The 57,671-nt window shown below is 57.7% G+C and carries 48 protein-coding genes, 3 tRNA genes and 1 other RNA gene (1 of these 52 only partly in view); 36 read left to right on the top strand and 16 right to left on the bottom strand.

Features of this window, described 5'->3' with window-relative positions:
* The 3 genes in view from CRO59_RS27220 to CRO59_RS28645 are tightly spaced (each overlapping or abutting the next) and all read left to right on the top strand, a layout consistent with a single transcriptional unit that may run on beyond the window.
* On the top strand, positions 1-3,032 hold the 3' portion of the coding sequence (locus CRO59_RS27220; RefSeq protein ID WP_097090460.1) for an FtsK/SpoIIIE domain-containing protein. It extends 2,398 nt beyond the left edge of the window; the window shows 3,032 of its 5,430 coding nt (coding positions 2,399-5,430); its start codon lies beyond the left edge, outside the window; the stop codon is at positions 3,030-3,032.
* Positions 3,022-3,714 carry a hypothetical protein gene (locus tag CRO59_RS27225; protein ID WP_097090461.1) on the top strand — a complete coding sequence of 231 codons (693 nt, stop codon included), beginning with the start codon at positions 3,022-3,024 and terminating at the stop codon, positions 3,712-3,714. The genes CRO59_RS27220 and CRO59_RS27225 overlap by 11 nt, the downstream gene beginning before the upstream one ends.
* Positions 3,698-4,078, top strand: a complete 381-nt coding sequence (locus CRO59_RS28645) for a nucleoside 2-deoxyribosyltransferase domain-containing protein (RefSeq protein ID WP_098950248.1) — start codon at positions 3,698-3,700, stop codon at positions 4,076-4,078. The genes CRO59_RS27225 and CRO59_RS28645 overlap by 17 nt, the downstream gene beginning before the upstream one ends.
* Positions 4,079-4,448: 370 nt before the next feature.
* Here CRO59_RS28645 and CRO59_RS27230 read toward each other — a convergent pair whose 3' ends face one another.
* The 11 genes from CRO59_RS27230 to CRO59_RS27280 form a co-directional block, all read right to left on the bottom strand.
* A complete protein-coding gene (locus CRO59_RS27230; protein WP_097090462.1) occupies positions 4,449-5,291 on the bottom strand; it encodes a phosphoadenosine phosphosulfate reductase family protein in 843 nt (280 codons plus the stop codon).
* Positions 5,284-8,700 carry an ATP-binding protein gene (locus CRO59_RS27235; protein ID WP_256578501.1) on the bottom strand — a complete coding sequence of 1,139 codons (3,417 nt, stop codon included), beginning with the start codon at positions 8,698-8,700 and terminating at the stop codon, positions 5,284-5,286. The genes CRO59_RS27230 and CRO59_RS27235 overlap by 8 nt, the downstream gene beginning before the upstream one ends.
* Positions 8,606-9,529, bottom strand: coding sequence for a DUF4007 family protein (locus CRO59_RS27240; RefSeq protein WP_097090464.1), 924 nt, complete (start codon positions 9,527-9,529; stop codon positions 8,606-8,608). The genes CRO59_RS27235 and CRO59_RS27240 overlap by 95 nt, the downstream gene beginning before the upstream one ends.
* Before the next feature lie 444 nt (positions 9,530-9,973).
* Positions 9,974-10,363, bottom strand: a transfer-messenger RNA (tmRNA) gene (gene ssrA / locus CRO59_RS27245).
* A gap of 96 nt (positions 10,364-10,459) precedes the next feature.
* Positions 10,460-10,735 (bottom strand): hypothetical protein, encoded by a 276-nt coding sequence (locus CRO59_RS27250; protein WP_027610765.1) that lies wholly within the window; start codon positions 10,733-10,735, stop codon positions 10,460-10,462.
* Between the two features lie 197 nt (positions 10,736-10,932).
* Positions 10,933-11,214 carry a hypothetical protein gene (locus tag CRO59_RS27255; protein ID WP_027610766.1) on the bottom strand — a complete coding sequence of 94 codons (282 nt, stop codon included), beginning with the start codon at positions 11,212-11,214 and terminating at the stop codon, positions 10,933-10,935.
* Positions 11,215-11,346: 132 nt separating this feature from the next.
* Positions 11,347-14,157: an FAD-binding and (Fe-S)-binding domain-containing protein gene (locus tag CRO59_RS27260; protein WP_097090465.1), complete on the bottom strand. Its 2,811-nt coding sequence runs from the start codon at positions 14,155-14,157 to the stop codon at positions 11,347-11,349.
* On the bottom strand, positions 14,154-14,825 hold the full coding sequence (locus tag CRO59_RS27265) for a lactate utilization protein (RefSeq protein ID WP_097090466.1): 672 nt from the start codon (positions 14,823-14,825) through the stop codon (positions 14,154-14,156). Before CRO59_RS27265 ends, CRO59_RS27260 begins: the two co-directional genes overlap by 4 nt.
* A complete protein-coding gene (locus CRO59_RS27270) occupies positions 14,825-16,279 on the bottom strand; it encodes a LutB/LldF family L-lactate oxidation iron-sulfur protein (protein WP_097090467.1) in 1,455 nt (484 codons plus the stop codon). Before CRO59_RS27270 ends, CRO59_RS27265 begins: the two co-directional genes overlap by 1 nt.
* Complete coding sequence (locus CRO59_RS27275; protein WP_027610770.1) at positions 16,276-17,100, bottom strand: (Fe-S)-binding protein; 825 nt, start codon at positions 17,098-17,100, stop codon at positions 16,276-16,278. The genes CRO59_RS27270 and CRO59_RS27275 overlap by 4 nt, the downstream gene beginning before the upstream one ends.
* A 150-nt stretch (positions 17,101-17,250) precedes the next feature.
* Entirely contained in the window at positions 17,251-18,945 is a 1,695-nt protein-coding gene (locus tag CRO59_RS27280) for a lactate permease LctP family transporter (RefSeq protein WP_027610771.1), read from the bottom strand.
* Positions 18,946-19,206: 261 nt separating this feature from the next.
* Between CRO59_RS27280 and CRO59_RS27285 the strand changes: the two genes are divergently transcribed.
* Positions 19,207-19,974, top strand: coding sequence for a GntR family transcriptional regulator (locus CRO59_RS27285; protein ID WP_027610772.1), 768 nt, complete (start codon positions 19,207-19,209; stop codon positions 19,972-19,974).
* Positions 19,975-20,076: 102 nt separating this feature from the next.
* On the opposite strand, the gene smpB is transcribed toward CRO59_RS27285, so the two are convergent.
* Positions 20,077-20,559 carry an SsrA-binding protein SmpB gene (gene smpB, locus CRO59_RS27290; protein WP_003221505.1) on the bottom strand — a complete coding sequence of 161 codons (483 nt, stop codon included), beginning with the start codon at positions 20,557-20,559 and terminating at the stop codon, positions 20,077-20,079.
* A 119-nt stretch (positions 20,560-20,678) separates the two neighbouring features.
* Here smpB and CRO59_RS27295 point away from each other — a divergent pair, with 119 nt between their 5' ends.
* From CRO59_RS27295 to CRO59_RS27305, 3 genes are read left to right on the top strand one after another with little or no spacing between them, the layout of a single operon-like run.
* Positions 20,679-22,082: a sodium-dependent transporter gene (locus CRO59_RS27295; protein WP_097090468.1), complete on the top strand. Its 1,404-nt coding sequence runs from the start codon at positions 20,679-20,681 to the stop codon at positions 22,080-22,082.
* Positions 22,083-22,089: 7 nt separating this feature from the next.
* Positions 22,090-22,524: a type II toxin-antitoxin system RatA family toxin gene (locus tag CRO59_RS27300; protein WP_003221509.1), complete on the top strand. Its 435-nt coding sequence runs from the start codon at positions 22,090-22,092 to the stop codon at positions 22,522-22,524.
* Positions 22,517-22,831 (top strand): RnfH family protein, encoded by a 315-nt coding sequence (locus tag CRO59_RS27305; RefSeq protein ID WP_027610773.1) that lies wholly within the window; start codon positions 22,517-22,519, stop codon positions 22,829-22,831. Before CRO59_RS27300 ends, CRO59_RS27305 begins: the two co-directional genes overlap by 8 nt.
* 61 nt (positions 22,832-22,892) lie before the next feature.
* Here the strand turns inward: CRO59_RS27305 and CRO59_RS27310 are convergent, their stop codons facing one another.
* On the bottom strand, positions 22,893-23,420 hold the full coding sequence (locus tag CRO59_RS27310) for an outer membrane protein assembly factor BamE (RefSeq protein WP_027610774.1): 528 nt from the start codon (positions 23,418-23,420) through the stop codon (positions 22,893-22,895).
* A gap of 97 nt (positions 23,421-23,517) precedes the next feature.
* Here CRO59_RS27310 and fur point away from each other — a divergent pair, with 97 nt between their 5' ends.
* Complete coding sequence (gene fur, locus CRO59_RS27315; protein ID WP_003221515.1) at positions 23,518-23,922, top strand: ferric iron uptake transcriptional regulator; 405 nt, start codon at positions 23,518-23,520, stop codon at positions 23,920-23,922.
* A 75-nt stretch (positions 23,923-23,997) separates the two neighbouring features.
* On the opposite strand, the gene recN is transcribed toward fur, so the two are convergent.
* Positions 23,998-25,671 (bottom strand): DNA repair protein RecN, encoded by a 1,674-nt coding sequence (recN, locus tag CRO59_RS27320; protein WP_097090469.1) that lies wholly within the window; start codon positions 25,669-25,671, stop codon positions 23,998-24,000.
* A gap of 240 nt (positions 25,672-25,911) precedes the next feature.
* On the opposite strand from recN, the gene grpE reads away from it, so the two are divergent.
* From grpE to CRO59_RS27360, 8 genes are all read left to right on the top strand, one after another.
* Positions 25,912-26,478 (top strand): nucleotide exchange factor GrpE, encoded by a 567-nt coding sequence (gene grpE / locus CRO59_RS27325; protein ID WP_007961425.1) that lies wholly within the window; start codon positions 25,912-25,914, stop codon positions 26,476-26,478.
* A 102-nt stretch (positions 26,479-26,580) separates the two neighbouring features.
* Positions 26,581-28,497 carry a molecular chaperone DnaK gene (gene dnaK / locus CRO59_RS27330; RefSeq protein WP_003221521.1) on the top strand — a complete coding sequence of 639 codons (1,917 nt, stop codon included), beginning with the start codon at positions 26,581-26,583 and terminating at the stop codon, positions 28,495-28,497.
* A gap of 297 nt (positions 28,498-28,794) precedes the next feature.
* Positions 28,795-29,919: a molecular chaperone DnaJ gene (gene dnaJ / locus CRO59_RS27335; RefSeq protein ID WP_097090470.1), complete on the top strand. Its 1,125-nt coding sequence runs from the start codon at positions 28,795-28,797 to the stop codon at positions 29,917-29,919.
* A 9-nt stretch (positions 29,920-29,928) separates the two neighbouring features.
* Entirely contained in the window at positions 29,929-30,735 is an 807-nt protein-coding gene (gene dapB, locus CRO59_RS27340) for a 4-hydroxy-tetrahydrodipicolinate reductase (protein WP_003221523.1), read from the top strand.
* 257 nt (positions 30,736-30,992) lie between these two features.
* Complete coding sequence (gene carA, locus CRO59_RS27345) at positions 30,993-32,129, top strand: glutamine-hydrolyzing carbamoyl-phosphate synthase small subunit (protein WP_097090471.1); 1,137 nt, start codon at positions 30,993-30,995, stop codon at positions 32,127-32,129.
* A 126-nt stretch (positions 32,130-32,255) separates the two neighbouring features.
* Entirely contained in the window at positions 32,256-35,477 is a 3,222-nt protein-coding gene (carB, locus tag CRO59_RS27350) for a carbamoyl-phosphate synthase large subunit (protein ID WP_007961429.1), read from the top strand.
* Entirely contained in the window at positions 35,474-35,950 is a 477-nt protein-coding gene (greA, locus tag CRO59_RS27355; protein ID WP_003221530.1) for a transcription elongation factor GreA, read from the top strand. Before carB ends, greA begins: the two co-directional genes overlap by 4 nt.
* A gap of 28 nt (positions 35,951-35,978) precedes the next feature.
* Positions 35,979-36,383, top strand: a complete 405-nt coding sequence (locus CRO59_RS27360; RefSeq protein WP_027610778.1) for a hypothetical protein — start codon at positions 35,979-35,981, stop codon at positions 36,381-36,383.
* 9 nt (positions 36,384-36,392) lie between these two features.
* On the opposite strand, the gene CRO59_RS27365 is transcribed toward CRO59_RS27360, so the two are convergent.
* Positions 36,393-36,701, bottom strand: coding sequence for a YhbY family RNA-binding protein (locus CRO59_RS27365; RefSeq protein ID WP_003221534.1), 309 nt, complete (start codon positions 36,699-36,701; stop codon positions 36,393-36,395).
* Between the two features lie 101 nt (positions 36,702-36,802).
* On the opposite strand from CRO59_RS27365, the gene rlmE reads away from it, so the two are divergent.
* The 17 genes from rlmE (at position 36,803) to CRO59_RS27450 (ending at position 52,822) form a co-directional block, all read left to right on the top strand.
* Entirely contained in the window at positions 36,803-37,432 is a 630-nt protein-coding gene (gene rlmE / locus CRO59_RS27370; RefSeq protein WP_003221536.1) for a 23S rRNA (uridine(2552)-2'-O)-methyltransferase RlmE, read from the top strand.
* A gap of 202 nt (positions 37,433-37,634) precedes the next feature.
* Positions 37,635-39,542 (top strand): ATP-dependent zinc metalloprotease FtsH, encoded by a 1,908-nt coding sequence (ftsH, locus tag CRO59_RS27375; protein WP_027610779.1) that lies wholly within the window; start codon positions 37,635-37,637, stop codon positions 39,540-39,542.
* An 8-nt stretch (positions 39,543-39,550) separates the two neighbouring features.
* Positions 39,551-40,402, top strand: a complete 852-nt coding sequence (gene folP, locus CRO59_RS27380; protein WP_027610780.1) for a dihydropteroate synthase — start codon at positions 39,551-39,553, stop codon at positions 40,400-40,402.
* 16 nt (positions 40,403-40,418) lie between these two features.
* Complete coding sequence (gene glmM / locus CRO59_RS27385) at positions 40,419-41,756, top strand: phosphoglucosamine mutase (RefSeq protein WP_097090472.1); 1,338 nt, start codon at positions 40,419-40,421, stop codon at positions 41,754-41,756.
* A gap of 65 nt (positions 41,757-41,821) precedes the next feature.
* Entirely contained in the window at positions 41,822-42,577 is a 756-nt protein-coding gene (gene tpiA / locus CRO59_RS27390) for a triose-phosphate isomerase (protein WP_008088336.1), read from the top strand.
* A gap of 4 nt (positions 42,578-42,581) precedes the next feature.
* Complete coding sequence (gene secG, locus CRO59_RS27395; RefSeq protein WP_027610782.1) at positions 42,582-42,968, top strand: preprotein translocase subunit SecG; 387 nt, start codon at positions 42,582-42,584, stop codon at positions 42,966-42,968.
* Between the two features lie 22 nt (positions 42,969-42,990).
* Positions 42,991-43,076, top strand: a tRNA-Leu gene (locus CRO59_RS27400).
* A gap of 97 nt (positions 43,077-43,173) precedes the next feature.
* Positions 43,174-43,250 (top strand) — tRNA-Met (locus tag CRO59_RS27405).
* A 138-nt stretch (positions 43,251-43,388) separates the two neighbouring features.
* On the top strand, positions 43,389-43,847 hold the full coding sequence (gene rimP, locus CRO59_RS27410; RefSeq protein WP_007915250.1) for a ribosome maturation factor RimP: 459 nt from the start codon (positions 43,389-43,391) through the stop codon (positions 43,845-43,847).
* Between the two features lie 47 nt (positions 43,848-43,894).
* The gene (nusA, locus tag CRO59_RS27415) at positions 43,895-45,376 is read left to right on the top strand and encodes a transcription termination factor NusA (RefSeq protein ID WP_003221546.1); all 1,482 of its coding nucleotides are present in this window, start codon (positions 43,895-43,897) and stop codon (positions 45,374-45,376) included.
* Between the two features lie 27 nt (positions 45,377-45,403).
* Positions 45,404-47,923, top strand: coding sequence for a translation initiation factor IF-2 (gene infB, locus CRO59_RS27420; protein WP_097090473.1), 2,520 nt, complete (start codon positions 45,404-45,406; stop codon positions 47,921-47,923).
* Between the two features lie 160 nt (positions 47,924-48,083).
* Positions 48,084-48,482 (top strand): 30S ribosome-binding factor RbfA, encoded by a 399-nt coding sequence (gene rbfA, locus CRO59_RS27425; RefSeq protein WP_047597925.1) that lies wholly within the window; start codon positions 48,084-48,086, stop codon positions 48,480-48,482.
* Between the two features lie 4 nt (positions 48,483-48,486).
* Positions 48,487-49,404 (top strand): tRNA pseudouridine(55) synthase TruB, encoded by a 918-nt coding sequence (gene truB, locus CRO59_RS27430; RefSeq protein WP_024011571.1) that lies wholly within the window; start codon positions 48,487-48,489, stop codon positions 49,402-49,404.
* 115 nt (positions 49,405-49,519) lie between these two features.
* Entirely contained in the window at positions 49,520-49,789 is a 270-nt protein-coding gene (gene rpsO, locus CRO59_RS27435; RefSeq protein WP_003221553.1) for a 30S ribosomal protein S15, read from the top strand.
* A 193-nt stretch (positions 49,790-49,982) separates the two neighbouring features.
* Positions 49,983-52,088, top strand: a complete 2,106-nt coding sequence (gene pnp / locus CRO59_RS27440) for a polyribonucleotide nucleotidyltransferase (RefSeq protein ID WP_003221554.1) — start codon at positions 49,983-49,985, stop codon at positions 52,086-52,088.
* Between the two features lie 129 nt (positions 52,089-52,217).
* Positions 52,218-52,293 (top strand) — tRNA-Thr (locus CRO59_RS27445).
* Positions 52,294-52,522: 229 nt separating this feature from the next.
* Positions 52,523-52,822 carry a DUF6388 family protein gene (locus tag CRO59_RS27450; RefSeq protein WP_027610784.1) on the top strand — a complete coding sequence of 100 codons (300 nt, stop codon included), beginning with the start codon at positions 52,523-52,525 and terminating at the stop codon, positions 52,820-52,822.
* Between the two features lie 51 nt (positions 52,823-52,873).
* On the opposite strand, the gene nadC is transcribed toward CRO59_RS27450, so the two are convergent.
* Positions 52,874-53,722 carry a carboxylating nicotinate-nucleotide diphosphorylase gene (nadC, locus tag CRO59_RS27455; protein WP_027610785.1) on the bottom strand — a complete coding sequence of 283 codons (849 nt, stop codon included), beginning with the start codon at positions 53,720-53,722 and terminating at the stop codon, positions 52,874-52,876.
* 291 nt (positions 53,723-54,013) lie between these two features.
* Here nadC and CRO59_RS27460 point away from each other — a divergent pair, with 291 nt between their 5' ends.
* The 3 genes from CRO59_RS27460 (at position 54,014) to ampE (ending at position 57,661) form a co-directional block, all read left to right on the top strand.
* Positions 54,014-56,200, top strand: coding sequence for a DUF1631 domain-containing protein (locus CRO59_RS27460; protein WP_027610786.1), 2,187 nt, complete (start codon positions 54,014-54,016; stop codon positions 56,198-56,200).
* Between the two features lie 64 nt (positions 56,201-56,264).
* Entirely contained in the window at positions 56,265-56,825 is a 561-nt protein-coding gene (gene ampD, locus CRO59_RS27465) for a 1,6-anhydro-N-acetylmuramyl-L-alanine amidase AmpD (protein WP_003221563.1), read from the top strand.
* Positions 56,822-57,661, top strand: coding sequence for a regulatory signaling modulator protein AmpE (ampE, locus tag CRO59_RS27470; protein ID WP_097090474.1), 840 nt, complete (start codon positions 56,822-56,824; stop codon positions 57,659-57,661). Before ampD ends, ampE begins: the two co-directional genes overlap by 4 nt.
* The last annotated feature ends 10 nt before the right edge of the window (positions 57,662-57,671 follow it).

Genomic DNA, 57,671 nt, shown 5'->3' on the forward strand with positions numbered 1-57,671 from the left:
TGGAACGCTATGTGGGGCTGCAGCCCCACGAGGCAAGCAACCTTAGCGTTGTGCTTTATAATGCCGATGCAGCCGAGCTACCGCTGGCCACAGTGCGGGAACTCTCCTCAATCCAAGAGGATGGCAAGCTCCAATGTAGCGTTTCTGTTCGCCACTCAGATCCAGGAAAGCTGCGACGAGTGTATGGCGAACTGGTCAACAAGGCCGGAGACGATCCTGATCTGCCAGTGGTGAGCGAGACCAGTGATAACTTCATCTCCAAGTTGCGTATTTCTGTGACTCCCCTCTCGGCGACTCCGTGTGAGAGTGCGCAAGGCTTCAAGGCTTTCGATGTGGCCTTCCTGCATGACGTAGTCGCACGGGAGGCCCAAACAGAATGGCTTCCCGTACAGTGGACCAATGACCGACCAAATTTGGATCATGCACCCTCGCGCTGGTCTTATCGGAGCGTGTCGGGCGAGAACGAGCTGAAGTCAACCACATTCCTGACCTGTCCATGGCAAACGGCTTCAGGCTGGGCATATGTGTCGGCGGTCGCAGCGGTTTGCCGGCAGACGGATGCTATGCCTGAGGAGCGATTCTTGCCTGCGCGTCGTATTTCTCTACAAAGCCCAGCGTTGGCTGCAATGATCAAGGATGCGCACGAGTTGGCCGAATGGGTGGCTACCTACGACGAACTACTCGACAAGCGACAGCTCCAGCACAACAACATCACAGTGGTGCGCTACCGTCGAAACTCGACTAACGGCCGCAATATGATTGTGAGCTCAACCTCGGAACTCCGGTTGTTGGGTGTGCTTGTTCGCCGGCGATTGGAAGAGTTGAATCTCCAGCTCGGATCCGACGAGCTTCAGGCAACTGCCGACAAGGCGAAGCGCGATGCGCTGTCAGTCTCTGGAGATATCGTACTGCGGGCGGCCAAGCGAGGCGTTTCTGCAGGAGAGATGCTTGGTCTTGTGCTAAGTCGTCACCTGCTCGCAGAGGAGTTCCAGGCCTCGTCGAACGGTGGGCAGGTCTTAACCGCCTATTTTCTGCTCGACGATTACGCAAGTTGGCTATCCCAGCCTGAAAGCCGTATCGCGGATATTTTGGCGCTAAACGTTGAGGAACACGAGGAAACCGTTCGTGTCGTCATTTCAATTGTTGAGTCGAAATATGTCAGTGTCGATGGGCTCGCTCAGGCTCGACGAGGCTCCAAGGATCAATTGTTGGCAACATTGGGCATGTTCCGTGAAGCTCTTTTTGGTGATCCGGGTCGTCTTGATCGGGATGTTTGGTTGGCCCGTTTGGCAGACATGGTATTAGATGCCGACATCCCGCCTGGTATGACGGGCTTAATGGAGCGTGCTCGAGCCAAACTGCGAGAGGGTGATGTAGAGATTTCGTTGCGTGGCTATTCGCATGTTTACGTCCACACCTCGGACGCGGGAGCTGCCTCTTCTACTGAGCAAGAGCTTTTGGATGAGACAGAAGGCGTAATGGCTTGGCAAGAGGTATTCGATCGACCGGATCTGCGAAAGCTCGCTGAAGCCTATGCCAAAGGCTCTGGTGGCCACGAAGTTCGATCAGGGATTGGGCCCCTGCAGCCTTGGGGCGGACACCACTTTAAAATGCCCGCCCCGCGAGTACCCTGGATGGCCGCAATGGCGCAGTTATCGAGTGGACTGATCGATACCTTTGTTGAAGAAGTCTCGTCATTAGACAAAAACGGCGAGAACGCTTCGCCGACTTACCCAGTGGCCGAGCCTTCGGTTGTAATGGAGGAACTGACTCTTGTCTCTGTAGCTAATGGTGATTCAGATTCGGACCAGCTTGTCGCTGCGACTACCAACTCTGGTGGCGGGCTATCTGATCTAGTTGCGTCCAAATTCTCCGGCAGTGCGCAGGCCGATGCTGAGCGGGAGGAGTGGTCCGAAGAGATTACTAAGAAGCTCAAATCTGCGCTAAACAGCTACGGTCTTCAGGCGGCGATCCTCGGCACTCGCTTGACTCCAAATGGCTGCCTCGTTCGTCTGGCGGGTTCTGATCGCTTACGTGTCGAAGATATCGAAAATAAAAGAACACAGCTGCTCACTACTCACGCTATCAATCTAGTAACCGTCCAACCTAAGCCAGGAGAGATCGTGGTGACGGTCGCAGGAGGAAGGCGGCAGGCTGTGTCGCTTTGGGAGCTTTGGTCACGTCGAGAGCTCAATAGAAACGTTGCGGGAATCAACACCTCATTCTTGTTGGGACTTCAGGAGATTAATGGCGCGTTGCTGTATTTGAATCTGGGAACTGAGTTCAGTGGGCTTTCATCGCATGAGCCACATTCTTTGGTGGCTGGAGCTACGGGTAGTGGCAAATCGGTTCTGATTCAGGCCCTTATATTGGATATTGCGGCGACCAACCCCAAAAACTTGGCTCAAATTATCTTGATAGATCCCAAGATGGGAGTGGACTACGCGCCATTGGCCGATTTACCACATATGCGAGATGAAATTGTTACCACCAAGGAAAAGGCTGCCGAGGTCTTGGGCGCCCTGGTTCAAGAAATGGAGGATCGCTACCGCGCCTTTGCTAAAGCAAGGGCTCGCGACTTACCGACCTATAATTCGAAAGTTTCAGCCGCAGACCGTTTGCCGATGGTTTTCCTGGTTCATGACGAGTTTGCTGATTGGATGCTCGACGATGCTTACAAGGCAGCGGTCGGTGCCGCAGTTCAACGGCTCGGCGTGAAGGCTCGTGCGGCAGGGATACATTTGATATTCGCGGCCCAGCGTCCGGATAAAGATGTGATGCCTATGCAGCTTCGCGAGAATTTAGGTAATCGTTTGATCTTAAAGGTTTCCAGCGAAGCCACCTCTAAAATAGCTCTTGATAGGCCAGGCGCAGAGCTTTTGCTAGGTAGGGGGCATATGGCAGCTAAGCTCAACGGGGAACAGGGCTTAGTATTCGCCCAAGCTCCGTTTCTTTCAGATCAAGATATCGAAATCGCGGTGGCAGCAATATACTCCGATAATGCTGAACTAGGAGAGACTAGTGAAGGTTGATGATGCCGTTGAGACGATTACGAGGTTTTTTAATGATCTAATCGGCGCATGGGTTCCGGGCTTAGTTTTGGCAATCGGGTTGGTAATAATGCACCTAGGACCTGACTATATTAAGTTGTTAGCCAAGTTAAGTGACGGTGCTGGTGTGGCATTGACAATGGCAGGTTTGCTCTTTGCTGTGGGGCACCTGCTATTGGCAGTGAATGAAACTGCGATGAAGCCATTACTTAAATTTGTAAAGGTAATAAGCGATTTTGACGAATCAAAAGCTCGGACGAGACAGTCTTACAAGTTGTTTAATGAGCTTGTAGACGAATTGCAAGGTGCCGGTCAAGCTGTTTGGCAGTTTCATGATCTTCGAAGTGTTGCTTTGTCGATTTCGGATGAGGCGGCTTCACTTGGGCGAAGATTTATGTTTATCTCGCTGTTATGCAGCGGGGTTGGAACAGCTTTAGTTCTTATTGGCGTTGATTATCTCATCTGCTTATCTTTTTTTCAGGAGCTCTTATACGGATATGAGCGGGTCGCTCCTTGGGGAGTGCAAGCTATTCTGCTCTTCAGTGCGGCTGTTTTTCTTTTTAAGCAGGCCAATGTCTTTTATGCCCGAGCTATGAGTACACCATTCTCGGTAGCTTTTGCAGAAATTAAGTTTAAGAGAGGCCCCAGTGCCGGTAATCCATAGAAAAATCTACCTTGCTGGAGGGTTTCATTCTGGTTGGCAAGAGAGTGTGAAAGCTAGGCTCAAAAATTTTGTTATTTTGGATCCTGGCGCCCATTGCATTGATGACCCTGTTGAATACACGCGCTGGGACTTGGCGGCTGTCCGTGATTCTGAAATTATATTGGCGAACATGGAGGCATCCAATCCTGCAGGTTACGCACTGGCATTGGAAATTGGGTACGCAAAGGCTCTAGGTAAAACAATATACTTAGTCGACCAGATTGAAGATCCTTCAGTTAAGCGCTATTTTGAAATGGTTCGACAGTGCTCAACTCGAGTGTTTAGAGGCTTGGATGAGGCTATTGAATATATTGCGCGTACATAGGGTGCCGGACTAAAGATTCATGGTTGGGAAGTTTTCCTGTGCACGGCGTCGGGCAGAATCTTGAGATGTATCGCTAGGTTTTTTGGGTGGGGTTTTATGAGGGAAAACTCTGCCCACTCCTCAATTTTCTGTTGTAGCGTAAGTCGTGTGAACTCATGCTAGGAGGGGCGAGCTCTGCCGTTGACTGCTATGTCGTTAATGAGCCGGTATTAGCTAGAGCTGTTTATCAAAAGTGTGGGGCAGTCAGTGCCGAGTTCTGTCAAGAAAATTTCTGTATTGGTTGCGGTGGATGAAAGTTCGGTAATTGGCACTGAGTACAAACGCTATTTGTGTCTCTGATCTTGAGATTTTTTCGGATGTGCTCTGACTTTTACTTGTGACAAATTAAGCAAGAGCTGTTTCCCTCGTCGTCTCCGTACACGTCGTCGATGTCTTCTGGACAGTTTTTCACGGGGCGAAGTGGGTTCGTCGGAATATTCTTGCGAAGTCGTGCACGACGAACCTCATATTCTGCTTTGATCTCGATAATGCGCGCTGGCTTTTCTAGATCCCAAAGTGATTCGCCCTTAGACCAAGTGAAAGGCGAGCCGTGTTCTAGTGCGTCCTTTTCTAGCGCCTTGGCTTTTTCGTAGTCCTCAGGGTGTCGCTCCTTGAGTCGAACCCATTCGATTTTCTGCTGGAAGAAGCAGAATGTGCAGCCACTGCGAGAGCGCCATTCGTAATACTTCGGATAACCGAGTCCAGAAGACTCTAGTATGTCTACGACGCCGGCTTTATCAATGCCCGCCTCACGAAATGGAAATTTCACAATCATGTTTTCGGCTTTTGCTGAATACCCTTCGCGATACTCCTCATCAGCTCTGATCGCTACATAGGAGGAAACTTTATCTCCTGCTGAGAGCCATGGTTTGACCCACTGTTCGAACGGGGCCAATTTGAGTTGACGTGTGCACCAGCGAGTCTGCGCACTGGGGAGGAAATGATTGAATTCACGCAGCCAAAAGCGAAAGTCACGGCGAGGATTGAGTCGTTCGATGGGTTTGCCCAAATAGCCTTCGAGTCGTCCTAGAAACTCGTAGACCTCGGGAAGCTCTTCACCGGTGTCAGTAAAGAAATAGTCGATGTCTAGCTCAGGATGGTGGTCACGCATCCAGACGGCCAAGGCGGCGCTGTCTTTCCCGCCGGATAAGCCTAGCACGTGTCGTTCAATCATCCATCTGCTCCTTCTCACCAGCCAGGTTCATTCCAGTTTTAGCAAGAATGGCCAGCAAAATGTCAGTTTCAAAACCTTGATCTTGCAGCATCGAGGTAAGCTCAGCAGCCTTGTCTTCGACTGTTTTACGGTGGCGCTCCGATATCGAGAATGATCTGGATATCGTCGTGGTTTCCGCACCTGCACCTATAACAACTGCGATTGCTTCGCTATGTGCGGGACGATCTTTGACTGTGACGAACGCCTCTGCCTCGCGAAAGCGCCGGGCGAATTGGACAAGCTCAAGCACAGCCGCATCGATGTGGCGGTCGACCCAGTCGCGTGGTGGTTTTTCAGCGGCCAAGCTCAAAATGCCCTCCAGTGCGGAACGGCTGCCATCGTAAGACGCGAGTCGTGTAGAGAATGCATCGAGCCTAAAGTTACCGGAAACTCCTGCCACAGCCTTCGCTCTGTCGCGGAGCGAATCCAAGTTGTCGAGAGACGCATCGAGAGCTTGAAGCATCTTGGCTTCTACCTCGGAGAGCATCTTTGGATAGGCCCTTGCGATTTCATGCAGAGGGGCACGCAGTGCTTCTACATAGGCTCCGCCGTCATCAGCTCCAAGAAGCGACGCTAGATCGACGAACAGAACTTTGTGTGGGTCGTTGGCTTTTAGCAGCATGTCGCGTATTGCTTTGGCTGTTTCACCTAAGCGTTGTGTGCGCCGTCCCCAATCTGGCAGGCTGAAAATCAATGCTACTAGTCCGCGTGCGGCTTCAAGCGGATCTGCAGAGCCGGCTTTCTCTCCGACTTCCTCTAAGAGGTGGGAAATGCCCTCCAGGATTTGGACTTTGTCTTCATCAATCGTGATCCAGCGGAGAGTGAATCGCTTAGGATCTTGCAGGCACTCGTCAATATCCGCATCGCTCAGTCGCGGAATAAACATGCTGTCTTTGTAAGCGGCGATGTTGGCTTTATGTGCCAACAAGAAAGCAGTGAGAAACACGGGCAAAATACCCTGTTTCATGCCAAATGGAGGCAGATGCCAGCGGTTGTAGATCGACTCCACGCTTACTCGTGTATTGGCGTCGATGAGGAGCTTTTGCGTGACTTTCCAAAGCTCGTAAAGTCCCTCGTGCACTTCTTCTAGTGGGGGGCAGAACTGCCAAACTTCACCTTCTTTGCGGTATACACCAGACGCTACAAGCAGCGTTTCGAACAGGCCACGTTCTGCTGGGAAACCTTCGATGCCCAACTGCTCGATGCCTTCGGCGTCGATCATTGCGTGTAGCAAATCGCGTCGGGCTTTTACGCTGTTGCTAGAGAGGCTGTCGCGATTTACTAATTCGCTCCAGACCGGTGGGCAGGAATAATAGAGCTCATCGGCGAGCTCAGAAGCCTTCGGCGAGAGTTTTGTTCCGGGCTCGATGACCGTGTCGCCTCCATCGTGCCATTTGCAAAGTGAAACAGCTGCTTGTAGCTGGTCTTCGAGATCAGATTTGGTCGCGGCCAAGCGCGCAAAGACTTCGCGGCGAGCTACGGAATCACCTCCGAGCTCGTGGCGCTCTTTTACCTGTTCTAGAGCGACTAATTCAGCCGAAAGCTCTGCGATGCGGGCGTGGTTAGCTGGGATGCCTACCAGTACCGGCCAGGGCTCTAAATACGCGCATGCTTGAGCTCGCTTGCCAGCTTCGCGTGCTGAGATATCACGTCCTGGAAGCGCTAGTATGAATTGACCAAACTCTCCCCGTTGCGGAGTGTAGGCCTTTGCGATTTTTTCGGCCTGCTCAATGCTTTGCAGTGAGAGCTCCATCCAGCGCATAGCGCCCGTTTCATGGTAGTGCCGTTTGGCTACTACAGGATGTATGCCCATCAGTTGAGAGAGTTTTGCGTAATCGACTCCAGCAGATGCGGCCAGCGCTTGAGAAATAGCCGCATCGATATCAAAGTCGCTACCCTCGAATACTGACCAAGAGCCGGTGTAAGTTTTGTATAAGGCAACCTTGAGTGCTGAGAGTTTATTCAGAGCATCCTCAATCTGCTCGCGAGGTACATCGTGGAATAGGGCCGCGATGACAGGTAGATCTGCAGAAAGTCCTGAGCCGTTACGGAATAGATCAATCACGGCGATATTTTTGATTATCGCCACAAGCAGTGGGTCACCTGACTTTGCCTCTGCACGCTCTACAGCCTCCACCGCTTGGGACCAGCGGTGCCCATCGGGTGAGGCTAGAATTGCAGGCTCTAGATTTGCGCGCAGGTAGTCCCAATAGTCACTAGGGCGATACAAGGACGACTGTTCTGAAGGGGTGGACTCTAGGTAAGCGCGGAAGCCATGGGGCTCCACCGATGATAGGAAACCAAAGGTACTACGCTCATTCTGTCCAAACTGACGCTTAGAAATCGGGCCCAGTAATGCGGCCATGGCTGGGTGTAGCGGCCAGCAACGTTCTAGTGCGGCAGAAAAATCCTTCCCAACTGCAGGGCGGCGAGATCGGATCGCGTCGGCTATCGCATCAGATGCTTTTTGCCCCCACTCCGGGCGGCTTTTGGCTTCGATCGCGCTGCCGATAAGCTCAACGACCTCGTCGCTTGCAGCTACGAAAGGAAGGTCTAGGTATCGTCCCTGAACTTTGCCCCAGTCGTCACGAGTGTCGATGCCCAGTCGGTTGGAGTATTGTGCGAATGACTGGTGTAGAACACCTACTACAACCAGTCTGCCATCGGCGCGAGCAGATGCTTCAGCAAGCTCTTGGAAGAAGTAGACGTCGTCGCCAGAACCTAGAGCGGATGCCTCTAGAAACTTACCCATTTCATCGATAAATACCAGGACGCCATCGTTTGGGCGGCTCTTGGTTTCGACAATTAGATCAGAGATAACACTTTGGATCGTTGGCTTGCCTCGACCGTCAACGTTCATTCCTCGACTTTTTCGGATCGCTGCGTCCAGCTCTTTTACAACACTGCCACGCCGGCCAACGACAGGGACAACTAGCCACCCGTCTTGGACAGGAAAGGCTTGGTCGAAATCTGATTTCGAGTCAAGTTTTAGGGCGGTACGAGCTTTGGTACGCAGGCTCTCATCAGGATGGAGCGCGCTCGCGAGGGCGACAGCTAGTGATGACTTGCCGCCACCGAACGGTCCGGTCCATGTAAAGCTTCGTTGATTTGTGCTTGCAAGCTGCCTGCACATTCCAGCTACAACGGATGCTGCAGTTGCATGGATGATATACCCATCCAATGCGTCTGAACGACCAATGTCTGCGTCTATTCGGATTGATCGTTGATATTGATGCGAGATGTGAACAATATCCGAGAGCATTAACTCTTTTCTCTCACTCATATGCGCGCCTGGCCATTTCTTTTTGATCTTCATTGGATAGCGCTTTTCTGTGCACTTGGCGAAGGCCAGCGGAGTCGGTCCAAGCAAGCTTGCCTCCTGTTAAGTCGGCCAACGAAATCAGTCTTTGAGCGATTGATTCTTCGTCTAGTTTGAAGACGCGGCCGGGAGAACCCTCTGCGTACGCAATAGTCTCAAAGGCCAGCGAGCTTTGACTCCCTGCGGTTCTATTCCAGAAGTCGATGAGCGCATAGGTGAAAATACCGTCATGAAGGGACGCTTTAGGGCCTCGACGGAAAGCATACTGGCCTTTGTGAACCTCTTGGAGCAGACCTAATTCAGCGAGTAAGGGCTCGGCAAAATCTTCGGGCGAACCGGCTGCGGTTCTGGGGGCATAGCTGCGCAAACATGTCTCCAAATCTCGCGATATGGTCGCGCTTGAAAGGCGATGCTTAGGGTCGAGGCTGCGAGCGTACTCGGTCAGAGGCTCTTCGAGCTCTTGGCGTGTAAAGGTTGGCGCGGTTACATGGTTGAATAGCCAATACCATGTTGTTGAACGGTAGCGCCGCCCGGCTAGCTGCCAATGAACAAGCCATGCTGTAGCAGGATCCTCCGCGTAAGGATCAAGGCCTCCACTTTGGAGTATCTCCATGGCGAGTCTCGTTACGCGAAAGGTATCGCCTTCATCATTCATGACGCCGGATGCCAAGGCCCAATGCCGAATGGAAGCAACCATGTTCTTACCTACTCCGAAAGCGGCAATAGAGCTTTCAGTAGTAAAGGTTGTCTTTGGAATCAGGCCGTCGCCGCTCGCTTGGTCGAAAGCTTTTTTGAGCCACATCTGACGCAATGGAAACGTTTCGTGTCCAGAGAAGTGGACAGAGGAGACGCGGCTGATTTTTGATGAGGTAATTTTCATGAGTTGCAGCTTAACCCGAACTGGTGAGGAGCTCCAGTTGCACGTTCATATTTGACACTACTGTATCAATGTACAGTTTTTGGTGACCTTTGGCGATGGATCAGGAAAGAAACCTCTAATAGCGTGTGTCTCATGGAGGACTGCGTCTACTGCTGTAGCGGATTTCATTTTGATAAGGGAGCTTGTCTTATCGGTGTTCGGCCCTACAGTCAGGTGAAATCAGTCTGACTCCCTTGTGCTTTCGATCAAAGAGGCGGAGGGTATGAGCAGGCATGAGATTTGCCTACTGCACTGATTAGGTATTCCAGTGATTAGCACCGGATGGAATACCAGATCTTCTGGAGCTCGAAAAATGTACAGAGACCTTAATGGCCGCTAATTCCTGTATTTGCTGGATTCCAGGTGCAAAAAAAGACGTCCATGGACGTCTTTTTTCGTTGAGTTTGGTGGAGCCGGGGGGATTTGAACCCCCGTCCGCCAGTGCTCCGCTGTCGGTACTACATGCGTAGCCGTGTCTATTAAGTTAACCCTCAGCGACCCGACGGGCAGGGTGCTTTGGGCGAGTTGTGTAAGTTTTAGCCGCTTCGTCCACAACGTACTGCACGGCGATTCTGTTCTATATGACAATCATTTCGGGTTTACAGACATCCCCTGATGATTGCTGGGCCCGAAGGCACCAGGAGTGCATGTCAGCTGCAATTAAGCAGCGAGAGCAGCACCGTATTGGTCGTCATTGGCAACTATAAGAAGTTGCAACAGTGGATTTACGACTTCTGTTACCAAGTCGGCATGCACCTAAAGTTTCGTCACCGGCGTCGAATCCTAATCGGCCCCGAACTCATTGCCTCGTACATCAGGTGAGGCAACAAGCCTGCGCAGTGTACGCCAAACGGCCGGCGAGGCCAACCCGAAGGTTGGCCTCGTGGCATATCAATTGCGCGTTGGATTGCGGATTTGCATTTTGGTTATCAAGGAAGAGGTGACCTCAACGCAATCCTTGTCATTGCCGGCCGCCTGCGCGTCTTCAGCTTTTTTCTGCGCTTCCTTGACGTTGTTCATGGACGTCTCGGGAATTGACGGCTGACTGGTAACGAAGTCTTTGATGGTTTGAAGATTCCCGGCACAAAGGTCTTTGTCTGCCGCAAACACCGGCGACGTCAGCAGGGCACCAGCGATGAACAATCCAGCAATTGCAGAATGCTTCATGGGTATCTCCTTGAACGGTTGGTCTCGGTGCTGCCGGACGGTCTGGCGGCGATGCCGAGGTCGTAACAGGCCGTGTATGGTAGTGGGCCTGTTCAATCGACCGCGGCCGCACGCAGGAATTCGGTTTTTTTTACATCGTGGCCCGTCAACCCGAACCGCGCTGCATCACGCCACCTGAAGACTGGTCGTCCCGAGGTTTATTTCTTGGTATCACCCGTCGAGTTCTGGATTACCAGAAGGGTTTGCTGGGTTTCCGCCAGGCAGTCGTCGATCCTGCCCTGAGCCTTGAGGGCCTGGGCTTTGCTGACGCTTGCCGAGACGCGCGAATTCAGATCAGGCGACGTCTGATATTGCGTCTTGGCGCTTTCGATCTTTTGCAGATTCGCCTCGCACAAGTCGGCAGGTTTGCCATCGGCGAACGAAGTAGAAGCCATCATCGAGGCAGTAACGAACAGACCAAACAGTACAGAATGCTTCATGAGTATCTCCTTGCACTGAGGAATCCAGACTCTCGCTGACCGTCAGAGCAGGCCTGCGAAAGGAGGAAAAGCCCCGCGTGTTCGGGGCTTGTTCTGTGGACTACCGCCTCGCTCAAGGGTTCTAACTTTCTTTTAGCAGGCCTTCGCTCGAGTGACCCGATCCACCAGATAGACCAGTCCGTGATAGTCGATGCCGCCGTGCTGCGTCAGGCCGATCTCACAGGTGCGGCTGGTGGAAATCCCCTCGTTGCAATGTTGCACCGCGTCCTTGAGTGTGCGCAGCGAGTGGCTGTTCAGCTCCGGCATGGTGAAACCCTTGTCACCGGCAAACCCGCAACAATGGATGCCTTCCGGGATCACCACGGTTTTGCTGCATTTGCGTGCCAGTTCGATCAGCGCCTGGCTTTCGCCCAGATGCTGAGTGCTGCAGGTCACATGAACTGCAATCGGTGCTTCTTGCGGGGTGAACTCCAGTCGATCGAGAAGATGCGTACGGATGAAGCGCACCGGGTCATACAGATCCAGGCGAACATTTCCCACGTCCTGCACTAGGCGCAAGGTGCACGGGCTGGTGTCGCAATAGATCGGATCGAGTCCACCGCGACTGGCGTGCAGCAGCGCGCTGATCAATTCCTGACGCTTGTGCTCGGCCTGTTCGGCGTAGCCTTTGGAAGCAAACGGCTGACCGCAGCAGAGGTTGTCCTGATTGTCCGGGAATACCACTTGGTAACCGGCCTTTTCCAGCAGGCCACGGGTCTTGTCGTACAGTGACATCTGCTCCTTGTCGCCCGCTGCCGGGCCCATCACCCGTGAAACACAGGCGGCCAGATACACAACGCGTGGGCGTTCGTCGGACACGCTCGGGCTGAAGCGAATGGCTTTTTCCGGTTGCGGCATCGCGCTGCTCCACAGCGGCACCTTGCCTTTGGACAAACGTGTCAGGGTTGCCGACAGCTTCGCCAGGCGCGGTGCGCCGAGCAGCATCCGTGCGCCGTTGGCCACGTGCAGGGTGAAGCGTGCGCCTTGCAGGGTCTTGGCGAAATTTCCTTCGATCCAGTCAGCGGTTTTCTGATGCGTGGCGGTACGGGCGCGGAGCTTTTTCACCAGTTCGCCGGTATTGATGCCTACGGGGCAACGCTGCGCACACAAGCCTGTCGCGGCGCAGGTTTCAATGCCTTGGTACTCGTAGGCTTGTTCCAGCTCGGTGGTGTCAACGCCGGCGCGTTTCTTCGCTTGAATGTCACGCCAGATCACGATGCGCTGGCGCGGGCTGAGGGTCAGACCTTTCGACGGGCAGACCGGTTCGCAGAAGCCGCACTCGATGCATTTATCGACAATCTCGTCAGCCGCCGGCAGCGGCTTCAGGTGTTTGAGGTGGATCTGCGGATCTTCGCTGAGCACCACGTCGGGGTTGAGGATGCCGTTGGGGTCGAGCAGACGTTTGAGCTGCCACATCAACTGATAGGCATCCCTGCCCCATTCCAGCTCAACGAACGGTGCCATGTTGCGCCCGGTGCCGTGTTCGGCCTTGAGCGAACCGCCGAACTCCACCGCCACCAGTTGCGCCACGTCGTCCATGAACGCTTGGTAGCGTGCGACTTCTTCCGGACTGTTGAAGCCTTGGGTGAAGACGAAGTGCAGATTGCCTTCCAGTGCGTGTCCGAAAAGGATCGCTTCGTCGTAGGCGTGTTTGTCGAACAGCGCGATCAGGCGATTGACGCCGATGGCCAGTTGCTCGACCGGGAAGGTCACGTCTTCGATGATCACCGTGGTGCCGGTTTTGCGCACGGCGCCGACGGCGGGAAAGGTGTCCTTGCGGATGGCCCAAAGCTTGGCGTTCTCGGCCGGATCTTCGGTGAAATCGACCTGTTTTTCCACCGGAAAACTGGTCAACGAAGCCATGATCTGCGCCAGTTGTTCTTGCAGCAAAGTGGAAGAGGCGGCGCGGGATTCGATCAGCAGCGCGCAGGCATTATTCGACAGCTGCTGTACGAAATCCGGCATGCCCGGTTTGTCCTGCACCGAGCGCAGGCTGCGTCGATCGAGCAGTTCTACGGCTGACACCGGTTGGCTTTTCAGCACGGTGACCGCGTTGCAGCAGGTTTCCACATCCGGGAACACGATCAGCGCCGACGCCTTGTTCGGATGGTCGATCACCGTGTCATAGGTCACCGCGCTGATGAAGCCAAGGGTGCCTTCGGAACCGACCAGCAAGTGGCTCAAGATATCCACAGGCTCGTCGAAATCCACCAGGGCGTTGAGTGACAGGCCGGTGGTATTTTTCAGACGATATTTGTGGCGGATTCGCGCAGCCAGTTCTGCATTGGCGCGGGTCTCGCGGCCCAATGTCGCCAGGCGCTCCAGCAGATCCCCGTGGCTTATGCGGAAAGCGGCGACACTGGCGGCGTCTTCGGTGTCGAGACGGGTGCCGTCGGCGAGTACCAGGCGAATTCCGGCCAGTGTGTGATAGGTGTTTTGCGCGGTGCCGCAGCACATGCCGCTGGCGTTGTTGGCGACGATGCCGCCGATCTTGCAAGCGTTGATCGACGCCGGGTCCGGGCCGATCTTGCGCCCGAACGGTGCCAGCCACGCGTTGGCCTGCGCGCCGATCACGCCCGGCTGCAGGCGAATCTGCATGCCTTGGCCGCGAATCTCGCGAGCGTTCCAGTTATCCCCCAGCACAATCAGCACCGAATCGCTGATCGCCTGCCCGGACAAACTGGTGCCAGCGGCGCGGAAGGTCACCGGAACCTGATCGCGCTGGGCCAGTTTCAATAGCGCCACCACTTCATCTTCGGACTCGACGCGGATCACCAGTTTGGGAATCAGCCGATAAAAACTGGCGTCGGTGCCGAAGGCCAATGTCGACAGCGGATCGTCGAAGCGGCGATCCGCTGGGATCAGTTGCTGCGCATCGCGCAGGAAATTCACCGGAAGCGTCATTGGTCCTCCAGGATCAGTACCACCAAATCTTTCGGGCCGTGGGCGCCGTAGGCCAGCACTTGTTCGATGTCGGCGGTTTTCGACGGTCCGGACACCAGCAGCGCATTGGTCGGCATGCCTTGGGCCCACTCGAATTCCTGTTGCACCTGATAGAAGTTGTCGCGGATTTCGCTGGCCTTGAGCAGCGCGAAATGCACCGGCGGCACCAGGCTCATCAGTCGCGGTTCTTCACGGGTGGGCCAGAGGATCAGGCTGCCGGTGGCGGCGATGGCACCGAGGGTGCCAGTGAGGCTGGCCGGGGTGTCGTTGAACAGCTCGGCTTTCCATTCTTCCATCGGCCGGTTGTAGGATTTCAGCGTCGGCAGATCAGGATTATTCGCCCAATGTTGTGTGATGCGCTGCCCGTGGGGCGTAGTCGGTGCGATCAGCAGGCTTGGCAACTGACGGTCACGCAGTAACTGCGCGAGCAGCGTCGGCCAGTCTGCGCCGGTAGTCAGATGGATCTCGGTGTGGACCGCTTCCATCAGTTTTCGCAGTTGCGGGATGCGTTGCTCGGCGCTGTAGGTGTAAGGCTGGGTCACCAGATCGACGTCGAAGTCGTCGGCAATCGGTGTGGTGCCGGTCAGACTTTTCCGTAGCTTGGCGAGGATATTTTGCTTGGCGCTCATCAGCGATCTCCCTGTTTGCCCAGATGCTCGCGGGCCATGTCGTGCAGTGAGCGGGCGGCGGGTTTGGGTGCGCTGTGGTTTTGTGTCCACGGGCCGACATTGCTCGGCGTTAACGCACGCAGGCGCGTGGCGAAGAAACCGAACAACCGATACAACGTCGGCGAGCTGTTGAGTTTCGCCCACGCGTTCCAGATGAAACGTTCCTTGCGCGAATACTTGCTGCCTTGGCCGCGCATCACTGGATGCGGACTGTCCGGGGCTTTGACGTTTTCTTCGCGCAATCGCCGCAGCAGGGCAGGGATCGGAATTTTCACCGGGCACACTTCACCGCAGGCACCGCACAACGACGAAGCGCTCGGGTGATCCGGGACTTTCGCCAGACCGACCATGTGCGGCGTGATGATTTTGCCGATCGGTCCCGGATACACCTCGCCGTAGGTGTGGCCTCCGACGCGGGTGTAAACCGGGCAATGGTTCATGCAGGCACCGCAGCGGATGCAGTTGAGGGTCTGGCGCAGTTCGCTGTCGGCAAAGGCCTGGCTGCGACCGTTATCGAGCAGCACCAGATGCACTTCTTGCGGGCCGTCGAGTTCATGCGCCTTGCGCGGACCGGAGATCATGTTGACGTAAGTGGTGATCGGAATGCCCAGCGCCGAGCGGGTCAGCAGCGACAGCAGCGGCACCACGTCGCGCAGGTTTTCCACGACCTTTTCGATGCCGGTGACGGCGATGTGCACCGGCGGCACGGTGGTGGTCATGCGGCCGTTGCCTTCGTTTTCCACCAGCAGCAGGGTGCCGGTTTCGGCCACGGCGAAGTTGACGCCGGAAACGCCGATGTCCGCTTCGAAGAATTTCTGCCGCAGGACCCTGCGACCGATCTGAATGAGTTGGTCAACGTCCTTGGTGTACTCCACGCCAAGTTTGTCGTGGAACAAGGACGCGACCTGACCGGCATTCTTGTGGATCGCCGGCATAATGATGTGTGAAGGCTTCTCTTGGTCGAGCTGGACGATGTATTCCCCCATGTCGGACTCCAGGCATTCAACACCTTGAGCCTCGAGGAAATGGTTCATCTCCATCTCTTCGCTGACCATCGATTTGCCCTTGATCACTTGCCGCGCCTCGTGAGCGCGGATGATCGAAAGGACGATGCCATTGGCCTCGTCCACCGTTTCCGCCCAGTGCACTGTCACACCGTTGCGGGTCAGGTTCTGTTCCAGTTGCTCGAGCAGGTCGGGCAACTTGGAGAGCGCACGCGCCCTGATCGAGTTGCCCAGGGCGCGCAAGTGTTCTCTTTCGTGGGCATCGCTGAAAGCCGCTGCCCGCTTGGTCATCAGTGAATCCATCGCAGTGCGGAAGTTGTTCCGTAGCTGCTGATCACCCAGGGCGTTGTGTGCCCGGGTGCGGAAATCTTCTTCTACGGCAACCGTAGGAATAATCGTCGAGGTGCTCATTGCGCACCTCCGGTTCGTTGCCACAGAAAGCTGGCGAGATGTTGCCCGCGCAGCGCTTCCTTTTGTTTCTCCAATGCGCCGTTGATGTTCATCAAACAGCCACAGTCGGCGCTCAACACTTTGTGCGCGCCGGAATCCTTCAACGCCCGGGTCTTGTCCGCCACCATCGCGCCGGAAATGTCTGGCATACGGACGCTGAATGTCCCACCGAAGCCACAGCATTCGCTTTCGTGGTCGTGGTTGACCCGTTCCACGTTGCTCAACTGCGCCAACAACTCGCGGCCGTGCAGGTGGGTGTTCATTTCGCGCCGTGCCGAACACGAGGTGTGCAGCGCGACTTTGACCGGCTCGCCGCTGTCCTTGAGCTGCACCTTACAGACGAACAGCAGGAACTCGGCCAGCTCATAGGTGCGGGCCGCGAGGGCCTGCACCTGTTTCAACGTTTGCGGCTCGTCCTTGAACAAGTCGGCGTAATGCTCGCGCAACATGCCCGCGCAGGAACCCGACGGCACCACCACCGGATAATCCCCGGCAAACAGCGCCAGTTGCGCGCGCGCCACCGTCCGCGCCTGCTCGGTGTAACCCGAGGTGTAGGCCGGTTGCCCGCAGCAGCTCTGCCCTTGCGGGTACTCGACCTTGATCCCTTCACGCTCGAGCAAGTGGATCGCGTCCATCCCGGCTTCGGGGTAGAACAGGTCGACCACGCAGGTGCCGAACAGATAGACCCGCGACGGTTTCTCGCTGGGGTACTGCCGAGGTTCGGGCAGTGGCGGTGCGACGCGGGTGGCGTTGGGCACAGCGTTGTAAAAAAGCTCGCTCATCAGGCGTGTCTCCGGGTGGGCCCGGTTATCCGTCTGTTGAGACTGCTGAATATAAAGAGCCTTGCTTTCAGCAGCCTTACAGACCGGGGTGTGAATTGCTGACGCCGGAATCACCAGCCGGCGTCGGTTATTTCCGTTTTGTTTATAGGTTTAGTGCACCAGCATGCCGGTGAACCAGTAGGCCTGGGCCAGAGTGATCAGGCCGACAATCGTGGCAAAGAATAGGCTGTGCTTGAGAGTGAAGCGGAACAGATCCGATTCCTTACCCACCAGCCCGGTCGCGGCGCAGGCCACGGCGATCGATTGTGGCGAGATCATCTTGCCGGTCACACCGCCGCTGGTATTGGCGGCTACCAGCAGGGTGTCATTGACGCCGATCTGGTGCGCGGTGGTCGCCTGCAGCGAACTGAACAGCGCGTTGGACGAGGTATCCGAGCCGGTGAGGAACACGCCCAGCCAGCCGAGGAACGGCGAGAAGAACGGGAACGCTGCGCCGGTCGCGGCCAAGACCAGCGCCATGGTCGAAGACATCCCTGAGTAGTTGGTGACGAAGGCAAACGCCAACACCATGCCGATCGACAGAATAGGCCAGCGCAGTTCGTAGAAGGTTTCTTTCAAAGTGGTCAGACCAGTTTTGAAATTGATCTTCAGTACCAGCATCGAGATCAGCGCCGAGAAGAAAATCGCGGTACCGGTCGCGGAAATCGGGTCGAGTTTGAACACGGCCGGGATGGCGGTCGGGGTGGCGACGATCGGAGCAGTCTTGATCACCAGTTGGTCAAGGTGCGGGATGGCAAAGTTGAACACCCAGGCGTACATCGAGCCGCCGGCGGCAAACATGGCCTTGAACGGCTTGAGGGTCCAGATGGTTACCAGTACGGTGAGGATCAGGAATGGCGACCAGGCGATGAAAATTTCCCAGAGGCTGTAAGGCGACGCCACGGTGCTGCGCTTCTGGCCGAAACCTCCTGCGCTGGCGGTCACCACCGAGGCCGAAACGGCGCCGGCGATGTGTTGGCCGGCGGCGCGTTTTGGCTGCCAGACTTTGAGGAACAGGGTCAGGGAAATCAGGCTGGCCAGGGCCGAGGTGATGTCCGGCAACTCCGGGCCGATGAAGTTCGAAGTGAAGTACTGGGTCACGGCGAAGCTCAGGCCTGCAACCAGCGCTGCCGGCCAGGTTTCACGCACGCCACGCAGGCCGTCCATCATGAACACCAGCCAGAACGGCACGAACAGCGACAGCAGCGGCAGTTGGCGGCCGGTCATGGCGCCGATCTTGAACGCGTCGATGCCGGTCACTTGCCCGGCAACAATGATTGGAATGCCCAGTGCGCCAAACGCTACTGGCGCGGTGTTGGCAATCAGGCACAGGCCAGCGGCGTACAGCGGGTTGAAGCCGAGGCCGACCAGCAGCGCGGCGGTAATCGCTACCGGCGCGCCGAAGCCGGCGGCACCTTCCAGAAATGCACCGAAGCAGAAACCGATCAGCAGCACCTGCAGACGCTGGTCGTCGGTAATCGACAGCACCGAACTGCGAATGACCTCGAACTGGCCACTCTTGACTGTCAGTTTGTAGAGGAACACCGCCGCGACAATGATCCAGGCAATCGGCCACAGACCGTAGGCAAAGCCGTATCCGGCCGCGGCGAAGGCCATGTCGACCGGCATGTGGAAGGCGAAAATCGCCACGGCAATCGACAGGGCCAGCGTGATGCTGCCGGCCACGTGACCCTTGAGGCGGAACACCGCCAGCGCGAGAAAGAAGAAAACGATGGGGATGACGGCCGCAAGAGCGGAGACGCCGAGACTGCCGAGCGGGGTATAGAGCTGTTGCCAGGTTTGCATATGGGGTGGCCCCTAATTGTTGTTGGTCAGGCACTGTCAGCGTTCTTGGTTAATTGGTAATACCAATTTACAATCGCTGTTGGCTAGGGTAAAAGCCTTGATGACGGTGTGTCAATTTGTCGCCCTGAAACTTTTGTCGAATAAGCGGTGCAGAGGGCATCTGATCCGGTCGGGCGAATGTGCGCTGACAGGTGTCGGCGGGGCGCCGATAGGCCAGAATAGAGAGCCCGGCGCGCGGTCGGGATCGTGGAGAAATGAGTTATGGGGTTTGATCAGATTCGTCAGCGCCGTTTGTCTGACGATATTGTCGAGCGCCTCGAGGGGATGATCCTCGAGGGCACGCTGAAGTCCGGTGAGCGGCTTCCGGCCGAGCGCGCTTTGGCCGAGCAGTTCGGCGTGTCGCGTCCGTCGTTGCGCGAAGCGATTCAGAAACTGGCGGCCAAGGGCTTGCTGGTCAGTCGCCAGGGTGGCGGCAATTATGTGGTGGAAACGCTCGGCTCGACTTTCAGCGATCCCTTGCTATTGCTGCTGGAGAGCAATCCCGAGGCGCAGCGCGACTTGCTGGAGTTTCGGCACACTCTGGAGGCATCGTGCGCCTATTACGCAGCATTGCGCGCTACGGATGTGGATCGTGAGCGTCTGACTGCTGCGTTCAATGAGTTGCAGGATTGCTATACGCGGCATGACGAAGTGAGCCGGGCGGAAGAGGGCGCGGCGGATGCGAAGTTTCATCTGGCGATCGCCGAAGCCAGCCACAACGCAGTGCTGCTGCACACCATTCGCGGGTTGTTCGATCTGCTCAAGCGTAACGTAGTGACCAACATCGGCGGTATGTACAAGCAGCGCACGGAAACCCGCGACATGCTGATTTCTCAGCACCGGGAGCTGTATCTGGCGATTATCGAGGGGCGTGCGGAGCAGGCGCGGGAGGTTTCCAGCCGGCACATTCTGTATGTGCAGGAGGTGCTGGAGGAGGTGCGGCAGGAAGTTCAGCGCATGGCTCGGGCGGAGCGGCGCAAGGGGATGTAGCTTTTAGAAGCAAAAAGATCGCAGCCTTCGGCAGCTCTTACAGGGAAATTCTCATTCCTGTGTAGGAGCTGCCGCAGGCTGCGATCTTTTACAGCAGGAAAATTATTCTTCCTTGCCCTTGTTGCGCACGGCGCGCTGCAATTCACGACCGGCGTCGCGTTCGCGCTCGGTGTCACGCTTGTCGTATTCCTTCTTACCCTTGCCCAGAGCAATCTCGCACTTGACCATGTGCTTGCTCCAATAGAAGGACAGGCACACGCAGGCGTAGCCTTTCTGTTGCACGGCAGCGGCGAGTTTTTCCAGCTCGCGCTTGTTCAGCAGCAGTTTGCGGGTGCGGGTCGGATCGGCGATGACGTGGGTGCTGGCGGTCATCAACGGCGTGATGTGACTGCCGAGGAGCCAGGCTTCGCCATCCTTGAGCAGCACGTAACTGTCGACCAGTTGCAGCTTGCTTGCCCGCAGACTTTTTACTTCCCAGCCGGCCAGGACCAGACCAGCCTCGAAACGATGTTCGATGAAGTAATCGTGTCGCGCCTTTTTGTTCTGCGCGATGGTCCCTGTTGGGTGTTTCTTCTGTTTAGCCATAGGGGCGGCATTATATGGAGATAAACGGTCCTCGGCTACGGTGATGCTGCGTGCTTGAGCACGTTGAGTGAATCCCGGACAATGCGGCCTCTTTTTCTAACGCTTGGGCGTGATATTCAATGTCGACAGACAAGGTTTCTGTCCACGGCAGTTGGGCTAGCCGCTGGGTTTTCATATTCGCCGCGACCGGTTCGGCCGTGGGACTGGGCAGCATCTGGAAATTCCCCTACATGGTCGGGGTCTACGGTGGCGGCGCCTTCGTGCTGATGTTTCTGGCCTGCATCGCCCTGATCGGGATCCCGGTCATGCTGGCTGAAACCCTGATCGGCCGCCGCGCACGGCAGAGTCCGGCGAACGCCCTGAAGGTGCTGGCGCTGGAAGCCGGGCATTCGGGCAAGTGGTCGTGGGGCGCATTTGCCGGGATGATCACGGCGTTGCTGATCCTGTCTTTCTATAGTGTGGTTGGCGGCTGGTCGCTGGATTACATCATCGACATGGGGCGCGGCGACTTCCAGGGCGCCACGGCGGAGCAGGTCGGCGCTTATTTCGGCAATGTCATCTCCGATCCCTGGCGCCTGACACTTTGGCACACAGTTTTCATGCTGTTGTCGGCCGTGGTGATCGCCAAAGGCGTGGTTGCCGGGCTTGAGCGCAGTCTGCGGATCATGATGCCGCTGCTGTTCGTGATGGTGCTGGTGTTGCTGGGTTACAGCATGACCACCGGGCATTTCATGGAAGGCGTGCATTTCATGTTCGATTTCCACCCGGAAAAAGTCCTCGACGGCTTGCTGCCCGCCATGGGCCATGCGTTCTTTTCCCTGAGCGTGGGCGTCGGCTCGATCATGATCTACGGCGCTTACATGACCAAGGAAGCCTCGTTGTCCGGCACGGTGGTCGGTGTGGCACTGCTCGACACCTTCGTGTCGCTGGTGGCCGGTCTGGCATTGTTTCCGATTGTGTTTGCTGGCGGTTTGAACCCTAGCGAAGGTCCGGGCCTGATGTTCGTCAGTCTGCCATTTGCCTTCGGTAATGTGGTTTTCGGCCAGTTGATGGGCGTGGTGTTCTTTGTCCTGGTGGCAATTGCCGCCTGGAGCTCGGCGATTTCCCTGCTCGAACCAATGGTTGCCTATCTGGTTGAACGCACGAAAATCAGCCGTGGCTGGGTGACTTTCTGGCTGGCATTCATTTGCTGGTTCGTCGGTCTGGGTACGGTTTTCTCCTTCAATATCTGGAAGGAAGCCAAATTTTTCGTGAACGATGGCGGGCTGTTTCATCTCTACCAATGGGGGGCGGCAGGCGGTCTGGACTTCTTCGGCGTGATTGATTTCTTCACCTCGCGGATCATGTTGCCGCTCGGTGGCTTGTGCTTCGTGCTGTTTGCCGGTTGGGTGATGGGGCGTGAGGCGGTGCGTGACGAGTTGTCGATTCGTAACCCGGCGCTGTTTGCCCTGGCCCTGTTCTTGATGCGCTACGTGGCGCCCATCGGCATTCTGGTAGTGTTTGCCGCTCAGCTCTGGAAGTAACGCTTACATGACGACACATATTCAACGTTCGGCGTTGCTGCCATACCCGGCGCAATTCCTTTACGACCTGGTCAACGACGTCGCGCGTTACCCGGAATTCCTGCCGTGGTGCTCGTCCGCCGAGGTGCTGGAGAGCTCGCCCGAGCACATGCGCGCCAGCGTTGGTGTGGCCAAGGGCGGTCTGAGTCAGCACTTCGTGACGCGCAATACGCTGGTGCCGGGGCAGTCGATCGAGATGAACCTGGAAGAAGGCCCGTTCAATCAGCTGCATGGCGTTTGGGTGTTCAAGGCGTTGAACGAGAAGGCCTGCAAGATCAGTCTTGACCTGTCTTTCGACTACGCCGGCCCGCTGGTGCGCGCGACACTCGGCCCGCTGTTCAATCAGGCAGCGAATACGCTGGTGGATGCGTTCTGCCAGCGTGCCAAGCAGATGCATGGTTGAGCCGGTGATCGAGATTGAAGTGGTGTATGCCGCCGTGGATCGTCAGATCTTGCGCACTTTGAGCGTTCCTGAAGGGACGACAGTGCGTGAGACGGTGCTCAAGTCAGGTATTGGCGATGAATTTCCGGAGCTGGACTTGAGTGAGTGCCCGTTGGGTATCTTCGGCAAAGTGATCGCGGATCCGCAGGTTCGCCTGATTCAGGCGGGGGATCGCATCGAGATCTACCGACCATTGCTGGCTGACCCGAAAGAGGTGCGGCGTCTGCGCGCGGCCAAGGCTGCCGAGGCGAAAGCGCGAAATCAGTAGATGGGCCAAATCGCAGGCAATAAAAAACCCGGAAATTCCGGGTTTTTTATTGCCTCGCACATTACTGCGGCGAGGTGTCCAGCGGCTCAGGCGTCGGAACCGGAACGGTTTCAACACCGTCCACATCCTTCTGGATCGAATCCAGCAAGGAGCCTGGTTTGGCTGGTTGTTCCGGCTTCGGCTTCTCGGCGTTTTCAGCAGGGGCGGTCACGCTGGTGCCACTGTCCTTGCCGAGAATGGCTTCGTCACGGCTCACGCCCGGCATGAAGTCACCGGACAGGCTGACAAGCTGGTCGTTGGAGTTGAAGTTAACACTCACGCGTTCCTGTTGGCGTTCACCGCCACCAGGTTGCAGGCTGTACAGATAATCCCAGCGATCGGCATGGAACGTGTCGGTCAGCAGAGGGTTACCCATGATAAACCGTACTTGCCGACGGGTCATTCCCGGGCGTAACTGGTCTATCATGTCCTGCGTGACGACATTGCCCTGCTGGATGTCGATTTTGTAAACCCCGGGGAATGAACAACCGGCGAGTGCGAGCAGTCCCACAAAGGTGAAACTGGTTAGCAAGAGCTTGGTGTTTTGCATCGGTGGGCGACTTCCACTATCTTGGCTGGGACAACGTAAACGCCGATCATACCCGCATTAAGAGAAGCTGCGAAGCAGCATCGCGAGAAAGCTGACCATGGTTGAAAATAGCGAACTACGCAAAGCCGGCCTCAAAGTGACCCTGCCACGGGTCAAGATCCTGCAAATGCTCGACTCTACCGAGCAGCGTCACATGAGTGCCGAAGACGTCTACAAGGCGTTGATGGAAGCGGGCGAGGACGTCGGTCTGGCCACGGTTTACCGTGTTCTGACCCAGTTCGAAGCCGCTGGCCTCGTGGTCCGTCACAACTTCGACGGTGGCCACGCGGTATTCGAACTGGCCGACGGTGGCCACCACGACCACATGGTCAACGTGGAAACCGGTGAAGTCGTCGAATTCGTCAGTCCGGAAATCGAAAAGCTCCAGAAGGCAATTGCCGAGGAGCACGGTGTTGATCTGGTAGATCACAATCTGGTGCTGTACGTACGCAAGAAAAAGTAAGCATGTCGCGCGAATTTCAGGTTCGCGAAACGAACGAAGGCGACCCAAGGGTCGCCTTCGTGCTTTCTGCTGTGCTTAAACTTTTGCGGTAACCACCATTTTTTTTGCGTGAGCCAAAGACTCTTTGGTCAGGTCGATGCCGCCCAGCATCCGCGCCACTTCTTCTATACGGTCGTTCTTGCTCAGCTTGGACACGGCGGTGTGAGTCGCCTGTTCACCACGCACCTTGTGCACGAACAAATGCTGATGACCCTGCGCCGCCACTTGCGGCAAGTGCGTCACGGTCAGCACCTGACCGCGATCGCCAAGCCGCCGCAGCAACTGGCCGACGATTTCGGCGGTCGGCCCGCCGATACCTACGTCCACTTCGTCGAATACCAGGGTTGGTACCCGTGAGGTCTGCGCGGTGATCACCTGAATCGCCAGACTGATCCGCGACAGCTCGCCGCCGGAGGCCACTTTGGCCAGCGCCTTCAGTGGCTGGCCGGGGTTGGCGCTGACCAGCAGCTCGACTTGCTCCAAGCCGTTGGGTAGCAATTCGTCGCTGCTGTTGGCGCGCAGTTCGATGGTGAAGCGCCCGCCCGGCATGCCCAGGCGCTGGATTTCCTGCTCCACGGCGCTGGCAAGGCTGCCGGCGGCCTGATGACGCAAGTCGCTCAGCTCTCGGGCCTTCTCTTGATAATGGCGCGCGTAGGACGCCAGTTCTTCACCCAGGCGCTCGATGGATTCGTCATTGGCATTGAGGGTTTCGATTTCATCCAGCAACTTCTGCTGCATCTCGGCGACTTCAGTTGGCTGGATCCGGTGCTTGCGGGCCAGGGTGTAAATTGCGTCGAGGCGTTCTTCCAGATACTGCAGGCGCGCCGGATCGGCATCGAAGTTGTCGAGGAAGCGATTGAGTTCGCCCACGGCTTCTTCGACCTGGATCTGCGCGCTGGTCAGCAGGCTGCTGGCTTCGCCCAGTGCGCCAACCGAGTTGTTCACGCTCGACAGGCGATTGAGGCTTGCGGTCAGTGCATTCAGCACATTGCCGGAATCGCTTTCGCTGCACTGCTCGACCACCTGTCGGCAGATGCCGAGCAGGGTTTCGGCATTGGTCAGATTCTTGTGTTCCTGCTCCAGCTGGTCCAGCTCGTTGTCGCCGAGGCCGAGGTTTTCCAGTTCTTCAAGCTGGTAGCTGAGCAGTTGGTGGCGCGCGCGTTGTTCGTCGCCAGAATTGGAGAGGCGCTCCAGCTCCTGGCGGGTTTGACGCCAGCGCTGCGCGGCGAGTTGAACCTGGCGGGCCAGATCGGTAGCGCCGGCGTATTCGTCGAGCAGGCGCCGGTGAGTGTCGGTCTTCAGCAGGGACTGGTGTTCGTGCTGGCTGTGGATATCGATCAGCAGCTCGCCGAGGGCCTTGAGATCGCCGAGCGGGCAGGGCGTGCCATTGATATAGCCGCGTGAACGGCCTTCAGCGGTGATCACCCGACGCAGGATGCACGGACCATCGCTTTCAAGATCGCGCTCGGCCAGCCAGGCATGGGCTTCGGGAATGTCGACCAGGTCGAAGGTGGCCAGGATATCGGCCTTGTCGGCGCCTGGGCGAACTACGCCGCTGTCGGCGCGATCGCCGAGGGTCAGGCCCAGGGCGTCGAGCATGATCGACTTGCCGGCACCGGTTTCCCCTGTGATCACGCTCATCCCGCGATCGAGTTCGAGATCGAGATGTTCAACGATGGCGTAGTTATGTACGGACAGGTGCACCAGCATAAAGGCCGCTCCCAGGCTTTAGGTCTGGTTATTTATACAGTGTTTTGTTTCAGGCTGACAATGCCCTCGCTTAGCTCGATTTGCTTGATCCGATCAAATGCTTAGTCCGAGCGGGAATGACAATGCAGCACTTTTTTGTAGGGTTAATCATTGCAGGCCCTTGAAGCCTGATTTTGCGGCCCCATATATCGGGGCAGAAGCGTGAGTACAGCTCGCGGACGTAATTGAAAGGAGAATTCTATGGCTGACGAACAGACAGTAGATACGCAAAATCCAGAAGCCAATCAGGCGCCCGAAACTTCGGGTGACGACCTGGCGACCCGTGTACAAGTGCTCGAAGAGCAGTTGGCCGCCGCGCAGGATCAGTCGCTGCGCGTAGCTGCCGATCTGCAGAACGTCCGCCGTCGTGCCGAGCAGGATGTCGAGAAGGCGCACAAGTTTGCGCTGGAAAAGTTCGCCGGTGACTTGCTGCCGATCGTTGACAGCCTGGAGCGCGGCCTCGAACTGTCGAGCCCGGACGACGAAAGCATCCGTCCGATGCGCGAAGGCATCGAGCTGACCCTGAAAATGTTCCACGACACCCTCAAGCGTTACCAGCTTGAAGCGATCGATCCGCATGGCGAACCGTTCAATGCCGTTCACCATCAGGCGATGGCCATGCAGGAAAGCGCCGACGTCGAACCGAACAGCGTTCTGAAGGTGTTCCAGAAGGGCTACCAGCTCAATGGCCGCCTGTTGCGTCCGGCCATGGTTGTGGTCAGCAAGGCGCCGGCGCCAATTTCGCCTTCGATTGACGAGAAGGCTTGAAATTAGCCGCAAGGCCCCCATTTAGAAGTCAAGCGTTTAAGTATTACCGCAGTTAGCCACCACTACTGCGGCAACAAAATCCAAAGTTTCGGGAGAGTGAACATGGGCAAAATTATCGGTATCGACCTGGGGACTACCAACTCCTGCGTCTCCGTGCTGGAAAACGGCGTAGCCAAAGTTATCGAAAACGCCGAAGGCGCGCGTACCACGCCGTCGATCATCGCTTACGCCAACGATGGTGAAATCCTCGTTGGTCAGTCGGCCAAGCGTCAGGCAGTGACCAACCCGCACAACACCCTGTACGCGGTGAAGCGTCTGATCGGTCGCAAGTTCGACGAAGAAGTCGTACAGAAAGACATCAAGATGGTCCCGTACAAAATCGCCAAGGCTGACAACGGCGACGCCTGGGTTGAAGTGAACGGCCAGAAAATGGCGCCGCCACAAATCTCGGCTGAAATTCTGAAGAAGATGAAGAAGACCGCCGAAGACTACCTCGGCGAGCCTGTGACCGAAGCGGTAATCACCGTTCCGGCCTACTTCAACGACAGCCAGCGTCAGGCGACCAAAGACGCCGGCCGCATCGCCGGTCTGGACGTTAAACGTATCATCAACGAACCAACCGCAGCGGCTCTGGCTTACGGTATGGACAAGGCCAAGGGCGATCACACCGTGATCGTTTATGACCTGGGTGGCGGTACTTTCGACGTTTCCGTGATCGAGATCGCTGAAGTTGACGGCGAGCACCAGTTCGAAGTGTTGGCCACCAACGGTGACACCTTCCTCGGCGGTGAAGACTTCGACATTCGTCTGATCGACTACCTCGTTGACGAATTCAAGAAAGAAAGCGGCATGAACCTCAAAGGTGACCCGCTGGCCATGCAGCGCCTGAAAGAAGCCGCTGAGAAAGCCAAGATCGAGCTGTCGTCCGCTCAGTCGACCGACGTCAACCTGCCGTACATCACTGCAGACGCTACCGGTCCTAAGCACCTGAACGTGAAGATTTCGCGTGCCAAGCTCGAAGCACTGGTTGAAGACCTGGTTCAGCGCACCATCGAGCCTTGCCGTATCGCTATGAAAGACGCCGGTATCGACGTTGGCGCGATCAACGACGTGATTCTGGTCGGCGGTCAGACTCGTATGCCGCTGGTACAGAAGCTGGTGACCGATTTCTTCGGTAAAGAAGCACGTAAAGACGTGAACCCGGACGAAGCGGTTGCCATGGGTGCTGCGATCCAGGGCGCCGTTCTGGCCGGTGACGTGAAAGACGTTCTGCTGCTCGACGTCAGCCCGCTGACCCTGGGTATCGAAACCATGGGTGGCGTGATGACCGCGCTGATCGAGAAAAACACCACGATTCCTACCAAGAAATCGCAAGTGTTCTCGACTGCAGACGACAACCAGGGCGCCGTGACCATTCACGTCCTGCAAGGCGAGCGTAAGCAAGCCGCACAGAACAAGTCCCTGGGCAAGTTCGACCTGGCCGACATTCCACCAGCTCCACGTGGCGTGCCACAGATCGAAGTGACCTTCGACATCGACGCTAACGGCATCCTGCACGTTGGTGCGAAAGACAAGGCGACTGGTAAAGAGCAGAAGATCACCATCAAGGCCAACTCCGGTCTGTCGGATGAAGAAATTCAGAAGATGGTTCGCGATGCCGAGCTGAACGCCGAGGAAGACCGCAAGTTCGCTGAACTGGCTGAATCCCGTAACAAGGGTGATGCACTGGTTCACTCGACTCGCAAAATGGTTACCGAAGCGGGCGACAAGGTCAGCGCTGAAGAGAAAACCGCGATCGAAGCTGCCGTGGTTGCACTGGAAGCCGCTGTGAAAGGCGACGACAAGGCTGCCATCGAAGCGAAGATCGAAGAGCTGTCGAAAGTCTCGGCTCCGGTTGCTCAGAAGATGTACGCCGAACAGGCTCAGCCTGCTGAAGGCGCGGCACCGCACGACGAGAAGGCTGAAAAGGCTGACGATGTTGTCGATGCCGAGTTCGAAGAAGTCAAAGACCACAAGTAAGTTGTTGGTCGGCCGGTTGACTGCCTTGCGGCGGTGACTGGTAGGATGTCGCCGCGCGGGAGCTTGCTCCCGCGTTGGCGTATCTGGAATACACGAATTTTTACAGCATGCGACAAGGTTCGCCTGCTGCTGGTATGGCCGGGAATGCTCCTGCTTTTCGCGCCGCAAGTACCAAATGAAACAAAGACCAGGATCGTTGAATTGACGTGAGTTGGGTCCGGGCCTGTATTGGGGCTCAACGAGTTTGGCCATCCTCAGGAGGGGTTTGCCGAACGTCCTCAAGAGTGCAAAAGACTTATGGCAAAGCGTGACTATTACGAAGTATTGGGTGTTGAGCGTGGTTCAAGCGATGCAGACCTGAAGAAGGCCTATCGTCGTCTGGCGATGAAGCATCACCCGGACCGTAATCCCGATGACAAAGCGTCGGAAGAACTGTTCAAAGAGGCCAACGAGGCCTACGAAGTATTGTCCGATTCGAGCAAGCGCGCGGCGTACGACCAGTACGGTCATGCTGGCGTCGACCCAAGCATGGGTGGCGGTGGCGCCGGTTTCGGCGGGCAGAACTTCTCCGACATCTTTGGCGATGTCTTCAGTGACTTCTTCGGTGGCGGTCGCGGCGGTTCCCGTGGTGGCGCCCAGCGTGGCAGCGATCTGCGCTATACCTTGGAGCTGAATCTGGAAGAAGCGGTGCGCGGCACTACCGTGAATATCCGCGTACCGACACTGGTCAATTGCAAGCCATGCGATGGTTCCGGCGCGAAGAAAGGCTCGTCGCCATCGACCTGCCCGACCTGCGGCGGCATCGGTCAGGTGCGCATGCAGCAGGGCTTCTTCTCGGTGCAGCAGACCTGCCCGCGTTGCCATGGCCAGGGCAAGATCATTTCCGATCCGTGCGACTCCTGCCACGGCGACGGTCGTGTCGAAGAGTACAAAACACTGTCGGTCAAAGTGCCGGCTGGCGTCGATACCGGTGACCGCATTCGTCTGTCCGGCGAAGGCGAGGCGGGTACTCAAGGTGGCCCGACTGGCGACCTGTACGTGGTGATCAGCGTGCGCGAGCACGACATCTTCCAGCGCGATGGCAAGCACTTGTTCTGCGAAGTGCCGATCAGCTTCGTGGATGCGGCGCTCGGCGGCGAACTGGAAATCCCGACCCTCGACGGTCGCGTCAAACTGAAAATCCCTGAAGGCACCCAGACCGGCAAGCAGTTCCGTGTACGCGGCAAAGGCGTGGCGCCCGTGCGGGGCGGTGGTGCGGGCGACTTGATGTGCCGTGTAGCGGTGGAGACCCCGGTCAATCTGAATCGTCGTCAGCGCGAATTGCTCGAAGAATTCCGCAGCTCGCTGGCGGATGACAACAGCCACTCGCCAAAAACCACCGGTTGGTTCGATGGTGTGAAGCGCTTCTTCGGCGATCTGTAAGGAGTCGGCATGCGACGTATAGCTGTGATGGGCGCCGCCGGGCGCATGGGCAAGATTCTGGTCGAGGCCGTGCAGCAGCGCGCGCCGCTGACCGGCCTGACCGCGGCGATCGTTCGTCCCGGCAGTACGCTGATCGGGGTGGATGCCGGTGAGCTGGCTTCGCTGGGTCGCATCGGTGTGCCGTTGTCCGGCAATCTCGAATCGGTGGCTGAAGAGTTCGATGTACTGATCGATTTCACCCTGCCGGAAGTCATGCTGAAAAACCTCGCGTTCTGCCGCAAGGCCGGCAAGGCCATGGTCATCGGCACCACCGGGCTCGACGCTGCGCAAAAGCAGCTGCTGGCCGAGGCGGGCAAGGATATTCCGATCGTGTTCGCGGCCAACTTCAGTGTTGGGGTCAATCTGTCGCTGAAGCTGCTCGAAATGACCGCCCGGGTGCTGGGCGACGATGCCGACATCGAAATCATCGAGGCGCATCACCGGCACAAGATCGATGCGCCTTCGGGCACGGCGCTGCGCATGGGTGAAGTGATCGCCGATGCGCTGGATCGTGATCTGCAGAAGGTTGCGGTCTATGGCCGTGAAGGCCATACCGGCGCGCGAGAGCGGGAAACCATCGGTTTCGCTACCGTGCGTGGTGGTGATGTGGTTGGCGATCACACCGTGCTGTTCGCCTGTGAGGGCGAGCGCCTGGAGATCACGCACAAGGCTTCCAGTCGCATGACATTCGCCAAGGGTGCTGTGCGTGCGGCGTTGTGGCTGGATGGTCGCGAGCCGGGTCTGTACGACATGCAGGACGTGCTCGACCTGCATTGATTGACTGTTTTACCCAGCGCAAACGCCCGGTTTGCGCTGGTTTTTCTACACCGCGCGACGGCCTGTCGCATTCTCCGGCCTTTTAGGCTCTTTAGCGGTGGACCAAAAAAGCCTTTTTCTGTAAGCTACAGCTTTAGTGTGTCCACTAAAAGCGCGCAGAATAATTCAGTGAAGAAGCGGGGTGACGTGTCCATACGTCACTCCGCTTTTTTACAACCTGCGATTGCCCTTTCATGCGTTATTTACGGGAGGTCTTCTTGACTAAGCCAGCCATACTCGCCCTTGCTGATGGCAGCATTTTTCGCGGCGAAGCCATTGGAGCCGACGGTCAAACCGTTGGTGAGGTGGTGTTCAACACCGCAATGACCGGCTATCAGGAAATCCTTACCGATCCTTCCTACGCCCAGCAGATCGTTACCCTGACTTACCCGCACATCGGCAACACCGGCACCACGCCGGAAGACGCCGAGTCCGACCGCGTATGGTCCGCTGGCCTGGTCATCCGTGACCTGCCGCTGGTAGCGAGCAACTGGCGTAACACGATGTCCCTGTCCGACTACCTGAAAGCCAACAACGTTGTGGCAATCGCTGGTATCGATACTCGTCGCCTGACCCGCATCCTGCGTGAAAAAGGCGCACAGAACGGCTGCATCATGGCCGGCGACAACATCTCCGAAGAAGCTGCAATTGCCGCCGCGCAAGGCTTCCCGGGCCTGAAGGGCATGGATCTGGCGAAAGTCGTCAGCACCAAGGAAAAGTACGAATGGCGCTCAACTGTCTGGGAGCTGAAGACCGACAGCCACGCGACCATCGATGCCTCCGAGCTGCCATACCACGTGGTTGCCTACGACTACGGCGTCAAACTGAACATCCTGCGCATGCTGGTCGAGCGCGGCTGCCGCGTGACCGTGGTGCCGGCGCAAACCCCGGCTGCCGATGTGCTGGCACTCAAGCCGGACGGCGTGTTCCTGTCCAACGGCCCTGGTGACCCGGAGCCTTGCGACTACGCGATCAAGGCGATCAAGGAAGTGCTGGAAACCGAGATTCCGGTATTCGGTATCTGCCTCGGTCACCAGCTGCTGGCTCTGGCCTCCGGCGCCAAGACCCTGAAAATGGGTCACGGCCACCACGGTGCCAACCACCCGGTACAGGATCTGGACACTGGCGTCGTGATGATCACCAGCCAGAACCACGGTTTCGCGGTTGACGAAGCGACCCTGCCAACCAACGTGCGTGCGATTCACAAATCGCTGTTCGACGGCACCCTGCAAGGCATCGAGCGCACCGACAAGAGCGCGTTCAGCTTCCAGGGCCACCCTGAAGCGAGCCCGGGCCCGAACGATGTGGCGCCCCTGTTCGACCGCTTCATCAACGAGATGGCCAAGCGACGCTAAGCGTTCGCCTTGAGACTGTAGCGAGAAGCCCTCGAGGGCGGCCCCGATACCGGTGGCGCCCCTCAGGGCTTCAGAAATCGATCAAGACGGCTTGCCGACTGACCTGCGGATTTGAGTGACAAACCCATGCCAAAACGTACAGACATTAAAAGCATCCTGATTCTCGGCGCTGGCCCGATCGTTATCGGCCAGGCCTGCGAATTCGACTACTCCGGCGCCCAGGCCTGCAAAGCCCTGCGCGAAGAGGGTTACCGCGTCATCCTGGTGAACTCCAACCCGGCCACCATCATGACCGACCCGGACATGGCTGACGCCACGTACATCGAGCCGATCAAGTGGCAGACCGTGGCCAAGATCATCGAAAAAGAGCGTCCGGATGCCGTGCTGCCAACCATGGGCGGCCAGACTGCTCTGAACTGCGCCCTGGACCTGGAGCGCGAAGGCGTTCTGGAAAAATTCGGCGTGGAAATGATCGGCGCCAACGCCGACACCATCGACAAGGCTGAAGACCGTTCGCGTTTCGACAAGGCCATGAAGTCGATCGGCCTGGAATGCCCGCGTTCCGGTATCGCCCACAGCATGGAAGAAGCCAACGCCGTCCTCGAGCGTCTGGGTTTCCCGTGCATCATCCGTCCGTCCTTCACCATGGGCGGCACCGGTGGCGGTATCGCGTACAACCGTGAAGAGTTCGAAGAAATCTGCGCCCGCGGTCTGGACCTGTCGCCGACCAAAGAGCTGCTGATCGACGAGTCGCTGATCGGCTGGAAAGAATATGAAATGGAAGTTGTCCGCGACAAAAAGGACAACTGCATCATCGTCTGCTCGATCGAGAACTTCGACCCGATGGGCGTGCACACCGGTGACTCGATCACCGTTGCTCCGGCACAGACCCTGACCGACAAGGAATACCAGATCCTGCGTAACGCCTCGCTGGCGGTACTGCGCGAGATCGGCGTCGAGACCGGCGGTTCCAATGTGCAGTTCGGTATCTGCCCGGACACCGGTCGCATGGTCGTGATCGAGATGAACCCGCGTGTATCGCGTTCCTCGGCACTGGCTTCGAAAGCCACCGGTTTCCCGATCGCCAAAGTCGCGGCCAAGCTGGCTGTGGGCTACACCCTCGACGAACTGTCGAACGACATCACCGGCGGCAAGACCCCGGCGTCCTTCGAACCGTCGATCGACTACGTCGTCACCAAGCTGCCACGTTTCGCTTTCGAGAAATTCGCCAACGCTGACGCACGCCTGACCACTCAAATGAAGTCGGTCGGCGAAGTCATGGCCATCGGTCGCACCTTCCAGGAATCCCTGCAGAAAGCCCTGCGCGGTCTGGAAGTCGGTGTTTGCGGTCTGGACGAGAAGCTCGACCTGAGCAATCCGGAAAGCATGAGCATCCTTAAGCGCGAGCTGACCGTGCCGGGCGCCGAGCGTATCTGGTACGTGGCGGACGCCTTCCGCGCCGGCATGACCGTCGAAGACATCTTCGGCATGAACATGATCGACCCGTGGTTCCTGGTGCAGATCGAAGATCTGATCAAGGACGAAGAGAAGGTCAAGACCCTCGGTCTGTCCGCCATCGACCGCGACCTGATGTTCAAGCTCAAGCGCAAAGGCTTCTCCGATCAGCGTCTGGCCAAGCTGCTGGGTGTGACCGAGAAGAACCTGCGTACTCACCGTCAAAAACTGGAAGTGTTCCCGGTCTACAAGCGCGTTGACACCTGCGCCGCCGAGTTCGCCACCGACACCGCTTACCTCTACTCGACGTACGAGGAAGAGTGCGAAGCCGCACCGTCCGGTCGCGACAAGATCATGATTCTGGGTGGCGGTCCGAACCGTATCGGCCAGGGCATCGAGTTCGACTACTGCTGCGTACACGCTGCCCTCGCACTGCGCGAAGACGGCTACGAAACCATCATGGTCAACTGCAACCCGGAAACCGTTTCCACCGACTACGACACTTCCGACCGTCTGTACTTCGAGCCGGTAACCCTGGAAGACGTGCTGGAAATCTGCCGCGTCGAGAAGCCGAAAGGCGTAATCGTCCAGTACGGGGGCCAGACGCCGCTGAAACTGGCGCGTGCCCTCGAAGCCGCTGGCGTGCCGATCATCGGTACCAGCCCTGATGCCATCGACCGTGCCGAAGACCGTGAGCGCTTCCAGCAAATGGTTGAGCGCCTGAACCTGCGTCAGCCGCCAAACGCCACCGTGCGCAGCGAAGACGAAGCCGTTCGCGCTGCCGCGAAAATCGGTTATCCGCTGGTGGTTCGCCCGTCCTACGTACTGGGCGGCCGCGCGATGGAAATCGTTTACAAGGAAGACGAACTCAAGCGCTACCTGCGTGACGCGGTGCAAGTGTCCAACGACAGCCCGGTGCTGCTCGACCACTTCCTCAACTGCGCCATCGAGATGGACGTAGATGCGGTCTGCGACGGCAAAGACGTGGTGATCGGCGCGATCATGCAGCACATCGAACAGGCGGGCGTTCACTCCGGTGACTCCGCGTGCTCGCTGCCGCCGTACTCGCTGCCGGCACACATCCAGGACGAGATGCGCGAACAGGTCAAGAAAATGGCCCTGGAACTGGGCGTTGTCGGCCTGATGAACGTGCAACTGGCGCTGCAGGGCGAAGACATCTACGTCATCGAAGTCAACCCGCGCGCTTCGCGTACCGTGCCGTTCGTGTCCAAGTGCATCGGTGTTTCCCTGGCAATGATCGCTGCTCGCGTCATGGCCGGTAAGACCCTGAAGGAAATCGGCTTCACCAAGGAAATCATCCCGAACTTCTACAGCGTGAAAGAGGCGGTGTTCCCGTTCGCCAAATTCCCTGGTGTTGACCCGATCCTCGGCCCAGAGATGAAGTCCACCGGTGAAGTGATGGGCGTCGGCGACACCTTCGGTGAAGCATTCGCCAAGGCCCAGATGGGCGCCAGCGAAGTGCTGCCGACCGGCGGTACCGCGTTCATCAGCGTGCGTGACGATGACAAGCCGCTGGTTGCAGGCGTGGCCCGTGATCTGATCAACTTGGGCTTCGAAGTGGTCGCCACTGCCGGCACTGCCAAGCTGATCGAAGCTGCAGGCCTGAAAGTGCGCCGTGTGAACAAGGTGACCGAGGGGCGTCCGCACGTGGTCGATATGATCAAGAATGACGAAGTCACTCTGATCATCAACACCACCGAAGGCCGTCAGTCGATCGCTGATTCCTACTCCATTCGTCGTAATGCCCTGCAGCACAAGATCTACTGCACCACCACCATTGCTGCGGGCGAAGCTATCTGCGAAGCGCTGAAGTTCGGTCCCGAGAAGACCGTGCGCCGCTTGCAGGATCTACACGCAGGATTGAAGGCATGATCAAATACCCAATGACCGTCCAGGGCGCGAAAGCCCTGGAAGAAGAACACGCTCACCTGACCAAGGTCGTTCGTCCAAAGCTCAGCCAGGACATCGGTACCGCTCGCGAGTTGGGTGACCTGAAGGAAAACGCTGAATACCATGCCGCCCGCGAACAGCAAGGCATGGTCGAGGCGCGGATCCGTGACATCGAAGGCCGGATTCAGAATCAGGTCATCATCGACGTCACGACTATCCCGCACACCGGCAAAGTGATCTTCGGTACTACCGTCGAAATCGCCAACGTCGAGACTGATGAGAGCGTCACTTACCACATCGTGGGTGAGGATGAGGCTGACTTCAAACTCGGCAAGATTTCGGTCGGCTCACCATTGGCCCGTGCCTTGATCGGCAAGGAAGAGGGTGATGTGGTTGCCGTGAAAACGCCGAGTGGCGTTATCGAGTACGAGATTGTCGAAGTCCGTCACATCTGAAGGCAGGCGCCCGCTACGTGCGGGCGCCATGCTTTGGCAGCTGACCCAGATGTTGTGGGTCGGCGGCTTCTGGTTGATACATCTCGGTTTGCGACCGGTGTTGGGCAAGATTGGCCTGGCACCGTTGCTGATCGATGAAGTTGCCGATGCATTCGAAGTGCCGGTGGCGGGTTTTGCCGCGGCATGCGTGATTTTTCAGGCTTTGGTGCTGGTACAGGCCGATGGCCTTGCCAGTCTATGGCGGGATTTTCGCGGGCAGGTGTTGCTGATGGCGTTGTATGCGTGTGCGATGTTTATTGCAGTGCGTGTCGGCTGGCCGCAAGCGCAGCGCTGGCAGGAGTTCAGTTTTCTGCTGTTGGGCTTCTCCGGTGTGGTGTTGGTGTTGCAACCGCTGCCGGGATGGAGTGGCAGGGTGCGCGAAGCACACCCTTGACCCTTGTCATCACTTGAAGCGATGAACGTTCGACAGCTGCTTGTTGACGCTGAAGTTCTTGCGATAAACCAGTGCCATCTTGCCGATGACCTGAACCAGGTCAGCCTTGCCGACCTTGCACAACTCTGCAATGTGCGCCAGGCGCGACTCGCGATCGAGGATGTTGAGCTTGATCTTGATCAGCTCGTGATCCGCCAGTGCGCGTTCGAGTTCGGCTAATACACCTTCAGTCAGACCGTTGTCCGCCACCGTCAAAACCGGCTTCAGGTGGTGGCCAATGGATTTGTACTGTTTCTTCTGCTCTGGAGTGAGCGGCATAATCTGACCCTTTCGTCTGGATTCTGTAAAATGGCGGCCATTTTACCCGAGGGTTCGTGGATCCGCCCAATTAATCACGACCCTAATCATCGAGGTGCCCAATGGCGCGTTCCAAGACAAGCCTTGGTTGGCTGAAACGACATGTCAACGATCCTTATGTGAAGCAGGCGCAGAAGGATGGCTACCGTTCGCGTGCAAGTTACAAGCTTCTGGAGATCCAGGAGAAATACAAGCTGATCCGTTCCGGCATGAGCGTTGTCGACCTGGGCGCAGCGCCCGGCGGCTGGTCGCAGGTCACCAGCCGTCTGATTGGCGGTCAGGGGCGTCTGATCGCTTCGGACATTCTGGAAATGGACAGCATCCCGGACGTGACCTTCATTCAGGGTGACTTCACCGAGGACGAAGTGCTCGCGCGAATCCTTGAGGCCGTGGGTAATTCGCAGGTGGACCTTGTGATTTCCGATATGGCCCCCAATATGAGTGGTACGCCTGAAGTGGATATGCCGAAAGCCATGTTCCTTTGCGAACTGGCGCTTGATCTGGCGGAACGGATACTCAAGCCGGGTGGCAATTTCGTGATCAAGATCTTTCAGGGTGAAGGTTTCGATGTTTACCTGAAGGATGCTCGCAAGAAATTCGACAAGATCCAGATGATCAAGCCGGATTCTTCTCGTGGCAGCTCCCGCGAGCAATATATGCTGGCCTGGGGTTACCGCGGTGGTAACGAGTAAAACGAGGTTTTTTGCCGGGGCGATAGGTTTTTCGTATTTTGCCCCGCGTGCATAAGCGAATATTGTGTAGAAAGTGTTTCACAAAGGGTTACAGACGGCGCCTGCCAGAGTTGTAGGTAATGTAGTAAGTTAGGCCGGTGAATATCATGCGAAGCGCGCGCCAGTAGCGGAGCTTGCTTCAGAGGGTAGTTAATTGAACGATATGGCAAAGAATCTGATCCTGTGGTTGATCATCGCGGCAGTCCTCGTGACGGTGATGAACAACTTCTCCAGCCCTAACGAGCCGCAGACCCTCAACTATTCCGACTTCATCCAGCAGGTCAAGGATGGCAAGGTCGAGCGCGTAGCCGTTGACGGCTATGTGATTACCGGCAAGCGCAACGATGGCGACAGCTTCAAGACCATTCGTCCGGCGATCCAGGACAATGGCCTGATCGGCGACCTGGTCGACAACCACGTTGTGGTTGAGGGCAAGCAGCCTGAACAACAAAGCATCTGGACTCAACTCCTGGTGGCGAGCTTCCCGATCCTGGTGATCATCGCGGTGTTCATGTTCTTCATGCGCCAGATGCAGGGCGGTGCTGGCGGCAAGGGCGGACCGATGAGCTTCGGCAAGAGCAAGGCACGCCTGCTTTCCGAAGATCAGGTGAAAACCACCTTGGCTGACGTTGCAGGTTGCGACGAAGCCAAGGAAGAGGTCGGCGAACTGGTTGAGTTCCTGCGTGATCCGGGCAAGTTTCAGCGCCTGGGTGGTCGTATTCCTCGCGGCGTATTGATGGTCGGCCCTCCGGGTACCGGTAAAACCTTGCTGGCCAAGGCGATTGCCGGCGAAGCGAAGGTTCCGTTCTTCACTATTTCCGGTTCCGACTTCGTTGAAATGTTCGTGGGTGTTGGCGCAAGCCGCGTTCGCGACATGTTCGAGCAGGCCAAGAAGCATGCGCCGTGCATCATCTTCATCGACGAAATCGACGCCGTCGGTCGCCACCGTGGCGCCGGCATGGGCGGCGGTCACGACGAGCGTGAGCAGACTCTCAACCAGTTGCTGGTAGAGATGGATGGCTTTGAAATGAATGACGGCATCATCGTGATCGCCGCTACCAACCGTCCTGACGTACTCGACCCTGCGCTGCTGCGTCCGGGCCGTTTCGACCGTCAGGTCGTTGTAGGTTTGCCGGATATCCGTGGTCGCGAGCAGATCCTCAAGGTTCACATGCGCAAAGTGCCAATGGGTGACGACGTTGCCCCGGCCGTTATCGCACGTGGTACCCCGGGCTTCTCTGGTGCCGATCTGGCCAACCTGGTCAACGAAGCGTCGCTGTTCGCTGCACGCAGCGGCAAGCGCATCGTCGAAATGAAAGAGTTCGAACTGGCCAAAGACAAGATCATGATGGGCGCCGAGCGCAAATCGATGGTCATGTCCGAGAAAGAGAAGCAGAACACCGCTTATCACGAAGCGGGTCACGCTATTGTCGGTCGCGTCGTACCTGAGCATGATCCGGTCTACAAGGTTTCGATCATTCCACGTGGTCGTGCGCTGGGTGTGACCATGTTCCTGCCGGAAGAAGATCGCTACAGCCTGTCCAAACGTGCGTTGATCAGTCAGATCTGCTCGCTGTACGGTGGCCGTATCGCCGAAGAAATGACCCTTGGTTTCGACGGTGTGACCACCGGCGCTTCCAACGACATCATGCGTGCCAGTCAGATTGCGCGGAACATGGTGACCAAGTGGGGTCTGTCGGAAAAGCTCGGTCCGCTGATGTACGCCGAAGAAGAGGGTGAAGTGTTCCTCGGTCGCGGTGGTGGCGGTCAGAATGCAAGTTTCTCCGGTGAGACTGCCAAGCTGATCGACTCCGAAGTGCGCAGCATCATTGACCAGTGCTACGGCACGGCCAAGCAGATCCTCACGGACAACCGTGACAAGCTGGATGCCATGGCTGATGCGCTGATGAAGTACGAAACCATCGATGCCGAGCAGATCGACGACATCATGGCGGGTCGTACGCCTCGCGAACCGCGTGACTGGACCGGTGGCACGGGTACGCCCCCGCCTCCAGTGATTCAGGATGAGCGCCCGGAAACACCGATCGGCGGTCCGGCTGCTGACGTTTAAGGTTTGAAATGACTTCTGTACAGTCCCTGACCCGGTTGCCTTGCGGCAATCGGGTTCTTGATTTGGCCCAGACGCATGTCATGGGTATTCTCAATGTCACTCCCGATTCCTTTTCCGACGGTGGCCGGTACAACCAGCTCGACGTGGCTTTGCGTCACGCCGAAGCCATGGTGGCTGCTGGTGCGACGCTGATCGATGTCGGCGGCGAATCGACCCGGCCTGGCGCTCGAGCGGTTTCGCCGTTGGAGGAGTTGGAACGCGTAGCTCCGATCGTGGAGTTGATCAATCGCGAGCTGGATGTGGTCATCTCGGTCGATACTTCGACGCCAGCGGTGATGCGTGAAACGGCGCGCCTGGGTGCCGGGTTGATCAATGATGTGCGCTCGCTGCGCCGCGATGGCGCGCTGGATGCCGCAGCCGCGACCGGGTTGCCGGTCTGCCTGATGCACATGCTCGGCGAGCCGGGTGACATGCAGGACAATCCGCACTATCAGGACGTTACCCGGGAAGTGGGTGAGTTTCTGGCAGAGCGCATGACTCAATGTGCGGCGGCGGGCATTCCTGCCGAACGGATCATTCTTGATCCCGGTTTCGGTTTCGCGAAAACCCTGCAGCACAATCTAAGCTTGTTCAAGCATATGGAAGCCCTGCATGCGCTGGGGCGTCCGCTATTGGTCGGTGTCTCACGCAAAAGCATGATCGGCCACGCATTGAACCGCCCCGTGGGTGAGCGTCTTTATGGTGGTCTGGCTCTCGCAGCACTCGCGTCGGTTAAAGGAGCGCGTATATTGCGCGTCCATGATGTGGCGGAAACGGTAGACGTGGTGCGCATGCTCGCGGCCGTGGAATCAGCCGAATAAGAATGATGGAGCACTTATGAGCAAGAAATACTTTGGTACTGACGGTATTCGTGGTCGTGTCGGTGAATATCCGATCACTCCTGACTTCATGCTTAAGCTCGGCTGGGCGGCGGGTATGGCCTTTCGCAAGATGGGCGCCTGCAAGGTGCTGGTCGGCAAGGACACGCGCATCTCTGGCTACATGTTCGAATCGGCACTTGAAGCAGGCCTGACCTCGGCTGGTGCGGACGTGATGCTGCTCGGTCCGATGCCGACGCCTGCCATTGCTTATCTGGCGCGCACGTTCCAGGCTGAAGCCGGGATCGTGATCAGTGCTTCGCACAATCCGCATGACGATAACGGCATCAAGTTTTTCTCCGGCAAGGGCACAAAGCTGCCTGATGAGCTGGAGCTGATGATCGAAGAGCTGCTCGATACCCCAATGACTGTGGTTGAGTCGAGCAAGATCGGCAAGGTGTCGCGCATCAATGACGCCTCCGGCCGCTACATCGAATTCTGCAAAAGCAGTGTGCCGACCGGTACCAGTTTTTCCGGTTTGAAGATCGTGCTCGATTGTGCGCACGGTGCGACCTACAAGGTTGCTCCGAGTGTGTTCCGTGAGCTGGGTGCTGAAGTGGTCGTGCTGTCGGCGCAGCCCAACGGTCTGAACATCAATGACAATTGCGGCTCGACCCATATGGGTCAGCTGCAGGCCGCGGTTCTGGCCGAGCACGCTGATCTGGGCATCGCCTTTGATGGTGACGGTGATCGGGTGTTGATGGTTGATCACACTGGCGCCATCGTTGATGGTGATGAGTTGCTGTTCATCATTGCGCGCGATCTGCACGGGCGGGGCAAATTGCAGGGCGGCGTAGTCGGTACGCTGATGAGCAACCTGGGTCTTGAACTCGCGCTGGCAGAGCTCTCGATACCATTCATTCGTGCCAATGTCGGTGACCGTTATGTGATCGCCGAACTGCTGGAGCGCGACTGGCTGGTAGGCGGTGAAAACTCGGGGCATATCGTCTGCTTCAATCACACCACCACCGGTGATGCGATCATTGCTGCGCTCCAGGTGCTGATGGCACTGAAGGCCCGCAATGAAGGTCTTGCGCAAACGCGTCAGGCCTTGCGCAAGTGTCCTCAGGTGCTGATCAATGTGCGTTTTGGTGGCGGTGAAAGTCCGCTTGAGCATCCGGCGGTCAAGGAAGCCAGTGCGCGTGTCACCCAGGCAATGGCGGGGCGTGGCCGGGTACTTCTGCGCAAGTCCGGTACAGAGCCTTTGGTGCGTGTGATGGTCGAAGGTGAGGATGAAACTCAGGTTCGCAGCTACGCCGAAGAACTGGCAAAACTGGTAAGTGAAGTTTCTGCCTGATTCGGCTTGCCAGCCATGATTGTGTTGGGTAACATCTGCGCCCACTTTGACCGACGAGGTACAGCATGCGTCGCCCTATGGTAGCTGGTAACTGGAAGATGCACGGTACCCGCGCCAGCGTCGCTGAGCTGATCAACGGCCTTCGTCATCTGGCCTTGCCAAGCGGTGTTGATGTCGCGGTATTCCCGCCTTGCTTGCATATCAATCAAGTGATTGATGGCTTGAAAGGCAAATCGATTTCGGTCGGTGCGCAGAATTCTGCGGTGGAATCCATGCAAGGTGCATTGACCGGTGAAATTGCACCGAGTCAGTTGGTGGATGCAGGTTGTTCCCTGGTGCTTGTCGGGCACTCCGAACGCCGCCAGATAATGGGCGAGCGAGACGGGATGCTGAATCGCAAGTTCGCAGCGGCACAGGCATGTGGCTTGATTCCGGTGTTGTGTGTAGGGGAAACCCTCGAGCAGCGCGAAGCCGGAAAAACTCTTGAAGTTGTCGGGCGTCAGCTGGGCAGCATCATCGAGGAGCTGGGTGTTGGTGCCTTTGCCAAGGCAGTCATTGCTTACGAGCCTGTCTGGGCCATTGGTACCGGGCTGACTGCAACGCCGCAACAGGCTCAGGATGTGCATAAAGCCATTCGCGAGCAGTTGGCGGCAGAGAATTCTGAAGTCGCACGAGGTGTGCGGCTTCTATACGGCGGCAGCGTGAAGGCGGCCAATGCGGTCGAACTGTTCGGCATGCCGGATATCGATGGGGGGCTCATTGGTGGAGCTTCCCTGAATGCAGATGAGTTCGGTGCGATTTGTCGCGCCGCGGGAAACTGAAAAAATGCTGGAAACAGTCGTAGTCGTTTTTCATCTGCTGGGTGCATTGGGCGTAGTTGCTCTGGTTTTGCTGCAGCAGGGTAAGGGTGCGGACGCTGGCGCGTCTTTCGGAGCAGGTGCTTCAAATACTGTGTTCGGAAGCCAAGGTTCCTCTACCTTTCTTAGTAAGTTTACTGCTATACTTGCCGCCGGTTTCTTCATAACCAGCTTGGGGTTAGGTTACTTTGCTAAAGAGAAGGCTCATCAGCTGACTCAAGCAGGTTTGCCAGATCCAGCAGTGTTGGAAGTACCTAAGCAACAACAACCGGCTTCTGATGATGTCCCGGTGCTTCAAGAGCAAAAGTCGGCTACTCCAGCGACTGACGTACCTCCAGCTCAAGAGCAGAAGTAAGAAGGGTTTCAAACGTAGTTTTGCCGAGGTGGTGGAATTGGTAGACACGCAACCTTGAGGTGGTTGTGCCCATAGGGTGTAGGGGTTCGAGTCCCCTTCTCGGTACCAATTAGTCAGGAGAGCCCGCTGTTGCGGGCTTTCTTGCAGGTGGAAGGTTACATTGACCCTATAAGGGATCGGTCGTATACTTCCGCCCCAGCTTTGTCGCGGGGTGGAGCAGTCTGGTAGCTCGTCGGGCTCATAACCCGAAGGTCGTCGGTTCAAATCCGGCCCCCGCAACCAGTTTAAGGAGCCCCTTTTCAGGGGCTTTTTGTTAGCTGGACACTTTCTACGCCGATGTTCGACGGCGTTTCAAGGATGGGCGTTTCGCCCATTTTTTTATTTTGCAGCGCATGCATTTACATGCACGAGGGGGTTCAGGTGTCGAGCAAGCTAGAAGAGTTGCAGGCCTTGTTGGCCCCGGTGGTCGTGGCCCTAGGCTATGAATGCTGGGGTATCGAGTTTTCGGCTCAAGGTCGTCACTCGATGTTGCGCGTTTATATCGATAAAGAGGGTGGCGTGCTGGTGGACGATTGCGCCATTGTCAGCCGTCAGATCAGCGGTGTCCTGGATGTTGAAGATCCGATCTCCGTTGAATACACCCTCGAAGTTTCCTCGCCTGGCATGGAACGCCCACTGTTCACTCTTGAGCAGTTTGCAAAATTTGCCGGTGAACAAGTGAAGATCAAGCTGCGCTCGCCTTTTGAAGGTCGACGCAACTTTCAGGGCCTTCTGCGCGGTGTAGAAGAACAGGATGTCGTGGTGCAGGTAGATGACCATGAATTCCTGTTGCCGATCGATATGATCGACAAGGCCAACATTATTCCCAGTTTTGACTGAGACGCGGATCCCGCGGATCCAATGGCTTGCGAAAGGCGAGGCGTACGATGAGCAAAGAAGTACTGCTGGTTGTTGAGTCGGTATCCAATGAAAAGGGCGTACCGGCAAGCGTGATTTTTGAAGCGCTGGAGCTGGCTCTGGCCACTGCTACCAAAAAGCGTTTTGAAGACGAAGTTGACCTGCGTGTGGAAATTAATCGCCACACCGGTTCCTACGAGACTTTCCGTCGCTGGACAGTCGTCGAAGAGAATGATCTCGACGATCCTGCGATCGAAACCTGGCCAAGCAAGGTTGCCGAAACGCATCCGGGCGCCAAGGTCGGCGACGTCGTCGAAGAAAAGATCGAATCCATCGAGTTCGGCCGCATTGCAGCACAGACCGCCAAACAGGTCATCGTGCAGAAAGTGCGTGAAGCCGAGCGCGCTCAAGTGGTCGACGCCTATCGCGAGCGCCTGGGAGAAATCATCTCCGGCACCGTGAAGAAAGTCACCCGCGACAATGTGATCGTCGATCTGGGTAACAACGCCGAAGCGTTGCTGGCCCGTGAAGACATCATTTCTCGCGAAACCTTCCGTGTCGGTGTGCGTCTGCGTGCACTGCTTAAGGAAATCCGCACCGAGAACCGCGGCCCGCAGCTGATCCTGTCGCGTACCGCGCCGGAAATGCTGATCGAGCTGTTCCGTATCGAAGTGCCGGAAATCGCTGAAGGCCTGATCGAAGTCATGGCGGCGTCCCGTGATCCGGGTTCGCGTGCCAAGATCGCTGTCCGTTCCAAGGACAAACGCATCGACCCGCAGGGCGCGTGCATCGGTATGCGCGGTTCGCGCGTCCAGGCCGTGTCGGGCGAGTTGGGTGGCGAGCGTGTCGATATCGTCCTGTGGGACGATAACCCGGCGCAGTTCGTGATCAATGCCATGTCGCCGGCAGAAGTGGCGGCCATTATCGTTGACGAAGATGCCCATGCAATGGACATCGCCGTTGGCGCAGACAATCTGGCTCAGGCCATCGGTCGAGGTGGTCAGAACGTGCGTCTGGCGAGCCAGTTGACTGGCTGGACCCTGAACGTGATGACCGAATCGGACATCCAGGCTAAACAGCAAGCAGAAACCGGCGACATCCTGCGCAACTTCATCGACGAGCTGGAAGTCGACGAAGAACTGGCTCAGGTGCTGGTAGATGAAGGCTTCACCAGCCTGGAAGAGATTGCCTACGTACCGTTGGAAGAAATGCTCAACATCGACGGCTTTGACGAAGATATCGTCAACGAGCTTCGCGCTCGTGCCAAGGATCGTTTGTTGACCAAAGCCATCGCTACTGAGGAAAAGCTGGCAGACGCCCATCCGGCCGAAGACCTGCTCTCGCTTGAGGGTATGGACAAGGATTTGGCGATGGAACTGGCGGTGCGCGGCGTAATTACCCGCGAAGACCTGGCCGAGCAGTCTATTGACGACCTGCTCGACATCGACGGCATTGACGATGATCGTGCCGGCAAGTTGATCATGGCCGCCCGAGCCCACTGGTTCGAGTAATTAGGCGCGGCCTGAGGAGAGAAGTGCATGACGCAAGTCACGGTGAAACAACTGGCCGATGAGGTCAAAACACCGGTAGAGCGCCTGTTGCAGCAGATGCGTGAGGCAGGTCTGCCGCACACCGCCGCCGAAGAAAATGTGACTGACAGTGAGAAGCAATCCCTGCTGACTCACTTGAAGAGCAGCCACAAGGCGAAAGTGGAAGAACCACGCAAGATCACGCTGCAGCGTAAAACCACCAGCACCCTGCGTGTGGCTGGTAGCAAGAGCATCAGCGTTGAAGTTCGCAAGAAGAAAGTTTTCGTACAGCGTAGCCCGGAAGAAATCGAAGCCGAGCGCAAGCGTGAACTGGAAGAGCGTCGCGCAGTAGAAAATGCTGCTCGTCAGAAGGCTGAAGAAGAAGCCAAGCAGCGCGCTGAAGAAGAAGCGCGTCGCCAGCCTGCTGCTGCGCCGTCCGCTCCTGCCGAAGCTGTTGCAGCACCTGCGCCAGTCGCTGAACCAGTGCGCGACGCCGCGCCGGTTGCTGCTGCGCCGGCTGCCGACACTCGCAAGCGTGACGAACAGCGCCGTCCGGACAAGCCACGTGCCGACGATAACAATCGTCGCGGCGGTGGTGGCGATGGCGAGCGCAAAAACGCTCCGCATCGCGCATCGGTCAAAGAAAAAGCGCCGGCTCCACGTGTGGCGCCACGCACTACCGACGAAGAAAGCGATGGCTTCCGTCGTGGTGGTCGCGGCAAGGCCAAGCTGAAAAAACGCAACGCTCACGGTTTCCAGAACCCTACCGGTCCTGTCGTGCGTGAAGTGAAGATCGGCGAGACCATCACTGTTGGCGATCTCGCTCAGCAGATGTCGGTCAAGGCTGCTGAAATCATCAAGTTCATGTTCAAACTGGGCACTCCAGCGACCATCAACCAGGTACTCGATCAGGAAACTGCTCAACTGGTAGCTGAAGAGCTGGGCCACAAAGTGACCCTGGTCAGCGACACCGCCCTGGAAGATTCCCTGGCCGAGTCCCTGAAGTTTGAAGGTGAGGCAGTTTCCCGTGCGCCAGTCGTGACCGTAATGGGCCACGTTGACCACGGTAAGACTTCCCTGCTCGACTACATCCGTCGTGCCAAGGTAGCAGCGGGCGAAGCCGGCGGCATTACCCAGCACATCGGTGCGTACCACGTTGAAACCGACCGCGGCATGGTGACGTTCCTCGATACCCCTGGTCACACTGCGTTTACCGCAATGCGTGCCCGTGGTGCCAAGGCGACCGACATCGTGATCCTGGTGGTTGCGGCGGACGACGGCGTGATGCCGCAAACCATCGAGGCTGTTCAGCACGCTCAGGCGGCTGGCGTTCCTCTGGTGGTTGCGGTGAACAAGATCGACAAGCCGGGTGCCGACCTCGATCGCATCCGCAGCGAACTGTCGGTTCACGGCGTGACCTCCGAAGACTGGGGTGGCGACACTCCATTCGTACCGGTCTCGGCGAAAATGGGTACCGGCGTTGACGAGCTGCTCGAAGCGGTTCTGCTGCAGGCCGAAGTACTCGAACTTACCGCCACTCCATCGGCTCCTGGCCGTGGCGTAGTCGTCGAATCGCGTCTGGACAAGGGCCGTGGCCCGGTAGCCACTGTTCTGGTTCAGGACGGTACGCTGCGTCAAGGCGACATGGTGCTGGTCGGCTCGAACTATGGCCGCGTGCGCGCCATGCTCGACGAGAACGGCAAGCCGATCAAGGAAGCAGGTCCGGCCATTCCGGTCGAGATCCTGGGTCTTGACGGTACGCCGGACGCTGGCGACGAGATGAGCGTGGTTGCCGACGAGAAGAAAGCCCGTGAAGTGGCTCTGTTCCGTCAAGGCAAGTTCCGCGAAGTCAAACTGGCTCGCGCTCACGCCGGCAAGCTGGAAAACATCTTCGAAAACATGGGCCAGGAAGAGAAGAAGACGCTCAACATCGTCCTCAAATCCGACGTCCGTGGTTCGCTGGAAGCTTTGCAGGGCGCTCTGAACGGCCTGGGCAACGACGAAGTGCAAGTGCGCGTAGTCGGTGGCGGTGTCGGTGGTATCACCGAATCCGACGCCAACCTGGCACTGGCTTCCAACGCTGTACTGTTCGGCTTCAACGTGCGTGCCGATGCTGGCGCACGGAAGATCGTCGAGCAGGAAGGTCTGGACATGCGTTACTACAACGTGATCTACGACATCATCGAAGACGTCAAGAAAGCCCTGACCGGCATGCTCGGCAGCGATGTTCGCGAGAACATCCTGGGTGTGGCCGAAGTGCGTGATGTGTTCCGTTCGCCGAAGTTTGGCGCGATCGCCGGTTGCATGGTGATCGAAGGTGTTGTGCACCGTAACCGTCCGATCCGTGTACTGCGTGAAGACATCGTTATCTTCGAAGGCGAGCTGGAATCCCTGCGCCGCTTCAAGGATGACGCTTCCGAAGTACGTGCCGGCATGGAATGCGGTATCGGCGTGAAGAGCTACAACGACGTCAAAGTCGGTGACAAGATCGAAGTCTTCGAGAAGGTTCAGGTTGCTCGCAGCCTCTGACTCGCGCACTTCAAGGGCCACGCCGAGCCGCCGCATGCAGATGCGCGCCACGGCGTCAGGACTCTAAACGCAACGCCCGGTCTGGCTTTTGTCAGGCCGGGCGTTTGCCGCTTTCAGACCTTGCGGGTTTCACCGTGGGGCAGTAACAGGTAACAAAATCATGGCAAAAGAATACAGCCGTACCCAACGTATCGGCGATCAGATGCAGCGTGAGCTGGCCCAGCTGATCCGTCGTGAAGTCAAAGATCCGCGCGTCGGCCTGGTCACCATTACCGCTGTGGAAGTCAGCCGTGACGTCGGTCACGCGAAGATCTTCATCACCGTGATGGGGCAGGACAACGCTGAAGACATCGCGCAAAGCATCAAGGTGCTCAATGCTGCCGCAGGTTTCCTGCGCATGCAGCTGGCCCGTGAAATGAAGCTGCGCAGCGTGCCGCAATTGCACTTCCACTACGACGAAAGCGTCGTGCGTGGCGCGCATCTGTCGGCCCTGATCGAGCGCGCCGTGGCTGAGGACAATCAGCACGTGGTCGCTGCACCTGAAGACACCAAGGAGTAATTCGGTGGCTCAGGTCAAACGTATCCGTCGTAACGTCAGCGGTATCATCCTGCTCGACAAGCCTCTGGGGTTCACCTCCAACGCCGCGTTGCAGAAGGTTCGCTGGTTGCTCAACGCCGAGAAGGCCGGTCACACCGGCAGTCTCGACCCGCTGGCCACCGGTGTCTTGCCGCTGTGCTTTGGTGAGGCAACGAAGTTCTCGCAATACCTGCTCGATTCCGACAAGGGTTACGAAACCCTGGCGCAACTGGGCAAGACCACTACCACGGCGGACGCCGAGGGTGAGGTTTTGCAGGAGCGCCCGGTGACCGTTGGTCGCGCCGATGTCGAAGCGGTTCTGCCGAAATTTCGTGGGCAAATCAGTCAGATACCGCCGATGTACTCGGCACTCAAGCGTGACGGTCAGCCGCTGTACAAGCTGGCCCGTGCAGGCGAAGTAGTGGAGCGCGAACCGCGTTCTGTTACTATTGCGCGCTTGGAATTGCTGGCCTTCGAAGGCGATACTGCGCGTCTTGCGGTGGATTGCAGCAAGGGCACCTATATCCGCACCCTGGTGGAGGATATCGGTGAGCAACTCGGTTGTGGTGCGTACGTCGCGGAACTGCGTCGTACCCAGGCCGGGCCTTTCACCCTGGCGCAGACCGTGACCCTCGAAGAGCTGGAAGCGGTACATGCCGAAGGCGGCAACGAAGCGGTCGACCGCTTCCTGATGCCATCGGACAGCGGCCTGCAGGATTGGCCGCTGCTGCACTTCTCCGAAGCGAGTGCGTTCTACTGGCTCAACGGCCAGCCGGTACGTGCCCCGGATGCTCCGAAGTTCGGCATGGTACGGGTACAGGATCACAATGGTCGCTTCATCGGTATCGGTGAAGTGAGCGAAGACGGGCGCATCGCGCCGCGTCGACTGATTCGGTCAGAATGACCGAACGAGTGTGGCTGTTAACAGGCACGGTCACTACTCATTTATAGATACAGGGATTTGTCCCTGGCCTGTTGAAACTGTTTTTGAAACAGTTTCCTGATAAAAGGATTGCCTCATGGCTCTCGACGTTCAAGAAAAAGCTCAAATCGTTGCCGACTACCAGCAAGCTGTTGGTGATACTGGTTCGCCAGAAGTGCAAGTTGCACTGCTGACCGCCAACATCAACAAACTGCAAGGTCACTTCAAGGCCAACGGTAAAGACCACCACTCCCGTCGTGGTCTGATCCGCATGGTAAACCAGCGTCGCAAGCTGCTGGACTACCTGAAAGGCAAAGATCTGAGCCGTTACAGCGCTCTGATCGGCCGCCTGGGTCTGCGTCGCTAATCAGCGATTGCGCTATGAGGTTGGTTGTCTGTCAGGCATCAGCGGTTTTCCGCTGGTGGTTGGCAGGCTCCCAGCCTCAAGTTTTATCTGCACTACCGTTTTACCCGGACAGTCAGCGGGCCGATTCCCGACATTGCCCAAGAATTTCGCAAGAAACCAGTTCCCCCAAGAGCCACAAAGAAGGTAGGACACCGTGAACCCGGTAATCAAAAAATTCCAGTTCGGTCAGTCGACCGTTACCCTCGAGACTGGCCGTATCGCCCGTCAGGCCTCCGGCGCAGTATTGGTCACCGTTGACGACGACGTCAGCGTATTGGTGACCGTAGTCGGTGCCAAGCAAGCCGATCCAGGCAAGGGCTTCTTCCCTCTGTCCGTTCACTACCAGGAAAAGACTTACGCTGCCGGTAAGATCCCTGGCGGTTTCTTCAAGCGTGAAGGCCGTCCTTCCGAGAAAGAAACCCTGACTTCCCGACTGATCGACCGTCCGATCCGTCCGCTGTTCCCGGAAGGCTTCATGAACGAAGTGCAGGTTGTCTGCACCGTCGTTTCCACCAGCAAGAAGACCGATCCGGACATCGCTGCGATGATCGGTACCTCGGCTGCCCTGGCCATCTCGGGCATTCCGTTCGACGGCCCGATCGGCGCCGCCCGTGTAGCGTTCCACGAAAGCACCGGCTACCTGCTGAACCCGACCTACGAGCAGCAAGCTGCTTCGAGCCTGGACATGGTCGTTGCCGGTACTGCCGACGCCGTACTGATGGTTGAATCGGAAGCCAAAGAGCTGACCGAAGACCAGATGCTGGGCGCGGTACTGTTTGCTCACGACGAGTTCCAGGTGGTGATCAACGCCGTCAAAGAACTGGCCGCTGAAGCTGCCAAGCCAACCTGGACCTGGGCTCCTGCTCCAGAAGCCACCGAACTGCTGGGCGCGATCCGTGCCGAGTTCGGCGAAGCGATCTCCCAGGCTTACACCATCACCGTCAAGGCTGACCGCTACGCACGTCTGGGCGAGCTGAAAGACCAGGTCGTTGCCAAGCTGTCCGGCGAAGAAGGCCAGCCTTCTGCTGCTGACGTCAAAGCCGCTTTCGGCGAAATCGAATACCGCACCGTTCGCGAAAACATCGTTAACGGCAAGCCACGTATCGACGGCCGCGACACCCGCACCGTACGTCCGCTGAACATCGAGGTCGGCGTTCTGCCGAAGACTCACGGTTCGGCGCTGTTCACCCGTGGCGAAACCCAGGCTCTGGTAGTCGCGACGCTGGGTACTGCCCGCGACGCACAGCTGCTGGACACCCTGGAAGGCGAGAAAAAAGACCCGTTCATGCTGCACTACAACTTCCCTCCGTTCTCGGTGGGCGAGTGCGGTCGCATGGGTGGTGCCGGTCGTCGTGAAATCGGTCACGGCCGTCTGGCCCGTCGTTCGGTTTCGGCCATGCTGCCAGCCGCTGACGTGTTCCCGTACACCATCCGTGTGGTTTCGGAAATCACCGAATCCAACGGTTCGAGCTCGATGGCTTCCGTTTGCGGCGCTTCCCTGGCCCTGATGGACGCTGGTGTGCCAATGAAGGCACCGGTTGCCGGTATCGCCATGGGTCTGGTTAAAGAAGGCGAGAAGTTCGCCGTCCTGACCGACATCCTCGGTGACGAAGACCACCTGGGCGACATGGACTTCAAAGTAGCCGGTACCGCCAAAGGCGTTACTGCGCTGCAGATGGACATCAAGATCAAGGGCATCACCGAAGAGATCATGGAAATCGCTCTGGGCCAAGCCCTGGAAGCGCGCCTGAACATCCTCGGCCAGATGAACCAGATCATCGGCCAGTCGCGTACCGAACTGTCGGCCAACGCTCCGACCATGATCGCGATGAAGATCGACACCGACAAGATCCGTGACGTTATCGGTAAAGGTGGCGCGACCATCCGTGCGATCTGCGAAGAAACCAAGGCTTCGATCGACATCGAAGACGACGGCTCGATCAAGATCTTCGGCGAAACCAAGGATGCCGCAGAGGCTGCTCGTCAGCGCGTTCTGAGCATCACTGCAGAAGCCGAGATCGGCAAGATCTACGTCGGCAAGGTTGAACGCATCGTCGACTTCGGCGCATTCGTCAACATCCTGCCGGGCAAGGACGGTCTGGTGCACATCTCGATGCTGAGCGACGCTCGCGTAGAGAAAGTCACCGACATCCTGAAAGAAGGCCAGGAAGTGGAAGTGCTGGTACTGGACGTGGACAACCGCGGCCGTATCAAGCTGTCCATCAAAGACGTGGCAGCGGCCAAGGCTTCGGGCGTTTAATCAGCCCACAGCTTTAGCGCAATGAAAATGCCCCGCCGTGAAAACGGCGGGGCATTTTTTTGTCTGCGAAATACCGGGACAGGCTTTGAAGTTGCCGGACTTCAAGACCGGTGCTAGGTTTAGCCCACCGCCCGTGTAGCTCAGCCGGTAGAGCAGCGCACTCGTAACGCGAAGGTCGCAGGTTCGATTCCTGTCTCGGGCACCATCCCCTCGCGCAATCCCGCGATTTATGTCTCCCAGGTCAAAGTTTTTGTGCGAGAGATGTAAAGAGCCGTGTAATTCGTCGTGCAAACGTCCTATATTCGGTGCCTGCATGAGCATCGCTTAGCAGTTTTCAGATGATCCCGAATGGTTCCGAAGGCCGGACAATCCGCGTCAGAGAGATCCTTGATGATCCAGATCCATCCTCCATTCTTACGATCAGCGAGAACGCCATGACCGAATTAACTCAAGAGCAACGTCACGCACTAGCGCTGGAAAAATACATTCAGGACGTCCCGGACCTGAAAGAAGAGATCAAGGACCTGAGTCCTGATGATCAGAAAGACCAGATCCAGTGGGCGTTCGAGGACGAAGCCGAAGCCCAGGGCTTGCAGCCGTGGGAGCTGACGCTCAAGTACACCAGCACCCCTGAAGAGTTTGAGGCCAAGCGCCTGGAGCTGCACAAGGAGGCGGCCGAGGTGTTGGGCGTCGAGTGGGACGAGTACTGCGAGATGAACAATCTGGTGGTCTGAAACAAAAACGCCAGCCTCAACCGGGCTGGCGTTTTTTATTGCGTGACAGCCTCAGAGGCTCAGACGCATCGACAGGTCCACCGCCTTCACGTCCTTGGTCATCGCCCCGATCGAGATGTAATCCACGCCGGTTTCGGCGATCGGCAGCAGCGTGCTTTCGTTGATGCCGCCGCTGGCTTCCAGTTTGGCCTTGCCGCCGTTCAAGCGGACAGCTTCGCGCATGTCGTCCAGGCTCAGTTCGTCGAGCATGATGATGTCGGCGCCGGCAGTCAGCGCCTCCTTCAGTTCTTCCAGGCTCTCCACTTCGACTTCCACCGGTTTGCCCGGCGCGATCTTGTGCGCGGCGGCGATGGCCTGCGCGATGCCGCCGCTGGCAGCGATGTGGTTTTCCTTGATCAGGAACGCGTCGTAGAGGCCGATGCGGTGGTTGTGGCAACCACCGCAGGTCACTGCGTATTTCTGCGCCAGACGCAGGCCCGGCAGGGTCTTGCGGGTATCCAGCAGCTTGACCTGGGTTTGCGCCACGAAGTCCGCCAGATATTGCGCACGCGTGGCCACGCCGGACAGCAGTTGCAGGAAGTTCAGCGCGCTGCGTTCGCCAGTCAGCAACGAACGGGCCGGGCCCTCCAGATGAAACAACGGCTGATTGGGTTTGACCCGTTCACCGTCCCGTACCTGCCAGTGCACCGCGACGCGCGGATCGAGCTGGCGAAACACCGTGTCGACCCACGCCGTGCCGCAGATAACCGCCTCGTCGCGAGTGATGATGGTGGCTTTGGCCAGACGTTCGGCCGGGATCAGTTGTGCGGTGATGTCGCCGCTGCCGACATCTTCGAGCAACGCACGGCGCACGTTGGCTTCGATTTCGGCGGTCAGATCGGCGAGACGTAGATTCGGCATAACGGGCTCCACAAACTAAGTGCGCCGATTATAGGGGCATGGCGAGAGCCAACCCAAGGCGAGAACGCGCGTGCCTGACTGCAACTGGTCGATTTCCTGTGAGCAAAGCGCGGTTTTTCGTGGTCACTGCAAGGTGCGACGGCATAGGGGAAACCCTGACGGCTATAGCGCCGGGGACAAGTTTTGCAAGATAATCCGCCTTGCATTTGACGTCATAGCTTTGACGTCTCCCGCTCCCACAGGGACCTGTGTTGTAACTGACCAGTGAAATCACCGTTTCAGGAGGCTTGGATGCACAACGACGGGAATGTAGTGCCTTTGCACAAGGCCGCTACCGATCAGGCGAATCATTCGCCGCTCGCCCGCCTGCCTGTGATTCTGCTTCAGGTCCGCGACAAGGCCGCCCAGCAACTGCGCCACGGTTTGCAGGAGTTGTTCGATAATGCCGACGACACCCTGTTCGAAATGGCCGACCGAGCGCGCAACGATGTCGAGCAGAACATCTTTTTCGAAGCCATGCGCGACCTGCGCCTCAAGCGCAAAAACATCGAACGGGGTTTTCTCGAGCAATTCTTCGAAGCCTTTGTCGCGCTGATTCAATACGAAGTCGTGCAACCCGCGTTGCCCGGCACGCTGATATTCGAGGATTCGGCACCGCGTACCGATGACATGGAGCGCAGCGTGGCGGTCGAGACCATGGTCGGGCGGGTGCTCAAGCGTGATGGCTTTGCTCTTGATCAACTGACCGCACGCCTCAACGTGTTGCTGGGCAAGGATTTCGATAACCAACACAACCCGCTCGGCCCGGCGATGCTCTGCGAGTTCTTTCTGCAGGCCGGACGTAACCTGGGCGTGGAGATCAAGGTCAAGCTGATCCTGCTCAAACTGTTCGAACGCTATGTGCTGGCCGATACCGAGCAGTTGTATGCCGAAGCCAATCAATTGCTGGTCGCCACCGGCGTGTTGCCTGAGTTGAAACCGGCCCCCGCACGCCGCGCAATCGAGCGTGCGGCAGCAAGCATCAGCAGCGAAGAGAGTGACGAACCCGCGCCCGCCGACGAAGGCGTGCAGGAAGTCTTCGCCGCGTTGCAGGAACTGCTGCTGCACGTGCGCGGCAGTGTCGCGCCGACCCTGGAGCCGAGTGCGGCGGCGCAACCGATCAGCACCCGTGATCTACTGCGCCTGCTTTCACACTTGCAGCAATACGTCCCGGCGCTGGCGGCGCAGGACGATTTCGATCTGCGCAATCAGCTTGAGCAGCTGCTGACGCGGGTCAGCGTGAGGAGCGGCAAATCACGCATCGTCGACGGCGCGGATGAAGACGTGATCAACCTGATCGCCATGGTCTTCGATTGCATCCTCGAAGACCGTAACCTGCCGGATTCGCTCAAGGCGTTGATCGCGCGTTTGCAGATTCCGATGCTCAAGGTGGCAGTACTCGACAAAAGTTTCTTCAGCCGCAGCAGCCACCCGGCGCGGCGCCTGCTCAATGAAATCGCCGATGCCGCCATGGGTTGGGGCGATTGCAATGGCGAGGCGCGTGACAGCCTGTATCTGCGCATCGAACAAGTGGTGCAGCGCCTGTTGAGTGACTTCGTCGACGACCCGGCGATTTTCTCCGAGTTGCTCGCCGATTTCCTGGCCTTCACCAGTGATGAGCGGCGGCGCAGCGAATTGCTCGAACAGCGTTTGCGCGATGCCGAGGAAGGGCGGGCGAAAACCGAACTGGCTCGGCAGCGAGTCGAGCATGTGCTGAACCAGGCGTTGCTGGGTAAAGTCCTGCCGCCGTCGGTGGTGACCTTTGTGCGTGATGCGTGGAGCAAAGTGCTGCTGCTGACCTGCCTCAAACATGGCGACCACTGCGCTGAATGGCAGGCCGATGTGCAGACCATGGAGCAATTGATCTGGAGCGTGCAGCGTCACGACGAGGCGGACGCCGGTCTGCAGTTGCTGGCGCTGGTGCCAGGGTTGCTCAAATCATTGCGTGATGGCCTGAGCAGCTCGGCGTTTGATCCGTTCGCCACCAGCGAATTTTTCAGCGAGCTGGAAGCGCTGCATGTGCGTGTGCTTGAACCGCTCACCGAGCAGCCGCCGGCCGATGCGCCGGCGTTGGTGGAGGTGTCGCAGCACATCACCCTGCGTAGCGCCGACGAGGGCGCGATCGGCGTGAATGCCAGCGGCCTGGCGCATGACGACCCGGGGCTGCGTCAGTTGGAGCAACTGCGCCTGGGCAGTTGGGTGGCGTTCCAGGAAGACGACGAGCACAGCCTGCGCTGCAAACTGGCAGCGATCATCGAAGCCACCGGCAAATACGTGTTTGTCGACCGCACCGGGATGAAAGTGCTGGAGCGCAGCCGCGTCGAGCTGGCCCTCGAGTTCCGCCGTGGCGCGGTGCGGGCGCTGGATGACACCTTGCTGTTCGATCGGGCGCTGGAATCGGTGCTCGGCAATCTGCGGCGACTCAATCGCGGCAAGTGATCGCGCGCCGGGGGCCGATCACGGCATACTGGGCGCCAACACAGTCGGCGTTGAAGGAATCGGTATGCAGTTGGATCCCGCTAGCGGGTGGTGTCACGGGGTACAGGTCTGCCCATCGCCCAACTTCAATGAACGCCCTGCGGGCGAAATCTCCCTGTTGGTGATCCACAACATCAGCCTGCCGCCGGCGCAGTTCGCCACCGGCAAGGTGCAGGAATTTTTCCAGAATCGTCTGGATGTCACCGAGCATCCCTATTTTGCAGGGATTGCCGACCTGCGCGTCTCGGCGCATTTTCTGATCGAACGTGACGGCAGCGTCACCCAGTTTGTCTCCTGTCTTGAGCGGGCGTGGCATGCGGGCGTGTCGATGTTCGAAGGCCGGGAAACCTGTAACGATTTTTCCGTGGGCATCGAGCTCGAAGGCACTGATGATCTGCCCTTTACCGATGCGCAGTATCAGGCGCTGATCACGTTGACGCGTCAGCTGCAAACAGCATTTCCGGCTATCACCGGCGCCCGTATCTGCGGGCACAGCGACATCGCACCCGGGCGCAAGACCGATCCTGGCCCGGCATTCGACTGGGCGCGTTACCGCGCAGCCCTGGCACAAGAGGAAGGACAATGAGTTTTCTGGTGTTACTGCTGGCGGTCTGGATCGAGAAATTCTCGGCCCTGCGCCATCGGGTTCAACGCGATGGCGGATGGATCCGCGAACTGCACAAACTCGAAACCAGCGAGCGCCTGGCCCAGCGACCATGGCTGGTGCTGACGATTCTGGTGTTGCTGCCGGTGGCGCTGCTCGCCTTTTTGCTGGTGGTACTGGAACCCGTCGCGTACGGCTTGCTGGCCTTGCCGGTGCACTTGCTGGTGGTGATTTACGCCTTGGGGCGCGGTGATCTGCTTGGCGGCCTCGGGCCGTTTCGTGACGCCTGGCGCCGTGAAGACCTGCAAGCGGCCGCGCATGTGGCCAAGCGTGATCTGGATATCTGCGCCGACAGTGGTGAGCAATTGCTGGATCGGGTTCAAGGGCACCTGTTGTGGCAGGCCTATCAAAGTTTCTTCGCGGTGATCTTCTGGTACTTCGTGCTTGGCCCGGTGGCGGCGCTGGCTTATCGCTTGCTCGCATTGGCTGAAGAGCACAGCCAGAACCCGGCGCTCGCCGAACGCGCCGGCCAGTTACGTCACGCCTTTGACTGGTTGCCGGTGCGCTTGCTCGCCGCCAGTCTGGCTCTGGTCGGCAACTTTGTTGCGGTCAGCCGGGTGATGTTGCACGAACTGCTGAACTGGAACATCAGCGCCGCACACCTGATCAACAAGGTCGGGCTGGCAGCGGGTGAGATCCCGCCGCCGGTGGTCGGGCCTGAGGGTATCAACACCCTCGATTGCCTGTGGGAACTGCTGCTGCGTGCGGCGGTGCTGTGGTATGCCGGGTTTGCCTTGTGGACAGTTTTGATTCACTGATACTCGCCCG

Origin of the sequence: Pseudomonas sp. LAMO17WK12:I5 (assembly GCF_900215165.1) — a bacterium.
GTDB classification, from domain to species: domain Bacteria; phylum Pseudomonadota; class Gammaproteobacteria; order Pseudomonadales; family Pseudomonadaceae; genus Aquipseudomonas; species Aquipseudomonas putida_A.

Coding starts and splice junctions, on each gene's coding strand:
- CRO59_RS27230 (WP_097090462.1), bottom strand. CDS start 5,291: ATGATTGAACGACACGTGCTAGGCTTATCCGGCGGGAAAGACAGCGCC.
- CRO59_RS27240 (WP_097090464.1), bottom strand. CDS start 9,529: ATGAAAATTACCTCATCAAAAATCAGCCGCGTCTCCTCTGTCCACTTC.
- CRO59_RS27250 (WP_027610765.1), bottom strand. CDS start 10,735: ATGAAGCATTCTGCAATTGCTGGATTGTTCATCGCTGGTGCCCTGCTG.
- CRO59_RS27255 (WP_027610766.1), bottom strand. CDS start 11,214: ATGAAGCATTCTGTACTGTTTGGTCTGTTCGTTACTGCCTCGATGATG.
- CRO59_RS27260 (WP_097090465.1), bottom strand. CDS start 14,157: ATGACGCTTCCGGTGAATTTCCTGCGCGATGCGCAGCAACTGATCCCA.
- CRO59_RS27265 (WP_097090466.1), bottom strand. CDS start 14,825: ATGAGCGCCAAGCAAAATATCCTCGCCAAGCTACGGAAAAGTCTGACC.
- CRO59_RS27270 (WP_097090467.1), bottom strand. CDS start 16,279: ATGAGCACCTCGACGATTATTCCTACGGTTGCCGTAGAAGAAGATTTC.
- CRO59_RS27275 (WP_027610770.1), bottom strand. CDS start 17,100: ATGAGCGAGCTTTTTTACAACGCTGTGCCCAACGCCACCCGCGTCGCA.
- CRO59_RS27280 (WP_027610771.1), bottom strand. CDS start 18,945: ATGCAAACCTGGCAACAGCTCTATACCCCGCTCGGCAGTCTCGGCGTC.
- CRO59_RS27285 (WP_027610772.1), top strand. CDS start 19,207: ATGGGGTTTGATCAGATTCGTCAGCGCCGTTTGTCTGACGATATTGTC.
- smpB (WP_003221505.1), bottom strand. CDS start 20,559: ATGGCTAAACAGAAGAAACACCCAACAGGGACCATCGCGCAGAACAAA.
- CRO59_RS27295 (WP_097090468.1), top strand. CDS start 20,679: ATGTCGACAGACAAGGTTTCTGTCCACGGCAGTTGGGCTAGCCGCTGG.
- CRO59_RS27300 (WP_003221509.1), top strand. CDS start 22,090: ATGACGACACATATTCAACGTTCGGCGTTGCTGCCATACCCGGCGCAA.
- CRO59_RS27305 (WP_027610773.1), top strand. CDS start 22,517: ATGGTTGAGCCGGTGATCGAGATTGAAGTGGTGTATGCCGCCGTGGAT.
- CRO59_RS27310 (WP_027610774.1), bottom strand. CDS start 23,420: ATGCAAAACACCAAGCTCTTGCTAACCAGTTTCACCTTTGTGGGACTG.
- fur (WP_003221515.1), top strand. CDS start 23,518: ATGGTTGAAAATAGCGAACTACGCAAAGCCGGCCTCAAAGTGACCCTG.
- recN (WP_097090469.1), bottom strand. CDS start 25,671: ATGCTGGTGCACCTGTCCGTACATAACTACGCCATCGTTGAACATCTC.
- grpE (WP_007961425.1), top strand. CDS start 25,912: ATGGCTGACGAACAGACAGTAGATACGCAAAATCCAGAAGCCAATCAG.
- dnaK (WP_003221521.1), top strand. CDS start 26,581: ATGGGCAAAATTATCGGTATCGACCTGGGGACTACCAACTCCTGCGTC.
- dnaJ (WP_097090470.1), top strand. CDS start 28,795: ATGGCAAAGCGTGACTATTACGAAGTATTGGGTGTTGAGCGTGGTTCA.
- dapB (WP_003221523.1), top strand. CDS start 29,929: ATGCGACGTATAGCTGTGATGGGCGCCGCCGGGCGCATGGGCAAGATT.
- carB (WP_007961429.1), top strand. CDS start 32,256: ATGCCAAAACGTACAGACATTAAAAGCATCCTGATTCTCGGCGCTGGC.
- greA (WP_003221530.1), top strand. CDS start 35,474: ATGATCAAATACCCAATGACCGTCCAGGGCGCGAAAGCCCTGGAAGAA.
- CRO59_RS27360 (WP_027610778.1), top strand. CDS start 35,979: ATGCTTTGGCAGCTGACCCAGATGTTGTGGGTCGGCGGCTTCTGGTTG.
- CRO59_RS27365 (WP_003221534.1), bottom strand. CDS start 36,701: ATGCCGCTCACTCCAGAGCAGAAGAAACAGTACAAATCCATTGGCCAC.
- rlmE (WP_003221536.1), top strand. CDS start 36,803: ATGGCGCGTTCCAAGACAAGCCTTGGTTGGCTGAAACGACATGTCAAC.
- ftsH (WP_027610779.1), top strand. CDS start 37,635: ATGGCAAAGAATCTGATCCTGTGGTTGATCATCGCGGCAGTCCTCGTG.
- folP (WP_027610780.1), top strand. CDS start 39,551: ATGACTTCTGTACAGTCCCTGACCCGGTTGCCTTGCGGCAATCGGGTT.
- glmM (WP_097090472.1), top strand. CDS start 40,419: ATGAGCAAGAAATACTTTGGTACTGACGGTATTCGTGGTCGTGTCGGT.
- tpiA (WP_008088336.1), top strand. CDS start 41,822: ATGCGTCGCCCTATGGTAGCTGGTAACTGGAAGATGCACGGTACCCGC.
- secG (WP_027610782.1), top strand. CDS start 42,582: ATGCTGGAAACAGTCGTAGTCGTTTTTCATCTGCTGGGTGCATTGGGC.
- nusA (WP_003221546.1), top strand. CDS start 43,895: ATGAGCAAAGAAGTACTGCTGGTTGTTGAGTCGGTATCCAATGAAAAG.
- infB (WP_097090473.1), top strand. CDS start 45,404: ATGACGCAAGTCACGGTGAAACAACTGGCCGATGAGGTCAAAACACCG.
- rbfA (WP_047597925.1), top strand. CDS start 48,084: ATGGCAAAAGAATACAGCCGTACCCAACGTATCGGCGATCAGATGCAG.
- rpsO (WP_003221553.1), top strand. CDS start 49,520: ATGGCTCTCGACGTTCAAGAAAAAGCTCAAATCGTTGCCGACTACCAG.
- CRO59_RS27450 (WP_027610784.1), top strand. CDS start 52,523: ATGACCGAATTAACTCAAGAGCAACGTCACGCACTAGCGCTGGAAAAA.
- nadC (WP_027610785.1), bottom strand. CDS start 53,722: ATGCCGAATCTACGTCTCGCCGATCTGACCGCCGAAATCGAAGCCAAC.
- CRO59_RS27460 (WP_027610786.1), top strand. CDS start 54,014: ATGCACAACGACGGGAATGTAGTGCCTTTGCACAAGGCCGCTACCGAT.
- ampD (WP_003221563.1), top strand. CDS start 56,265: ATGCAGTTGGATCCCGCTAGCGGGTGGTGTCACGGGGTACAGGTCTGC.
- ampE (WP_097090474.1), top strand. CDS start 56,822: ATGAGTTTTCTGGTGTTACTGCTGGCGGTCTGGATCGAGAAATTCTCG.